Origin of the sequence: Tabrizicola sp. (assembly GCF_016792905.1) — a bacterium.
Lineage (GTDB): Bacteria > Pseudomonadota > Alphaproteobacteria > Rhodobacterales > Rhodobacteraceae > Tabrizicola.
In genome coordinates this window covers 1-47,113 of record NZ_JAEULP010000034.1, presented here as the reverse complement: position 1 = coordinate 47,113, position 47,113 = coordinate 1, and the positions used below count along the sequence as shown (strand labels likewise).

Below are 47,113 nucleotides of genomic sequence, written 5' to 3'. Positions count from 1 at the left end.
GGGGGGCGGGGGGGGGGGTGGGGGGGGCGGGTGGGCCCCGGCGGGCCCCCCCCCCCGCGCCGCGCGGCCCCCCCCCCCCCCCCGACTCTCTCTGGTCCTCGACGCCGACGCCCTCACCATCCTCTCGCAACACCCCAACCTCTTCTCTGCCCTGCACGAGAGCTGCATCCTCACCCCCCATGCCGGGGAGTTCGCCCGCCTCTTCCCCGACATTGCCGAGAAGCTCGCGGCCCCCGCCACCAAAGGCCCCGCCTACTCCAAGGTCGATGCCACGCGGGAGGCCGCCAAACGCGCGGGCTGCGTGGTGCTGTACAAAGGCCCCGACACGGTGATCGCCGACCCCTCCGGCCGCTGCGCCATCAACTCCGCCCATTACGACCGGGCGGCGCCGTGGCTGGCGACGGCGGGGTCGGGGGATGTGCTGGCGGGGTTCATCACCGGGCTGCTGGCGCGGGGGTTCAGCCCCTTCGATGCCGCCTGCACCGGGGCCTGGCTGCATGTGGAATGTGCGCTCTCCTTCGGGCCGGGGCTGATCGCCGAGGACCTGCCCGAGGAGTTGCCGAAAGTGTTCCGGGCGCTCGGGATTTAGCGGTGCGTGCAAGCATGCACCCGCTCCTGCCGCGATGGCGCGGTCGCAGTTGGCACCCACAATGCGTTTTCGGCCTATTTGTGCCCTCGGGCAGGACCCCTTGTGAGGCGCTGATCCGGGTGATCTCCCGGTTCACACCGTCATCGGCTGAGGAGGCATGCTCCGATCCCGGTTCATCCGTTTCGACGTCGGGCCGGAGGCCGTGAACGGGGATGCAGGACAAGGTCGGCAGAGGGTCGGGCAGGAGTTAACTTTCCCCTAACGTCCGCAACCAAATATCTGACAAAGAAGGATAATCGGAGAATGTCCACCGTGGACACTACCCGGCCTTCACCCGCAGCCGCCAGGCATGGAGCAGGGGCTCGGTGTATCCGGATGGCTGCTCCCGCCCCTTGAAGACCAGGTCCGAAGCCGCCTGGAACGCAGCCCCCTGGAAGGCCGGAGCCATCGGCCGGTAGAGCGGATCGCCCGCATTCTGCCGGTCCACGACGGCCGCCATCTTCTTCATCGCCTCCGAAACCTCTTCCGGGGAGACCACCCCGTGATGCAGCCAGTTCGCGATATGCTGGGCCGAGATCCGGCAGGTCGCGCGGTCCTCCATCAGCCCGACATCGTTCAGGTCCGGCACCTTGGAACAGCCGACCCCCTGGTCGATCCAGCGGACGACGTAGCCCAGGATCCCCTGCGCGTTGTTCTCGACCTCCCGCAGGACCTGCGCCCGGTTCCACTGCCGGTAGCTCGCCAGCGGAATGTCCAGGATCCCGTCCACATGCGCCCGCCGCCCCCCCTTGGCCAGCCGCGCTTGCACCGCGAAGACGTCGACCTTGTGGTAGTGGAGGGCATGGAGGGTCGCTGCGGTTGGCGAGGGGACCCAGGCCGTGTTCGCCCCGGCGCGGGGATGGGCGATCTTCTCGTCCAGCATCGCCGCCATCAGGTCGGGCATGGCCCACATCCCCTTGCCGATCTGGGCCTTGCCGGAGAGGCCGCATTCCAGCCCGATATCGACGTTCAGGTTCTCATAGGCCGTGATCCAGCTCTTCCGCTTGATGAAGTCCTTCCGGCTGAACGGTCCCGCCTCCATCGAGGTGTGGATCTCGTCCCCGGTCCGGTCGAGAAAGCCGGTGTTGATGAAGGCGACCCGCCCCTTCGCAGCCCGGATGCATTCCTTGAGGTTCACCGAGGTCCGCCGCTCCTCGTCCATGATGCCGAGCTTCACCGTCGCCCTGGGCAGCGCCAGCACCTCTTCCACCCGCGCCATCACGGCATCGGCGAAGGCCACTTCCTCGGGCCCGTGCATCTTGGGCTTCACCACATAGACCGAGCCCAGGACCGAGTTCCGCATCCCCCCGGTCTTCTTCAGGTCATGCAGCGCGATCGCCACCGTCACCATCGCGTCCATCAGGCCCTCGGGGACCTCGGAGCCGTCCGGCAACAGGATCGCCGGGTTGGTCATCAGGTGGCCGACGTTGCGGACCCACATCAGCGCGCGGCCCTTGATCGCGAAGGGGCGGCCCGCCGGGTCCAGATACTCCCGGTCCGGCGCCAGATGCCGCTCGACCTTGCGGCCGCCTTTCTCGAACACTTCCGAGAGGTTGCCCTGCATCAACCCCAGCCAGTTGCGGTAGGCCCCGACCTTGTCCTCGGCATCGACGCAGGCAACGGAATCCTCGCAATCCATGATGGCCGTCAACGCGCTTTCCAGTTGGACATCGGCCAGCAGCGCCTGGTCGCGCGAGCCGATGAAATGCGCCCGGTCGAAAACCAGCTCGACATGCAGCCCGTTGTTCCGCAGCAGGATCGCGTCCGGCGCCTTGGGGTTGCCCCGGTAGCCGACGAACTTCGACGGGTCCACCAGCGGCAGGTCGTCGACCAGAAGCGTGCCGTCCTTCACTACATAGCGGCGCACGTCGGCATGGCTGGTCCCGGCAATCGGGAAGGCCTCGTCCAGGAAGACCCGCGCGCGGGCGACGACTCGCGCGCCGCGGCCCCGTTCATAGCCACCCGAGGGGGGCAGCGAGCCCATCGCATCGGTGCCGTAGAGGCAATCGTACAAGCTTCCCCAGCGCGCATTCGCCGCGTTCAGCGCGTAGCGGGCGTTCGTCACCGGCACCACCAACTGCGGCCCCGGTACCTTGGCCACTTCGGGATCGACGTTGGTTGTCTCGATCACGAAGGCCGGCCCCTCGGGCAGCAGGTAGCCGATCTCGGCAAGGAAGGCCTTGTAGGCGGCATGATCGTGCGGCTGTCCGCGCCGGGCCACATGCCAGGCGTCGATCTTCGCCTGAAGGTCCTCGCGTTTGGCCAGAAGCGCCCGGTTCTTCGGCGCAAAGTCCCCCAGCAGGCCCGCGAGGCCCGACCAGAAGGTTGCAGCCTCGATCCCGGAGCCGGGCAGGGCCTCGTCCTCGATGAAACGGGCGAGCACTGCATCCACCTGAAGCCCCGCACGATCCAGACGTTCTGTCATGGCAGTCCCCCTTGGCCGTAGGGCCGTTCGTATGCTGTGGCACACAATAGGCGAGGGGGTCTTGGTTCAGCAAGGAAACCGGCTGCGGAATTTCAAGCCAGCCCGAAAATCACTTGTCGCGAAAACCTGAAAGCGGAAAACTTTGCCGGTTGGCTAAGTTTCCCTTGCGCGGCTCGGCGCTGTGATCATAGTTAGCAATATGGCTAAGCATGATCCCCACCTCGACCTCTTGTTCCACGCCCTGTCCGATCCTACGCGGCGGATGATGCTGAACCGTCTGGCCAAGGGGCCCGCCCCAGTGACGGAACTTGCCGGGCCCACGGGGCTTAAGCTTCCGACGATCCTGCGCCACCTGTCGGTCTTGGAGGCAGCGGGGCTGGTCGCGACCCAAAAAGACGGCCGCGTCCGGTCCTGCGCCTTCCAGCCAAAGGCGTTGCAGCCGATGACCGCCTGGCTGGAAGACCAGCGCAAGGTCTGGGAGGCGCGGCTGGATCGCCTGGACGACTATGTGATGAACCTCATGAAGGAGCGCGAGAAATGACCCCCGACCTGGACCCTGCAACCGACCTTTCCTTCACCCGCATACTGGCCGTGCCGCGCCAACTGGTCTGGGAATGCTGGACAGAACCCAAGCACATTCCGCATTTCTTCATTCCGAAACCGCACAAGGTGACGGCCGTCGACATCGACCTGCGGGTCGGCGGGCGGTTCAACACCAGCTTCGACGTCGAAGGCAACGTGATGGACAACAAGGGCGTCTATCTGGAGGTTGTGCCGGGCGAAAAGCTCGTCTTCACCGATGCCTACACCGAAGGCTGGAAGCCTGCGCCGGAACCCTTCATGACCGCGATCCTGCTTCTGTCCGACGCGCCGGGGGGCGGGACGAGCTATACCGCCATCGCCCGGCACCGGAACCCCGACACCCGCAAGGCGCATGAGGACATGGGCTTTTACGACGGCTGGGGAACGGTGGTCACCCAGCTGGAGAACTATGCCAAGGGTCTGATAAAATGAGCCGCGACCTGACTGCCGACCGCTTCGCCACGCTGAAATTCACCCGCAATGTCGCGGCCCCGGTGGCGACACTTTATGCCGCCTGGACCTCACCTGCCGCGCGGGCGGTCTGGGCCTCCCCCGCCCCGGGCGTGACAGTCGAGTTCCTTGAGGCCGATACCCGGGTCGGCGGCCGAGAGGTCTCGCTCTGCAAGGTCGCGGGCGAGCCGGACATCCGGGTCGAGGCCGACTGGCTGGACCTGGTCGGAGACACGAGAACGGTCGGCACCGAAGTCGTCTCGCGTGAGGGGACGCGGCTCTCCGCTGCCCTTGTCACCGCCGATTTCGCAGCAGCGGGCGAGGGCAGCCGGATCGAGGTGACGGTCCAGCTTGCCTCGCTGGCCGAGGATATGGCGGCGGGCTACCGGCAGGGCTTCGACGCGGGCCTTGGCAACATGGGGGGCGTGGCCGAGCGCACGATCCTTTTCCATCGGGTGATCAGGGCCCCGGTCCCGGTGGTATGGGGAGCCTGGATGAACGCCGAAAGTTTGCCGAAATGGTGGGGGCCGGAGGGCTTCTCCTGCCGGACCAGCCGCATCGACCTGCGGGCGGGCGGCGAATGGGTCTTCGACATGATCGGGCCGGACGGGACGGTCTTTCCGAACCACCATCGCTACGGCGCAGTGATTCCGGAAGCGCGGCTCGACTACACGCTGCACTGGGGCGAGAACGGGCCGAAACATGCCGACGCCTGGGCCAGTTTCGACGATGTGGACGGGGCGACCAGGGTGACGCTCGGCATGGTGATGGCGACGGCGCAGGAATACCGGGATGCCAAGGGCTTCGGCGCGGTTGAACTGGGCCTGCAAACCCTGGGCAAGCTGGCGCGGATTGTCGGCGCCGAATGATCAGCCGAGATGGGGCGCGAGGAAGGCGCCGCAGGCCGCCTTCGCCGTCTCGGCGGGCATCGCTGCAGGATCGAGGCAGTGTTGCAGGCAAAGCCCGTCGATCAGGCAGATCAGCGCCTTGGCCAGGGGGCGGGCCTCCAGGGCGCCTCCCGGCGTCGAGGACAGGGCCGCAATCGCCGCCGACACATCCTCGACATAGGCCGCGTATTGCCGCCGGTGTTCCTCACGCAGTTTCGGGGTGTTGGCGATCTGGCCCCAAAGCGCGACCCAGGCGTTCAGCGTATCGCGGTTGAAGGCTTTCGGCGCGAAGGTGCCCTCGATCAGGGCCTCCAGCCGCGCATTGGTGGGCAAGGACGCAAGGTTGGGCGTGGTCTCGCGGTAAAGCCGGGCATAGACGGCAGCCAGAAGCCCGCCCATTGACCCGAAATGATGCAGGATCAGCCCGCGCGACACGCCCGCCGCCTGGCAGATGCGGTCCACGGTGAATTCCTGGATGCCGCCCCTCGCCAGCCCGGCAAGCGCCACGTCCATCAGCTGCGCGCGGCGGTCCTCGCTGGTCATCCGGGTGAAGCGGGGGGCAGAGGCGCGGGGCATCGGGATCCTAGTTCGTGGGCGCGCCACCCTCGGCCTTTCGGCGGGCGACATAGGCGTTCAACGCTTCCAGCACGCCGGGGTCAAGGGGCGGCGCTTCGTAGCTGGAAAGCAATTCCTTCCAGATGCGGTTGGCGCGGGCCGGGGCTTCCTCGGCCCCGCGCGCCAGCCAGTTCGGATAGCTGTCCCAGTTCGACAGCATCGGCGGGTGAAAGGCGGTTTCATACTGCGCCATGGTCTGCGCCGTGCCGAAGAAATGCCCGCCCACCCCGGCCTCGACAATGGCATCGAGCGACAGGGATTCGTCGGTCACGGGGATGGGCTGGAAATAGGCCTGCATCATCCCCAGCATCTCGGCGTCGAGGATCAGCTTCTCGAAGCTGGCGGTCAGCCCGCCGTGCATCCAGCCCGCACCGTGGATCACCAGATGCGCCCCGCCCATCAGGCAACCCCAGAGCGACATCATCGATTCATAGGCCGCCTGGGCGTCGATGGCATTGGCCGCCGTGGTGTTGGATGACCGGAACGGCACCCCGATCCGCCGCGCCAGTTGCCCGCTGGCCTGCGCGGCCTTGGCATATTCGGGCGTCCCGAAGGCGGGCGCCCCGGTCTTCATGTCGACATTCGAGGTGAAGCCGCCGTACATCACCGGCACGCCGGGGCGCACGATCTGGGTCAGGGTGATGCCAAACATCGCCTCGGCGTGCTGCAGGACCAGCGCGCCCGCCAGGCTGACAGGGGCCATCGCGCCCGCCAGCGTGAAGGGAGTGACGATGGCGACCTGACCATGCTCGGCCAGTGCGATCAGTCCCTGGCTCATCGGGTCGTCCAGTTGCCGGGGCGAGTTGGTGTTGATCACGCCCATCATCATCGGCTGGCGGGCAAGGTCATCCATGCTCCAGCCCATCAGGAGCGCCGCCATATGCAGGCCGTCCATCGTGCGCTGGGTGCCAAGGGCGTTCAGGTTCCAGCTCTTGTCCAGAAGCGTGCATTGCGACAGGTAAAGGTCCAGATGGCGCGTCGCGGCGGGCAGGTCCATCGGTTCCAGCGGGCCGCCGGATTCCTGCTGGATCACGTTCAGGCTTTGGCAGAGGCGCAGGAAATCCTGCATGTCCTGCAAGGTCCCGTCGCGGCGGCCGCGGTCGAGGTCCATCACATAGGCCGGGCCGCCGACGCTGGAGAACACCAAGTCGTTGCCGCCGAAACGCAGGTCCTTCGCCCGGTTCCGCGCCGCGATGGTGAAGGTCCGGGGCACGGTCGCCAGCCGTTCTTCGACCAGACCGGGGTCTGGGTAGACCATGTTGCCCTCGACCTTCGCCCCGGCCCGGCGGAAATGGTCCAGCGCGGAGCCGTTCAGGACCCGCATCCCCTGCGTCGACAGCAAAACCAGCGCGGCACGGTGGATCGCCTCCACCTGATCGTCGGACAGCACCCGGATCGGGTCATAAACCCGCGGCACCTGGCCGAAGGGGCGCTGGGGGATCGCGTTCGGGCTCCGGGCGGGGCGGCGCTGGCGCATCAGAGGCTCCTTTCCGGGGCGCGCTCGCGGCGCGGCGGCAGGTCGGGCTCGCCCAAGAGGCGGGCGAAGCGGTGGGCGGAATGGACGGCATCGGCGATGGAGGACGGCGCAAGGCAATCGCCGATCCGGGTGGCGGAGATCCCTGCCGTCACCAGATCGTGCCACAGGCTGTCCTCCGGCAGGCGTCCCGTGGCCAGGATCAGCGTGCCGCAGGGAAGCCTTTCCTCGCGTCCCGTATAGACGCAGGACAGCGCGACTTCTCCCTTGCCCTGCGACGTCAGGGACTTGAGCGGAATAATCTCCACCCCCGCCTCGATCAGCCGGGCCTGCAGGAAATCCTGTTCGTTGGTCAGCACTGTCCATGACGAGGCCAGGGCAGCCGTCGTCACATAGCGCACCGCATGGCCTTGCTTGGCCAGCCGCTCGGCCAGCGCACCGGCCATGAAGTAGTGCTCGTCGTCGTAGATCACCACCGACCCCGTGACCCGCGCCCCGGCGAAGACATCATCGGGCGTCAGCGCCTCGGGAAAGACCCCATGCCGGATGGCATAGACCCCCACCCCGTCGCGCCGCCAGCGCGAGCCGGTTGCCAGCACCACATGATCCGCGCCGAACTCCGCCACCTCGGCGGCCCCCATCCGGCTGCCGGGGTAAAGCTGCACGTTCGGCAACTTGTCCAGCATGGTCAGCCGCCAGTCCCTGACCCGCATCCATGTTGCCAGCCCCGGTAGCGCCGCCTCGCGCAAAAGCCTGCCGCCGAAGGCATCGCCCGCCTCGGCGAGCGTCACCTCAAGCCCCCGCCGCCCCACGGTCAGCGCCGCCTCCAGCCCGGCCGGGCCGCCGCCGATCACCAGCGCCGTCTCCCGGCGGGGATGAACCGCGATCCGCTCCGGGTGCCAGCCGCGCCGCCATTCCTCGCCCATTGTCGGGTTCTGGGTGCAGCGCAACCCCACGCCTTCGTTGTTCGCCGCCCGGCAGATGTTGCAGCCGATGCACTCCCTGATCTCGTCCTCCCGCCCCTCCCGGATCTTCGCGGGCAGGAAGGGGTCGGCAATCGAGGGACGCGCCGCACCGATGAAATCCTGCACTCCGCGCCTGATCTGGCTGACCATGCGGTCGGGAGAGGTGAAGCGGCCAACCGAGACCACGGGCTTCGTGGTCAGCGACTTCACGAAGGCGACATTCTCCTCCTGAAACCCCTCCGCCGAAAAGCGGGCCGAGCGCGAGTCATTGCCCAGGGCCCCCGCGACGTTCACGTCCCAGAGGTCCGGCAATTCCGCCAGCATCTCGATGATCTCGCGGCCCTCGCCTTCCGAGGTGATCCCCTCCGGCCCGTGCAATTCGTCGACGGCCAGTCGCACGGCGACCGCGCAGGTGTCGCCCACCGCCTCCCTGGTGTCCTCTATCATCTCGCGCAAGAGGCGCACGCGGTTCTCCAGCGACCCGCCATAGGCATCGCAGCGTGCGTTGGTGCGGCGCGACAGGAACTGGAAGGGCAGGTAGTCGTGCCCGGCATAGACATAGACCAGATCGAAGCCCGCCCGCTTCGCCCGCACGGCAGCATCGCGCTGCCATCCGCGAAAGGCGCGGATGTCGGCCTTGTCCATTGCCCGTGCCGTCGTCGGCAGGTGGTAGAGGGCGGGCTGCGCATCCGGCGCAATCCCCGGCACGCGCGTCATCCTATTCGAGGCATGGGCGCCGCCGTGCCAAAGCTCGATCCCTGCCAGCGACCCATGCGCATGGATCGCGTCCGCAGTCAGGGCGAGGGGGGCGATGTCGTCGTCATCCCACAGTGTCAGGAAGGCATAGGGGCTGTCGTCCGATGTCGGGTGGATCGAGCAGTATTCGGTGCAGACCACCCCCCAGCCGCCTTCCGCCTTCACCCCGCGCAGCGCCGCGCCGGACTGCGGGCGCTGCCAGCCGAAGCCGGTGGCATGGGGAGTCTGGTAGAAGCGATTGGGCGCCGTGACCGGGCCGATCCGAACCGGCTCGAACAGGATGTCATAGCGGGGATCGCGCGGCATCGGTCATCCTTGCTGAATGATCGTATAGTATTGGCGGCGCGCGGCCCGCGTCAAGGTCAGAAGGGCAGGCAGAGCTGCGCTTGTGAAGGCCAAGGCTTCGCCGGTTCTCCGCCTCGCCTGATCGCGGCACCCGCAGGGACAGCGCGGCGTCGCGCCGACCGGCTCCGCTCGCCTATCTCTCGGGCGGCGCTTGCAAGATCGATGATCGGCTCGGGGTAGCGCTGGCCGAGCAGCCGCCGCGCCTCGGGCCAGCGCCAGGGTGCGTGCAGGACGGCCTCCGGTACCGCTGCCAATTCGGGCAGCCAGCGGCGGGTGAAGACCGCCGCCGGGTCCAACGCGCAACCCAGCCTCACCGGATCGTACAAGCGCCGTGGCTGGGTGAAACCGGTCCCCGCCAGCGCCCGCATCTGCGGCCAGAGGACGCCGGGATCGTGGTCGGTGAATTGCCGGGCGAGATGCTGGCCAACGGCTTGCCCGTCAAGCCCAAGCTGGTGGCAGGCGACCGAGGCCACCATTCCGCGCAACCGGGCATTCAGCCAACCGCTTGCCCGCAGGTAGCGCAGGCAGGCGTCGAGGAAAGGCAGGCCGGTTTCGCCCGCAACCCAGGCGGCCAGCCGTTCCGGATCGCCGGGCGGTCCCGCCAAACAGCCCGTCGGCACGTCCGCCAAGCCTGCCGCGCAAGCCTCCCGCCCGGTCAATTGCGATCGAAAGGCCGACAGCGCGCTGCCCCAGCGCCCGCCCGGCCGTTCCGCCTGCCGCACGGCCGTTGCCCTGGCGACCTCGCCGACCGCCACTGTTCCCCAGGCCAGATGCGGAGACAGGCGGGACGAAGCGCGCTCGCTGGCCAAAGGACAGGACTGCGCCACACGATAGGCTTCGCCCCTACGCGAGAGGAAGCTGTCCAGCAGTTCCAGCCCCCAATCGCGCCCGCCCAACTGGCGGTGCGGGCAGGGATCGGCGGCCAGCTTCAGGGCCCGTGCGGACGGGATCAGCCCCGGCTCGACCCCCGCCATGCCAAGGAGGGCAGGGGCGGGCAACGAGGCGCCTGTCTGCCCCCGCAAGACGCCGGGGGGCACCAGTTCGGTCCAAATGATCCCCGCCGCCCGCGCCCAATCAGCCACGCGCCGGTTGCGCGCTTCGGTCCAAGGTGTCCCGGTTTCGGCATGGCTGACGATCTGCCCGATGCCATGCCGCCGACACAAGCCCGCCAGCACCTGCACCGCATCGCCCACCCGCACCACCAGCGGGGCGCCGATCCCCGACAGGTCTTCCCGCAGGTCGGCCAAACTCTCCTCCACGAACGCCCACTGCCGGGCCGAGGTCTCCGGCTGCGCCCAAAGCTCGGGCTCCACCACGAAGACCGGCAGGACCGCGCCGGTCCTGGCCGCCAGAACCAGCGCCGGATGGTCGTGAATGCGCAGGTCGCGCTTGAACCAGACGAGAACATTCATGGAACATGGATGACCGCCTGCCGCGGATTCGTAAAGCCGCAAATGACAGTTCTCCGGCTGTAGCTCGCCTCTTGCCCGTCTGTTGAACGCCTCCCCCTTGCGTCCGGGGCGTTTGGCCGTAGCTTCTGCCGGAAAGGGAGAGCCCGATGACCGAGCAGAAGACCATCCACCTCGCCGACTACCAACCCTACAGCCATATCGTCGACAGCGTGGACCTGACCTTCCGCCTTGCCCCCGGCGCGACGCGGGTTTCGGCCCGGCTGGCCCTGCGCCCGAACCCGGATCGTCCGGGGCGGAACGACCTGCGGCTTGATGGAGAGGGACTGACGCATCTCTCCTGTACCGTGGATGGTCGACCCGTGACCCCGCGGCTTGACGCCCATTCGCTGACCATCGCCGCGACGGACTTGCCGGACGGCCCCTTCACGCTGGAAACCGAAGTCCAGAACGCGCCGGATGCGAACACCGCGCTGGAAGGACTTTACATGTCGAAAGGCATGTATTGCACCCAGTGCGAGGCGGAAGGCTTCCGCAAGATCACCTGGTACCCCGACCGGCCCGACGTGATGTCCCGCTTCCGGGTGCGGGTCGAGGCCGATCTGCCCATCCTCCTTTCCAACGGCAACCCGACCGCGCAAGGCAAGGGCTGGGCCGAATGGGATGACCCCTGGCCGAAACCGGCCTATCTGTTCGCGCTGGTGGCGGGCGACCTGCGCGCCCATTCCGCCGATTTCACCACGGCATCGGGCCGCAGGGTCGCGCTGAACATCTGGGTCCGCCCTGGCGACGAAGACCGCTGCGCCTATGCGATGGACAGCCTGATCCGGTCGATGCGCTGGGATGAACAGGTCTATGGCCGGGAATACGATCTGGACGTGTTCAACATCGTCGCGGTCGACGACTTCAACATGGGCGCGATGGAGAACAAGGGACTGAACATCTTCAACTCCCGCTACGTCCTCGCCAGCCCCGAAACCGCCACAGACGATGACTATGCCCGGATCGAGGCGATCATCGCGCACGAATACTTCCACAACTGGACCGGCAACCGCATCACCTGCCGCGACTGGTTCCAGCTCTGCCTGAAGGAAGGCCTGACCGTCTTCCGCGACCACCAGTTTTCCGGCGACATGCGGTCGGCCGCCGTGCGCCGGATCGAGGATGTGGTCGCCCTCCGCGCCCGCCAGTTCCGCGAGGATGCCGGGCCGCTGGCGCACCAGGTCCGCCCGGAAAGCTTTGTCGAGATCAACAACTTCTACACCGCCACGGTCTACGAAAAAGGCGCCGAGGTCATCGGCATGCTCAAGTCGCTGGTCGGCGACACCGGCTACAAGCGCGCGCTCGACCTCTACTTCGACCGCCACGACGGCGATGCCGCGACGATCGAGGACTGGCTGAAGGTCTTCGAGGATGCCACCGACCGCGACCTGACCCAGTTCAAGCGCTGGTATTCGCAGGCCGGAACTCCCCGGCTCAAGGTCGAGGACGCCTGGGCCGATGGGGTCTATACCCTGAGTTTCACCCAGAAGAACCCGCCCACGCCCGGCCAGCCGGAAAAGGATCCGAAGGTCATCCCGATCAAGGTTGGTCTCCTGAACCCGAACGGCGACGAGGTCGTGCCGACGATCATGCTGGAGATGACGCGGGCAAAGCAAAGTTTCCGGTTCGAGGGCCTGGCGGCAAGGCCCGTTCCGTCCATCCTCCGCGGTTTCTCGGCCCCCGTGGTGCTGGACCGCAAGCCTGTGCCGGGCGAACGCGCCTTTCTCCTGGCCCACGACACCGACGCCTTCAACAAATGGGAGGCGGGGCGCGCGCTGGCCAAGGAGGTCATGGCGGAGATGGCGCTGAAGGGCATGTCGGTTCGTGCCGACTGGCTGGATGCGGTCGCCGCCGTCACCTTCGACGAAACCCTCGACCCCGCCTTCCGCGCGCTCTGCCTGCGCCTGCCGGGCGAGGATGACCTTGCCCAGACCATCCACGCCATGGGCCGCATTCCCGACCCCGCCAAGATCCACGCCGCCCGGCGCGAGATGTCAGGTGCGCTGGCTATCCGCTTGGGCGAAGGATTGCACAGGCTTTACAAAGACCTGGACGACAATGCTCCCTTCTCTCCATCGGCAGATCAGGCGGGCAGGCGGGCGCTGAAGATCGCGGCATTGGGCCTGTTGACCCGGCGCGACGGCGGCAAGCTTGCCGCCTCGGCCTTCGCGCGTGCGCGCAGCATGACCGAGGAAATCGGCGCGCTGGCGGCACTCCTTGACGTGCACCAGGGCGACAAGGAACTGGTCGCCTTCGCCGCCCGCTGGGGCCGCGACGCGAATGTCATGGACAAGTGGTATGCGCTGCAGATCGCCACGGCCGAACCCGCCGAGGCCGCCGCCTTGACTGCGCGCCTGTTGGAGACCCCGGGCTTCGACTGGAGGAACCCCAACCGCTTCCGCACCACCATCGGCGCGCTGGCCGCGAACCATGCCGGTTTCCACCACCGCTCCGGCGCGGGCTACAAGCTGGTCGCCGACTGGCTCCTGAAGCTCGACCCGCTGAACCCGCAGACCGCCTCGCGCGTGTCGACCGCCTTCGAGACCTGGCCCCGCTACGATGCCGCCCGCCGGAAGCTCGCACGCGCCGAACTGGAACGGATGCTCGCAGCCCCCCTGTCGGGCGACCTTCGCGAGATGGTGGAACGGATGCTGGCGGCAGGGTGACGACCCGTCAGCCCGCCTTGCAATAGGGCTGCTGCCTGGTCCAGGCCGACATTGCCGACCGCTTCTCGTTGCTGCGCAGCGGCGCCCAGTCGCGACCGATGCCACGGTTGCCGCTTCCGGCCACCAGCCCGTCCTTGGCCACCTGGGTCGACATGATCTCGACCGCGCATTCCAGGTTGGCCTCGCCGTCCTTCAATGCGCCGACCGAGGTCGCCTCGCAGCCGTAGTTCGCCGCCGAGCGCGGGTCGATCTGCATCAGCCCGATCCAGCGCCCGCCGCCGCCCGAGGCGTTCTCGTTCCAGGTGCTTTCGTATCTCGCGACCGCCGACAGGAGCCCGGCCCAGAAGGCGCGCCGCTCTTCGACCGGCGCTTCCGTGTAGCCGGGGCACCAGGTTTCAATATCGGCGGGAACCCGCTCGGACAGTTCCTGATCCTTGGTTGACAGCGCCACAAGCGTTGATTCGGTCCACTCCGCGCCCTCGGGGTGATGGTCCCACTGCATCGGAGGCGCGACGAAGGACATCGGCTCGGTCGGCGCCGTGTTGACACAGGCCGCCAGCGAAGCCGCTGCAAACATTCCCAAAATCACGCGTGCAAGCATGTCGAAGTCACCCGAAGATCACCGCATTTCCCTTTTTTCGCCCTGATCCGCGATCACGGTCTGATCGTGGCAGGCAGAAAACTGCCCGGAGGGCGAGTCGATGCTGGTTACACCGTCACTGATGCATGTGAAAACCCGGGCAGGCCGCGGTCAGCAAGAAGACGCCGGTCTTTTGCGGCCGGCGGCAGGGCGCGGCGGTGAGCTTCTGGAAGGTCTCACCGCCGAGCAGGTACTGATGCGGGTTGACGTGCCGGTGCTGCGTCAGGGTGCAGAAAAGACCGAATGGCAATGCATCGTCGACGATCATGCAGCGATGGCCGCGGCGGGCGAATGGCCCGATCTTCTGGAAGCGCTGCGCTACACGGACCAGGAACGGATCATGGCCTCGGGCGGGCATCGCGTCGCGCCCCTGATCAGCGAAGGGATGCGCGCGGGCCTTGCAGCGGCAATCTCGCGCAACGACTGGACGATGGCCAAGGCCGAGCTTGAAGTGCTGGAAGGGCTCTACGACCGCAATCCCGAAGACTATTGCGCCGCGCAGGTCGTGGCCCAGGCTCATGTCGACTTTGCCGATGCAAGGCGCAAGACCGCCCCACAGGGCCAGCTCTCGCGCGAGGTCTGGTCGGAAGGCGCCGTCCATTTCGAGCGCGCCGAAACCCTGGTCACGATCTTCGATCCGATCGAGGAGATGTCGCCGCTTCTGGCCGGAACCCGCTACGCCCTGATCCCCGGGATCGAGGATGGCGGGTCAGTCTGCCGCGAATGGTATGAGGACTGGTGCGATCTCGACCCCGAAAATGCCGCTGTCCATGCCGCCCACGCGGTCAACATGCTGCCCGGCTGGCACGGTTCGCTTTCCGCCTTCGAACGCGAGGCGCGTCGCTCCGTCCGGCTGACCGAAGGCGTTTCCGGCAAGGCGTCCTATGCCGTGTTCCACATCGCTGCCGCCGAGGCGCTGGGCGATCTGTCGCCCACCCTGGAGATGGAGTATTTCTTCGAGGCCCTGCAGGATTACCAGGCCGCCACCGGCTGCCAGCATCGCGCCAACGTGGCGGCACATCTTCTGTCCGGCATGGCGATGGGGTTCCGCAAGGATGGCGCAGATGCCGCCTACCAGTTGACCAAGACCCGCGCGGCGCTGTCGGACGTGCTGTGGAACCGCCTGCGCGAGATCCAGCTGGACTGCTGGACGCGCCATTCGGAAAGCCTGGCCTTCGCCATGGCCGAGGTCTTCGGTCCAGCACTCAAGCGCGGGGCGCGGATCGTGCGGCGCGGCGACGGGCTTGGCACGCTGGTGCGGCGCACCTGACGCATCCTCTTGCCCCGCGCGCCCCGGCGGCCTAAACCCGGCCCGAGACCGTTTGCCGGAGGCTATCCATGCTTGACCTGACCTACACCGCGCCCGCGCCCAAGGTGATCGCCGGGGCCAGGCACGACTGGGAACTGGTGATCGGGATGGAAATCCACGCTCAGGTTTCCTCGAACGCCAAGCTCTTCTCCGGCGCGTCCACGTCTTTCGGCGCCGAGCCGAACTCCAACGTCTCCTTCGTCGACTGCGCGATGCCGGGGATGCTGCCGGTGATCAACGAGTACTGCGTGGAGCAGGCGGTCCGCACCGGGCTGGGGCTCAAGGCGCAGATCAACCTGACCTCGGCCTTCGACAGGAAGAACTATTTCTACCCCGACCTGCCTCAGGGCTATCAGATCAGCCAGCTTTACCATCCCATCGTCGGTGAGGGCGAGGTCACGGTCGAAATGGCCCCAGGCGTGGCCCGGCGGGTCCGGATCGAACGCATCCACCTGGAGCAGGACGCCGGCAAGTCGATCCACGACATGGACCCGAACCTTTCCTTCGTCGACTTCAACCGCACCGGCGTTGCGCTGATGGAAATCGTCTCCCGCCCCGACATCCGGGGGCCGGAGGAAGCGGCGGCCTATGTGACGAAGCTGCGCCAGATCCTGCGCTATCTTGGCACCTGCGACGGCAACATGCAGAACGGCAACCTGCGCGCCGACGTCAACGTCTCGGTCTGCAAGCCCGGCCAGTACGAGAAGTACCAGGCAACCCAGGACTTCTCGCATCTCGGCACCCGCTGCGAGATCAAGAACATGAACTCGATGCGCTTCATCCAGTTGGCCATCGACTACGAGGCCCGGCGCCAGATCGCCATCATCGAGGATGGCGGCAAGGTGGTGCAGGAAACCCGCCTCTACGACCCCGACAAGAACGAGACCCGTTCGATGCGGTCGAAGGAAGAGGCGCATGACTACCGCTACTTCCCCGATCCCGACCTTCTGCCCCTGGAAATCGAACAGGCCTGGGTCGATGGCATCCACGCCGCGATGCCGGAACTGCCCGACGCCAAGAAGGCCCGCTTCATGGCCGATTACGGGCTCACCGACTACGACGCCAACGTCCTGACCGCCGAACTCGACAGCGCGCGCTACTTCGACGAAGTGGCGCAGGGCCGCGATGGCAAGATGGCCGCGAACTGGGTGATCAACGAGTTGTTCGGGCGGCTGAAGAAGGAAGGCCACGACATTACCGAAAGCCCGGTGTCCGCCACTCAGCTTGGTGGGGTGATCGACCTGATCGCCGCCGGAACCATCAGCGGCAAGATGGCCAAGGATCTGTTCGAGATCGTCTGGACCGAAGGCGGCGACCCCGCCCGGATTGCCGAAGACCGCGGCATGAAGCAGGTCACGGACACCGGCGCCATCGAGAAGGCGGTGGACGAGATCATCGCCGCGAACCCCGAGCAGGTGGAAAAAGCCAAGGCGAATCCAAAGCTTGCGGGCTGGTTCACCGGGCAGGTGATCAAGGCCACCGGCGGCAAGGCGAATCCGGCGACGGTCAACGCATTGGTCGCGGCGAAACTGGGGCTCTGACCCCGGCTGTTGCCCAACAGGCGCGGTTCTGCCGGAAAAGCTCTGTGTTGTTTGCGGCAAGCCGTAGAATCCCATATGTCTTTCCGCGAACAGTGCGGGAGCCGCCCGATGCAGCGTTTTGAGTTCAAGGTCATTCCGGCGCCCCGGCGTGGAGAGAAGGCTCGCGGGGTGAAGTCCACCGAAGACCGCTTCGCGCTGGCCCTGACCACCCTGATGAACCAGCTTGGTGCCGAGGGCTGGGACTATGTCCGGGCCGACGCCCTTCCGTGCGAGGAACGGGTTGGCCTGACCGGAACCAAGACCACCTTCCAGAACGTGCTGGTGTTCCGCCGGGTGATCGGCAAGGCCGAGACCGAGGCAGCCCCTGCCTCCCGCCTTCTCTTGCAGGAACCGATCCCAGCGACCCCGCGCCTTGGCCCGGCCGAAGCGCCGACGCCCGGCAACGCACCGGCAGTCGGCCCGGCCAAGGGCCTTGCGGCCGAGTGATCAGCCCGCGGCCTTCAGCGCCAGGGGCAGGGTTTCCGCAAGGATATCAAGTGTCTGTTCATCGCCAAGGCTGATGCGGATGCAACGGTCCAGCGGCGGCACACCCGGCATCCGGATGAACACGCCCAAGGCACCCAGTTCGGCTAGAACCCGTCGGGCAAAATCCCCATCGCGCCCGCAGTCGATGGTCACGAAATTGGTGGCCGAGGGCAGGGGGCTCAGCCCGTTCGCCCGCGCGATGGCTGAAAGCCGCTCCCGCGCCGCAACTGTCCGATCCTGCACGCTCTTCAGCCAGCCCTGATCCGCCAGCGCCGCCAATGCGCCCGCCTGGCTGATCCGGCCCATGCCGAAGTGATCGCGCACCTTGTCGAAGGCAGTTGCCAGGTCGGGATTGGTGATCGCGTAGCCCACTCGCGCGCCCGCCAGCCCGTAACCCTTGGAAAAGGTCCGAAGCCGGATCACCTGCGGATGATCGGCGGGAATGTTAGGCACCGTGCCGGGCGGCGCGAGATCGGCATAAGCCTCGTCCAGGATCAGGAGGCTGTGGTCGGGCAGGTTGGCGGCCATGTCCTCCACCACAGGGGCGGCGTGATGGCTGCCCATCGGATTGTCGGGATTGGCGAGGTAGATCAGTTTCGCGCCGGTGGATCTTGCCGCGGCGACAAGGGTTTCCGGGTCCTCGAAATCGCCCTTGTAGGGCACGCGGGTCAAGCTCCCGCCATAGCCCGCAACATGGAAGTTGAAGGTCGGGTAGGCGCCAAGCGAGGTCACGACCGGGGTGCCCGGCTCCAGGGTCAGGCGGCAGATCAGCCCGAGCAGGCCGTCGATCCCCGGCCCCACGGCGATATGGGCAGGCGTCACCCCATGATGCGACGCAAGCGCCTGTTTCAGGTCATGATTTTCCGGGTCGCCATACATCCAGGCCCCGCTTGCCGCCTCTCGCATGGCAAGAATTGCGCGGGGCGAAGGGCCGAACAGACTTTCATTCGCACCAAGCCGGGCGCGGAACGGAATACCGGTGCGCCGCTCCAGCGTCTCGGGCCCGGTGAAAGGCACGGTGGATGGCAGGGAGGCGGCATGGGGGGTGAGAAAGCGGCTCATGCGGCGAAGGCTGGCATGGGGCGGGGGTCCGCGCAAGGGGACCTTGGCACGGGCATCGGCGTCAACGCAGGAACTTCCGGCGGCTTTCCTCGGCGATGGCCAGCCGCATCTCCAGCTCTGCCAGCCGGGCCATCGCGGCTTTGCGGTCACTTTCGTCGGTCAGGGTCGCAAGCGCGGCCCTTTGGGCGATGACCTGCTTTTTCAGCGTGATCTCCTCCGGCAGGACGCCTGCCTCGGCCATGATCCGGAAGCCGATGGCATCGCCCGGGCTGACGAAAGCATCGCCTGGCCGATCGGGCAGGGGTTTGCCTTCCCCTTCCAGCCCCTGAAGTTGCCCCTTCAGCCGCGCTTTCTGGATCTGGCGTTCGGCAAGGCGGGAAAGCCAAGACATGCGTCACCTCCAACCCGAACCTGGGCCTTGCGGATACGCTGCGCAAGCGCTCACCCGGCAGGCCCGTAGTTCACCGTCAGTTCGTAGTCGGTCAGCCGCGGCGCGCGGCCAAGCTTCGCCAGCTCTTTGGTCGAGGGCGCAAGGCCCACAAGTCCGATGGTCAGCCCCGCGACAGTGACAAGGCTTTCGCCGTCCTCGCACTGGTTGCAAAGCACGATCTGCTGCAACTCCTGCTGCTCGGCCATCACGGTGATTTCGGCGCGGATCATGCCTTCCCAGAAGCAGTCGACGTCTGGCGGGCAGCGCTGGTCGGTGATGCCAGTCAAGAGAAGCGTGACGCCGGTATCGGGAAGAACGGTGCCTTCGCCGCCTTTCAGGGTGACTTCCGGGTAAAGCTTGGTGGTCAGCGGCCAGGCGGCACTGGTCACGCCGATCAGGGCAAGGGCGGCAAGAGCAAGGCGCATCATCAGGTCCTTTCCGGGGTTGCATCAGTCTGACGCATTCGCCCCCGGAAAGCTTGGTTCGGATTTCCCTACCTCCGAAAACTAGCCAAGGTCGGCCAGGCGGGCGAGCGCGTCCCTGATCTTCTGCGCTTCGTCCTGCCGGGCCTCCAGGTTCGATGTCGCCTCCATCACCACATCCTCGGGCGCGGATTTGACGAAATTCGGGTTGTCGAGACGGCCCTTCAGCCCGCCGATCTCCTTGCCCAGCTTGTCCAGCGCCTTCTGCAGGCGGGATTTCTCCTCGGCGATGTCGATCAGCCCCTCCAGCGGCAGGGCAAAGGCCGCGCCTTCCGCTGCCACCGCGATGGAACCCTTCGGGGCTTGGCCTTCGGTGATGCTTTCCACCCGCGCCAGCCGCTTGATCAGCGCCTCGTTGCGCTGGAACGCGGCGCGGGCGTCGTCGGTGAGGGAGGTCGCCACAAGGTCTGCCTTCAGCCCCACCGGCACATGCACCTGCGCTCGGGCGCTGCGGATGTCGTCGATCAGCGTGGTGACGAAGGTCATCTCGCGTTCGGCAGCGGGGTCAATCAGCGATGCGGGCAGCTCCGGCCAGTCGGTGTGGACCAACAGCTTCTCGCGCTTGCCCGTCGTTCCCCACAGCTCCTCGGTGATGAAGGGCATGAAGGGGTGGAGCAGGATCATCGACTGGTCGAGGACCCAGGCCATCGTGGCGCGGGTTTCCCCGGCATCGGGGCCGTCGAACAGGGGCTTGGCGAATTCGACATACCAGTCGCAGACCTTGCCCCAGACGAATTTGTAAAGCGCGTCGGCGGCGGTGTCGAAGCGGAAGTCTTCGAGGGCGGCGTTGACCTCGGCCAGCGTCTTCGCCGTCTCGCCGATGATCCAACGGTTCGCGGTGGCCTTGGGCGAGGGGGCCGGGCCGGTCGCATGACCCTCCCAGACCCCGTTCATCTCGGCAAAGCGGCAGGCGTTCCAGAGCTTGGTGCCAAAGTTCCGGTAGCCCGCGATGCGCTGGGTATCCAGCTTCAGCACGCCGCCGAGGCTCGCCATCGCCGCATTGGCAAAGCGCAGCGCATCGGCGCCGTATTCGTCGATGATCTCCAGCGGGTCGATGACGTTGCCCAAGCTTTTGGACATCTTCTTGCCCTTGGCATCGCGGACGAGGCCGTGGAGGTAGACGGTGCGGAACGGGATGTCGTTCACCACGGCAAGCTGCATCATCATCATCCGGGCGACCCAGAAGAACAGGATGTCCTGCCCGGTCACGAGGACCGAAGTGGGGAAGTACTTCTTCAGCTCCGGCGTGGGCTCAGGCCAGCCGAGTGTGCCGATCGGCCAGAGACCGGAGGAGAACCAGGTGTCGAGGACGTCGGGGTCGCGCCAGACCGGATAGGTCAGCTTCGTCGCGTCCTGATCCACCTCATAGGCGGCAAGCGTCGCAGCCAGATGATGCGCCGCAGTTGCCCGGTCCGCCACTTCGACGGGGCGGGCGTGGTTCAGCGGGTGCGGCAGCGAGGCAAGGCTGTCGCGGAACTGGTCCACCACCTCCCCGAAGCTTGCGCCGCAATTGAAGATCGCTTCCCGCGCGTGGTGGCCATCGCCAAGCACACGCAGCATCTCGACCTCGTCCAGTTCCTCGTCACCCTCGTCATCGGTGAAACCGGGGGCAGACAGGTCCAGCCCATACCAAACCGGAATCTGATGCCCCCACCACAGCTGGCGCGAGATGCACCACGGCTCGATGTTCTCCAGCCAGTGGTAGTAGGTCTTCTCCCCGCTCGGCGGGATGATCTTCGTGCGGCCCGAGCGCACGGCATCCAGCGCGGGTTCGACAATCTTCGCGGTATCGACGAACCACTGGTCGGTCAGCATCGGCTCGATCACCACTTTCGAGCGGTCGCCGAAGGGCTGCATGATTGGCTTGGCTTCGACGACAGGCACCCGCTCCAAGTGTTCGGCGCCGGTTTCCTTATCGACGGATTTTTGCAGGATCGTGACCGCCAGCCCTTCCGCCGTAATCTGCTCCACCACCCGCTTCCGCGCCTCATAGCGGTCCAGCCCGCGCAACTCGTCCGGCACAAGGTTCAGCGCGTCGATCTCGGATTCCGACAGCGTGAAGGGCTGTTCCACAAAACCGGGCGTCGCGTAGCCCTTGGCGACCAGCCAGGCGCGGGACATGCGTTGGGCGACTTCTGCTGCCTCGGCATAGGGCACCCCATCCGCCCGCATCTGGGCGCGGGTGTCGAGGAGGCGATAGCAGGGAATATCGCCGCGCTTGGCCACAGCGTAGTCGTTGAAGTCATGCGCGCCGGTGATCTTCACCGCACCCGAGCCGAAGGTCGGGTCGGGATATTCGTCGGTGATGATCGGGATCAGGCGGCGATGTTCCTTCGGCCCCACCGGAATTTCGCAAAGATGTCCGACGATTGGCGCGTACCGCTCATCCGATGGGTGAACCGCCACCGCTCCGTCGCCCAGCATGGTCTCGGGCCGCGTCGTCGCGATGGAGATATAGTCGCGCGTCTCGCGGAAGGTGATAGCCCCCTCGGCATCCTTCTCGACGTAGTCGTAGGTCGCCCCGCCAGCGAGCGGATACTTGAAGTGCCACATATGCCCCGGCACCTCGATATTCTCGACCTCAAGGTCGGAAATCGCGGTTTCGAAATGCGGGTCCCAGTTCACCAGTCGCTTGCCGCGATAGATCAGGCCCTTGTTGTAAAGATCGACAAAGATCTTGATCACCGCATCGTGGAAATTGCCCTCTTCGCCCGCCGGTGCCCCCGGCGCGCCCGACATGGTGAACGCCTCGCGGTCCCAGTCGCAGCTTGCCCCCAGCCGCTGCAACTGGCCGATGATCGTGCCCCGCGACTTGACCTTCTGCTGCCAGACGCGGGCGAGGAACTTCTCGCGCCCCATGGTCCGCCGGTCCGGCTCCTGGTGCAGGGCCATCTCGCGTTCCGTCACCATCTGCGTCGCGATCCCGGCGTGGTCGGTGCCGGGCTGCCACAAGGTGTCGTCGCCCTGCATCCGGTGCCAGCGCACCAGGATGTCCTGCAACGTGTTGTTGAAGGCGTGGCCCATGTGCAGGGAGCCGGTGACGTTCGGCGGCGGGATCATGACGGAAAACGCCGGGTGGCCGGGCCTGGCATTCGCACCTGCCCTGAAGGCCTTGGCGTCGAGCCAGAGCTTCGAGATCCGGGCCTCGGCCTCGGCGGCGTTGAAGGTCTTTTCCATCGGCATCGCGTATTCCCCTTGGTCCCGGCGGGTTCTAGCCTGACCCGCGCGGAAGGGGAAGCGCATGAACGGGCGTCAGACTTCAAGGATCGGTTGGAAGCCGCCCCAGATCATCCGCTTGCCGTCGAAGGGCATCTCCATGCCTTCCATGCTGGTGTCAGCCATCATCGCGGCATAGGCCTTGTCGCGCGTGGCCTTGTCCGGCCAGACCATCCAGCAGAACACCACCGACTCGCCCTCTTTCAGGTCAACTGCGCGGCGAAAGTCGGTCAGCTTGCCTTCGGGCACATCGTCGCCCCAGCACACCGTCATGGCTTTTGCCCCTTTGTCGCGGAACGAGGGCCACCATTTCTGCTCATGGGCGCGGTATTCGTCTTTCCGGCTGTTTTCGACCGGGATCAGGAAACCATCGACGTATCCCATTTCTTCCTCCTTGCTTGTTGATCAGTGCAACGCCGCAACGGCGGGTTCGGCTCCCGGCCCTCAAACGGGCAGCCCCGCATCGGGCTTTGGCTGGTCCATCACGATCTGGCTTTGCACCCTTGCGACCGACGGGTTCGGCAAGAGCCGGTGGTGGATCAGGTGGTTCAGCGCGGGCAGGTCGGCGCACCAGACCCGCAGGAGGTAGTCAGCCTCGCCCGTCAGGGTCCAGCAGGCCACGACCTCGGGCAGGGTGGCGATCAGGCGCAGGAAATCGCGTGCCGCCTCGGGCGAATGGGCGGCGAAATGCACCTGGATGAAGGCCTGCACCGTCAGGCCCAGCTTCTGGGGCGAAAGCCGCGCGCTGTAGCCGGTGATCAGCCCGTCGCCTTCCAGCCGCGCCCGGCGGCGGGCGGCCTGGCTGGCGGAAAGGTTCAACAGGTCGCCCAGATCCTGCGCGGTGATCTGGGCATTGGCCTGCACGGCAGCAAGGAGGCGGGAATCGGTTTCGTCGGTCATGCGAGATTGTTGCGCATCCTGTCCAGAAAGCAAGAAAACCGCGCATTATCAGGAAGAATGAAGCCGAACTATGCGCGCCGCCGACGGAAGGCCTGTGGCAATCTGAAGCAGACCAGACTTTACCCGGAGGACATGACCATGGGCCCCTTTCCGCACAACGCCCCCCGCGCGGTGATTTCGCCCGAGAACCCCGCAGGCACCGACGGCTTCGAATTCGTCGAGTTCGCCCACCCCAACCCCGACGAGCTGCGCGCGCTTTTCACCCGCATGGGCTATGCCCTGACCGCCCGGCACAAGCGCAAGGCCATCGAGCTTTGGCAGCAGGGCGACATCACCTATGTCCTGAACGACGAACCCGGCAGTCATGCCCGCAAGTTCGTCGACGAACACGGCCCCTGCGCCCCCTCGATGTGCTGGCGTGTGGTAGATGCCGCCCATGCCTTCAAACACGCCGTCAGCCTGGGGGCCACGCCGTTCGAAGGCCCGGAAAAGACGCTGGACCTGCCCGCCATCACCGGCATCGGCGGTTCGCTGATCTATTTCACCGACCGCTATGGCGATGCGAACCCCTATGATGCCGAGTTCGACTGGCTGGCAGCGCCGAAACCCCAGGGCGTGGGTTTCCACTACCTCGACCACCTGACCCACAACGTCCATCGCGGCAACATGGACACCTGGTTCGACTTCTACGGAAAGCTGTTCAATTTCCGCCAGATCCGCTTCTTCGACATCGAGGGCAAGTTCACCGGCCTCCATTCCCGCGCCCTGACCAGCCCCTGCGGCCGCATCCGCATCCCTATCAACGAGGACCGGGGCGAGACCGGGCAGATCGTCGAATACCTCAAGCGCTACAAGGGCGAAGGTATCCAGCACATCGCCGTCGGCACCGATGACATCTATGCCGCCACCGATGCCATTGCGGACGCCGGGCTGAAATTCATGCCGAAACCGCCGATGGCCTACTATGAGTTGTCGAAAACCCGCGTGGTCGGGCACGAGGAGCCGATCGAAAAGCTCGCGAAGCACGGCATCCTGATCGACGGCGAAGGCGTGGTGGACGGTGGCGAAACGCGCATCCTTCTCCAGATATTCTCGAAGACCGTCATCGGCCCGATCTTCTTCGAATTCATCCAAAGGAAGGGCGACGACGGCTTCGGCGAAGGCAATTTCCGCGCATTGTTTGAGAGCATCGAACAGGACCAGATCGACCGCGGGGTCCTTAAGGCGTCTTGACGGCGTTGGGTTGCACCCACCCTACGCCGGGTAGGGTGGGTGCCAACCCACCAAACCTGCCTCACCCCGCCTCGCGGGCCAGCCTCAACGCCTCGGCAAAGACCTCTGCGCCGACATGGTTCATCAGCACAAGCACCAGCCGCGCGTTCAGCGCCTGCGTGTCTGCCTCGCTCAGCCCCTTGTGCGCGGCCAGCAACGCGGCATAGGCGGCGTCCGGGTCGGCGAGATTGGGCGTCAGGGTCAGGCTCATGTCCGGTCCTCCCAGATGGCCGCATGGGCCGCAGCGATGGCCTCGGGTGTGGCCGTCTGCCAGCGTGCCGCGACGATCTGGTCAGGCCGGATCAGGTACAGCGCCCGGGTGGCCCGGCCGAGATAGCGGGCGCGAACCTCGGGCGTCGCCTCCACGGCGAGCGTGGCAAGCTCCGGAACGCGGGGCGCAGGCTGACCGATGGCCAGCAGCACCGTCTCGCGCCCCAGCCGGTCGATCAGCCAGCCTTCGCCCAGCGGCGCGTCCGGCGCGACGGCACCGGGGCGCGCCGCGAAGGGCAGGGCCGCATCGTCCGGCCCGGTCAGCGGATAGGTGCAGGCCACCGACAGCCGCCCCGAATTGACCAGCGGCCGCGCGAAGGCCGCCTTGCCCGCCAGCGCCAGAACCGCATCGCGGAACAGCCGCTCCGCCCCCGGCGCGGGCGACATGAACCGGGTGGTCCGCGAGGAGTTCAGCAGGTTCTCGTCCGCCCCATGCTGCCGTTCCCGGTCATAGGCGTTCAGGATCGCCGGATCGGCCCCCTTCGTCACCGCCGCCAGCCGCCACCCCAGCGCATCCACGTCCTGCAACCCGCCATTGCCCCCGCGCGCCCCGAAGGGCGAGACGATATGCGCTGAATCACCGCAGAAGATCACCGGGCCATGCACGAACTTCGCCAGCCGCCGGCACTGGAAGGTGTAGACCGACACCCAGTCCAGCCGGAAATCGCTGTGCCCCACCGCCTTCTCGATCCGCGGGATCACCCGCTCCGGCTGCCGCTCGGCTTCGGGGTCGGCATCCCATCCCAGCTGCAGGTCGATCCGGTAGATGTTGTCCGGCTGCTTGTGCAGCAGCGCCGATTGCCCGGCATGGAAGGGCGGCTCGAACCAGAACCGGCGTTCCGAGGGAAAATCCCCCGTCATCTCGATATCGGCGATCAGGAAACGTTCCTCGAACAACTCGCCGTCGAAGTCGAGGCCCAACATCCCCCGGACATCGCTCCGCGCCCCGTCGCAGGCGACCAGATGATCCGCCTCCAGCCGGTAGGCCCCATCCGGCGTCTCCACCGTCAGCGCCACATGATCCGACCGCTCCACCGCCGTGACCTTGTTCTTCCAGCGCAAGTCGATCAGGCCGGGAAACTCCAGCGCCCGGTCGACCAGGTATTCCTCGACGTAATATTGCTGCAGGTTCACGAAAGCCGGCATCTTGTAGCCCGGCTCGGGCTGCAGGTCGAAGTTCCAGACCTCCTGATCCCGGTGCAGGGTCCGCCCGACCTTCCAGACGACACCCTTGTCCACGCAGCGCTGCCCGACGCCCAGCCGGTCCAGTACCTCAAGCGCCCGCTTCGACCAGCAGATCGCGCGGCTGCCGACCGAGACGACGTTGTTGTCGTCCAGCACCACCGAGGGCACGCCGAACTGCGCCAGGTCGATCGCCAGCGCCAGCCCGATCGGACCGGCCCCGACGATCACCACCTTGTGCCGCGGCTCGGGCGTGGTCAGGCCGGGCGGCGCGACATAGGGAAAGGGGCGATAGTCATATGGCATGGCTCATCCCTGAAGTGCCGCCCACATCTCCAGATCGCGCTGGGCGGTCCAGATGCGGGGGTGGTGGATGCCGCGCGCCTCGTCATAGGCGCGGGCGACGTTGAACGGCAGGCAGTGCTCGTAGATCGCGTAGTCCCTGAACTTCGGGTCGCATTCCGCGCGACAGGCGTCCCAGGCTTCCTTCAGCGAGCCATTGCGCGCCGCCACCCGCGCCACCGGCTTGTAGGTGCTGTCGACGAAGTCCTTGGTCCGGTCCAGCGCCCCGTTCACCGCCTTGCGCCCAACGACCGCATCCCCGCGCCCCGGAGCAATCGCGTCGAGGTCATAGGCCCGGATCGCCTCCAGCGTGCCGCCCCAGTCGGCGAAATGCCCGTCGCCGCAGTAACAGGCCGAGTGCGCCTCGACGATGTCGCCGGTGAACATCACGTTCTGGTCGGGGACATGGATCACCGCATCCCCCGCAGTATGCGCTCGGCCCAGTTGCAGGATGTCGACCCGCCGCCTGCCCAGCCAGACCGTCATCTTCCCGTTGAAGGTGGTGGTCGGCCAGGTCAGGCCGGGGATCGACTCGTGCCCCTGGAACAGGCGCGGGAAACGCTGGAACTCGCTGTCCCAGTCCTCCTGCCCCCGCTCGGCGACCATGTTGCGGGCGGCCTCCGACATGATCACCTGCGGGGCCTTGAAAGCACTGGCGCCCAGCACCCTGACCGCGTGGTAATGCGTCAGCACGACATGGCTGATCGGCTTGTCCGTCACACCCCGGATGCAGTCGATCACCTTCTGCGCCAGACGCGGCGTCGCCTGAGCCTCCACCACCATCACGCTGTCATCGCCGATGATCACCCCGCTGTTGGGGTCGCCCTCGGCGGTGAAGGCATAAAGCCCGTCGCCCACTTCGGTGAAGCTGATCTTCTTCTCCGCAAGGTCGCCCTGCGATGCGAAAGCCTTTGCCATTTCAGTTCCTTGCGTAAGGGTCTTCAAGTGCCGGTAGAAGTTTGCCGCTGCACTCGCCAAAGCCGATCCGGTAGCCATCGCCCTGCGCCTGACCGCGCAGCACCAGCGTGTCGCCGTCCTCGATGAAGCTCCGCGTCCCGCCATCCACGGCAATCGGTTCCTTGCCGCCCCAGGACAGTTCCAAGAGGCTCCCGCGCGACTCCTTCGTCGAGCCCGAGATGGTTCCCGACCCCAGCAGGTCGCCCGCATTCATCGGACAGCCGCTTGTCGTATGATGTGCCAGCTGCTGCGCGGCCGAGTAGTACATCTCGGCGTAATTGGTCCGCGAAATCACCGTCTCGCGGCCCCCTTCGGGCGTCAGCCCGACTTCCAGCGCGATGTCGTAGAGCATCGGCCCCGGCTCCTGCAGATGCGGCAGAAGCGGCACCTCGCGCGGCGGGGTGGAACAGCGGAACGGCTCCAAAGCCGCCTTCATCACGATCCAGGGCGAGATCGTCGTCGCCGTCGCCTTGGCCTGGAACGGCCCGAGCGGCTGGTACTCCCAGGCCTGGATGTCCCGTGCCGACCAGTCGTTCAGAAGCACATAGCCGAAGATCATCGCATCCGCCTCGGCCACCGTCACCGGCCCGTCGCTCGGCACCCCCACCACCGCGCCCAGCTCCAGCTCGATGTCGAAGCGGCGCGAGGGCTGGAAGACGGGAGCCGCATGGTCCGGCCCCTTCACCTGCCCCCAGGGCCGCCGCACCGGGGTGCCGGACACCACCACGGACGAGGCCCTTCCGTTATAGCCGATCGGGATATGCAGCCAGTTCGGCGGCAGGGCGTTCTCCGCCCCCCGGAACATGGTGCCGACGTTGGTGGCATGGTGCCGCCCGGCGTAGAAGTCGGTGTATTCGCTGATGAGGTAAGGCAGGTGCAATTCCACGCCCGCCAGCGGCACCAGATGCGGCTCCACCGCCGCCCGCTCCGCCGCACCCTCCACCAGCAGTGCCGTCAGCCGCGCCCGCAGCGCCGCCCAGACCGCAGGTCCGGCCTCCATCACCTCGTTCCAGTAGGGCACGTCCAGCAGCGGCGCGCCGGGAAGCTCCAGAAGCCCCGCCTCCTCCAGCGCGGCCACGTCCAGCACGAAATCCCCGATGGCCACGCCGCAACGGGCCTCCTCGTCTGGCGTCGAGAACACCCCGCAGGGCAGGTTGTTCAGCGGAAACGGCTGGTCCGGCGCATTGGCGCTGTCGACCCAGGAACGAAGAAGCGGCATCGGCCCTCTTTCATACTGGTTGAAATATCCCGGGGGTCCGGGGGCTGGCCCCCGGTCCGCCGCCCGTCACTTGACGCCCGGCGTCCCGTCGAACTTCTTCTCCAGCGACCCCCAGCAGTCGATGTAATCCTCCTGCAAGTGCCCCGCCTGCGCCGCAAAGGGCGTCAGGTGCTGCGGGAAGCGGGTCTCGAACATGAAGCTCATCGTCTCGGACTGGCGCACCGGCACCATCGGCTCGTTCGAGGCATGCTCGAAGGCGTTCCTGTCCGGCCCGTGCGGCAGCATGCAATTGTGCAAGGACATGCCCCCCGGCACGAAGCCCTTGGGTTTTGCGTCGTAGACCCCGTAGATGTTGCCCATCAGTTCGGACATGACGTTCTTGTGGTACCACGGCGGCCGGAAGGTGTTCTCCGCCACCATCCAGCGCTCGCGGAAGAGGACAAAGTCGATGTTCGCCGTCCCCTCGATGCCCGACGGCGCGGTCAGCACGGTGAAGATCGACGGGTCCGGGTGATCGAACAGCACCGCGCCCACCGGGCAGTAGGTGTCCAGGTCATACTTGCAGGGCGCATAGTTGCCATGCCAGGCCACCACGTCCAGCGGCGAATGACCGATCTCTGTCTCATGGAACTGCCCGCACCATTTCACCGTCACGGTCGAGGGCACCTCGCGATCCTCGAAGGCCGCGACCGGGGTCTTGAAGTCGCGCCGGTTCGCCATGCAGTTGGCCCCGATCGGCCCGCGTCCCGGCAGGATGAACTTCTGCCCGTAGTTCTCGCAGACGAACCCCCGCGCCGGGCCCTCCAGCACCTCGACCCGGTAGACCAGCCCCCGCGGCAGGATCGCGATCTCCCGCGGCTCCAGGTCGATCACCCCCAGCTCGGTGCAGAACCGCAGTCGGCCCTCCTGCGGCACGACCAGCAACTCGCCGTCGGCCGAGAAGAAATAGGCATCCTCCATCGAGGCATTCACCAGATACATATGGCTCGCCATGCCGGTCTGGGTGTTCACATCCCCCGCCGTCACCATCGTCCGCATCCCGGTGATCCAGGTCAGCTTCTGGTCGGCGGGCACGGCCACCGGATCCCAGCGGTACTGGCCAAGGCTGATGATGTCGGGGTCGATGCAGGGCGCCGACTTCCAGAACGGCACCTCGATCTTGCGGAACCGATGCGTATGCTTGACCGAAGGCCGGATGCGGTAGCACCAGGTCCGTTCGTTCTGGTGGCTCGGCGCGGTGAAGGCGGTGCCCGACAGCTGCTCGCCGTACAGCCCGTAGTTGCATTTCTGCGGGCTGTTCATGCCCTGCGGCAGCGCGCCCGGCAGGGCCTCGGTCTCGAAATCGTTGCCGAAGCCCGGCATGTAGCCCTCATGCGGGCCAGTGACGCTTGCGGCACGGATCATGCCCTTCGGAAGCGCGTGCTGAGTCATCGAAACCTCCTCCCCCGGAATGAGTCGATTAATAGTTGCAACTGCAACCAAGTCAAGCTTAACATGACAAGCAATTCGCAATCGACTACAGCCAGCCCATGACCGACCTGATCCTCTACGACTACTGGCGCTCCTCCTCGGCCTACCGGGTGCGGATCGGGCTGAACCTGCTGGGGTTGCCCTACCGCTCAATCCCGGTCGACCTGACCACCGGCGCACAGCGCGATCCGGCCCACCTCAAGGCCAACCCGCAGGGCCTGGTCCCGGTGCTGGAAATCGACGGCCTCCGCCTCACCCAGTCGCTTGCGATCCTCGAATACCTCGACGAAACCCGCGCCGCGGGCTTCCTGCCGAAAGCCCCCGCCGACCGCGCCCGCGCCCGCGCGCTGGCCCATGCCGTCGCGATGGAGATCCAGCCGGTCTGCAACCTCCGCGTCGCGCAACATGCGGTCAGCCTTGGTGGCAGCGCCACGACGGAAGGTTGGATGCGCCACTTCATCACCCTCGGCTTTCAGGGGCTGGAGCCGATGCTGACCGCACGTCCTGCCACCACTTTCAGCCACGGCGATAAACCAGGCCTTGCCGACCTCTGCCTTCTCCCCCAGGTCTACAACGCCCGCCGCTGGGGCGTCGATCTGGCCCCGTTCCCCCGCATCACGGCCATCTCGGACCGGATGGAGGCGCTGCCACAGGTTGCTGCCGCCCACCCCGACCGCGTGAAACCGGGGGAATGACATGGCACAGGGCGGCGATTTCGACCTGCAGGATTTTCTGCCCTACCTCCTGAACCAGGCCGCCGAGGCGACGAGCCGCGGCTTCCAGGCCACCTACCGCGCCCGCTACGGCCTGACCCGCACGCAATGGCGCGTCATGGCCAACCTCGGCCGCTTCGGCGCGATGACCGCCCGCGACATCTGCCGCCTCAGCCATATCGAGAAGACCAAGGTCAGCCGTGCCGTGTCAGGTCTGGAAGGCGAGGGACTCCTGACCCGCGTCACCAGCCCCGACGACCGAAGGGCCGAGAACCTGTCCCTCACTCCGAAAGGCCGCGCCGTCTTTGCCGAGATTGGGCAACAGGCGCTCGACTTCGATGCCGACCTGCGCGCCCGTCTCGGGCCCGAAGTGTCGGCCCGGATCGACGCGATCCTGCGCGAGATCATCACGCTTCATGCGGATGCCGAGGGCGACCCGCTGGCCCCTTCGCCTAGTTGGAAATGATCGCCACCACTTCGGCCGCGGAATCACGCACCAGTTTGCCCTCTGCAGTCCGATAGGTGCGCAAGCCTGCCTCGCGTCCGACCCTTGGCGTCCGCCCGACCGCAGCATAGGCCAGAGCCGCATCCGCATCGCTGACTTCGTTGCAGGCGTGCTTCTTCACCCAGAGGGCGTAGGAGAATGGGCTTGTGACCGCTCCCGTCACTATGGCGCCCGAAACGGCACTCTTCTTGACCCGACCGCTGTCCTCAAGCGCCTTGATGCTCTCGGCGATGATCTCGGCAGAATCCTCAAAGGTCAGATCCGCAATCTGACGGTATTCAGGATTCGCGCTGTCGTCGTTCAGGCATTGCCGCGCCCGGAACAGCCAGTCATGCACGATGTAGGCGGGACCGTAGTGCCACGGCGTCAGGCCATCGAACATCCGCGCGAAGGACGGGACTGATCCGCCATCGGTGTAGATCATCGACGGCGTGATCGTATTTCCCCTGTCCTTGCCCTCCGGACGGGTGAAGGTCAGCGGATCCCGCTGGGTCGGAACATAGACGAAGGTCCCGTCGCCAGAACCGTCCTGGGTGCCCTTCAACCAGACAACGGCCATCTCACCGCTGATCTTGCCGGGCTCGGTCTTGGCGTAATTAACATTGGCGCAGCCCGCAGTCAGCGACAGCAGGGCTGCGATGGCAAATCTCCACATGGCCTGCCTCCGTCATGAAATGCCGGAAGACTAGCACGAAACCGGAGCGGTCGGGGGGATGATATTGCCCCCCGCCATCACCCCCGCGCCGCGATCAGCCCCGCCAGCCGCTCCGAATCCTTCCAGGCGCCCCAGATGAAGGACGACCCCCGGCAGGACAGCCAGGGCAGGCCGACGAAATAAAGGCCGGGAATGACCGAGACGCCTTCCTTGTGGCGCGGGCGGCCATCCCCCTCGAACAGGTCGATGTCGATCCAGCCGAAATCCAGCTTGAAGCCGGTGGCCCAGATGATCGTGCCGATGCCTTCCTTTTTCAGGTCCAGTTCCAGCGCGGGATTCGTCACGCAGTCCGGCAGCGGCAACAGGTTGCGGGCCTCCGGCTCCTCGGGCAGGTCAAGGCCTTCGGCCTTCACATAGGCATCGGCCTCGTCCAGCACCGACAGATAGTTCCGGTCGCCGTTCTCGATGTTCGTGCGCAGGTCATTGGCGAAACGCAGCACGCCGTCGCGGTAGTCGCCCGCCCGGCCCAGAAGCGTGACGCCCAGCCCCGCGAGGCGACGGAAGTCCATCGTGGCCCCGCCATAGGCGCCCGAGACGGCGATGGTGATGTGCTCGGTGCCGGGGGCAGGGGCCTTCATGTCCCACTTGCCAAGCTTGCCCAGCCACCAGACGAAATCCTGTCCGCGATAGCGGCGCGGCGGGCGGTCATGCGGGCCGAGCGAGAGATAGACCTTGCGGCCCGCCCGCACCAGTTCCTCGGCGATCTGCGCGCCCGACGATCCCGCGCCCACAACCAGCACCGCACCCGCGGGCAGCGCCTCGGGGTTGCGGTAGGCGTTGGAATGCATCTGCACGATGCCGGGGTCGGTGACGACAGTCGGGATCACCGGCTTCTGGAACGGCCCGGTCGCGACGACCACGTTCTTCGCCTCGATCACGCCCCCGGCGGTGGTGGCGCGGAAGCCGTCGCCCTGCCGCTCCAGTTTCGTGACCGCGACCCCGGTGCGGATCGGCAGGCTGCGGTCCCCCGCGAAGCGCTGGAAATAGTCGGCAACCGATTCCTTCGGGGCGAAGGCGTCGGGGTCAAGCTCGGTGAACTCGGCATCGGGGAAGCGGTCGTGCCAGGCCGGGCCATTCGCGACCAGGCTGTCCCAGCGTTCGCTCCGCCAGCGTTCGGCGATGCGGTCGCGCTCCAGCACGATGTGCGGGACGCCCTGCTTCTGCAGATGGGTCGAGGTCGCGACCCCGGCCTGTCCGGCACCGATGACGAGGGTATGGGTGGTTTCGGTCATGACGCTTGCGTCCTCCCAGAAGTTAACGTTTCATGAATGCCCGCGCGCAAGGCATTGTTTTCATTGGACCGGTTTTTCTGTCCACCGTGGACACGTCAGCCTCACTCATCCCCCGGCACCCCGTAGGATGGGGCCTGGGTCGGATCCTCGGCGCGCTGGACGTAGGCGGCCATCTGCGGCGCATAGACGTCCCAGGCCCGCCGCAGCATCCCGATCGGATCCTCGGCCCAGTCGATCCGCAGGTCGATCAGCGGCCAGTCCAGCCGGTCGGCGACCTTCAACCCTGCCGAATGCACCGGCCCGGCCTCGCCCCCCGCCATCAGCCCTGCCTCCAGTGCCAGCATCAGCCGCTCGCCCAGATGCCCCTTCGATCCGGCGAAAGACTCCACCATCGCCATCGGCACCAGCTCGCTGGCCAGAAGATTTCCCCCCGCCGCGCAATCGTCAGCCCGCGCCTCTCCCCACAGGCCCAGCACCTGCCGTCCCGAATGGATCGCCGTCGCGCCGGTCGCGTCGACGACCAGCAGCTGCCGGTAGTCGATGAAGTCCCTGCCAGCCGTGACGGAAACCAAAGCCTCGGCCGCCCCCAGCCCCTTGGCGAGCATGTCCAGGACCTGCGGCCCGAGTGCGGGGTCGGTGATGTTCTGGCTGGCGACCGCCCCGACCCCGGCCCGGACATGGGCGCAGCGCGCCGCGACGGCCGGGGAGGACGAGGAGATCGCCATCCCGAACTGGCCGGTCTTCGCGCAGCGGGCGACGATGGAGAAGGTCATGCTTCGTCGTCCGGGATCACTGCGGTGCCGTCGATCTCGACCAGCCAGGAGGGCCGGGCAAGGGCCGTGACGACCACCCCGGTCGAGACCGGGTGCACACCCTTGATATACTCGCCCATCGTCCGGTAGACGGCTTCCCGGTGGCGGACGTCGGTCAGGTAGACCACGACCTTGCAGAGATGCTCCATCTTCCCGCCGACTTCTTCCAGCAGCTGGCGGATGTTCTGCATCACCTTGTGGGTCTGCTCCACCGGGTCATGGCTGCCGATGTCCTTGGCGGTGTCGAGGTCCTGCGGACACTGGCCGCGCAAAAAGACGGTTCGGCCCCGGGCGACGACGGCCTGGGCGAGGTCGTTGTCAAGCTTCTGCTCGGGGTAGGTGTCCTTGGTGTTGAACTTGCGATGGCGGAAGTGGGTCATTGTCGGTCCTTTGTGACGGGCGGTTGTCAAATTGAGCGCGTTCCGCGCATTCCTTTTGTCTCGCCTCTGCGCGCGAAGGGCGCGCAACCGGCTCGGGCGTGCTCCGCAGGGGATATTTGCGAACAGGTGAATGCGCTTTGTGCGGTCATGGCAAGAGCGAGGCTCCGGGGTCCAGTGCGGCAATTTCACGCCGGAAGGGCAAGGCGTCGCCATGATCGGGCTGGTCGAGGCCTTCGGCCCAGGCGCGACCGGCATAGGTCGCCCAGGCGATGGGGCCGGGGGCGGCGGCATCGCCGATCAGCTTCAGCGAGCGGATGCCCGCCCCCTGCCAGTCCAGCGCCTTCGCCCCGTGATAGAGCGCGTCGTCCGGAGTGCGGGAGGTGACATAGACGACTGCAACAGTGGCCAGGGTGGTTTCCCGGCCCGTCCAGGTGCAGCCGAGGGTGATCTCCGCCGCGCCGATGGCTTCGGGCGCCTTGCTCAGGTGGATTTCGACGCCGATCTCCATGAGCCGACGCATGATCGTGCCTTGCTCCAGCGTGTTGTCGGTCCATTCCGCAACCTTCACGGCGGGCGTGACGAAGTGGACGCGGTTGCCCTTCGCGACCAGAAGTTCGGCCAGGACCGAGCCCATGTAGAAATGATCGTCGTCGTAAAGCGTGACGGTCTGTCCTTCCGGGCAGCGTCCCGCCATCAGGTCGTCCGGAGTGTAGAGGGCCATCGCCGGGTCGGTCGGGATCGGATGCAGGTGGAGCCGCGCCACGGCGTCCCGGCGCCATGTCGCCCCGGTCGCGATGGCGACATGGTCGGCCCCCATGGCCAGGATGTCCTCGGGCGTCAGGCGGCTGTCGCGGTAGATTTCGACATCGGGCATCACCGCCATCTGGCCGGTGCGGTAGTCGGCGACGCGGCCCCAGGCGGAGAGGCCGGGGAGGAGCCGTTCCTTCGCGACGCGACCGCCGAGGGTGGTGGTGGCTTCGGCCAGCGTGACCTTGTAACCGCGCCGGGCGGCTTGCAGGGCAGCCTCAAGTCCGGTGGGACCGGCGCCGACGATCAGCACGCTTTCCGAAGCGCCCTTCGGGCGGGCGCGGTCGGGGTGCCAACCCTTGCGCCATTCCTCCATGAAGGCGGTGTTCTGGGTGCAGCGGCTGATGCCCTGCGTCATGTCTCCGCTCACGCAGATGTTGCAACCGATGCATTCGCGGATGTCCTCGTACCGGCCCTCCTGCACCTTGAGCGGCAGGAAAGGATCGGCGATGGAGGGGCGCGCGGCACCGATGAAGTCGAGGACGCCGGTCCTGATCTGCCGCACCATCGCGTCGGGCGAGGTGAAGCGGCCGACGCCGACAACGGGTTTCGAGGTCAGTTCCTTGATGCCGCGCACGAGGTCTTCCTGCGCGCCCTCGGGCTTGAAGCGGCTGGTGCCGGAGCAGTTTTCCCAGGTACCATGCGCGAGGTCCCAGATGTCGGGCAGGTCGCCGTTCATGGCGATGAAATCGCGCAGTTCGGCATTGGAGAAGCCGTAGGCCCCGGCTTCGTGCAGCGACATGCGCAAGGAGACGGCCAGTTCGCCCTTGGTGGTTTCACGAAGATCTTCAACCACTTCGCGCAGGAACCTGCCGCGGTTTTCCAAGGAGCCGCCATATTCGTCGTTGCGGTGGTTGGTGGCACGGGACAGGAAGTGTTGCAGGATGCCGAAGCCATGCGCGCCGTAAAGGCAGATCAGGTCGAACCCGGCCGTCTGGCTGCGGCGGAAGGCGTTGCGGAACCAGCGGCGGAGGTCGCGGATGTCTTCCTTGTCCATGGTGCGGGCCTGCACCGGGTCGGAGGTGAAGGTCAGGATCGGGCCGCCGGTCACGGCAAGCGGCACTTCGCGGGAGTAGAGGTTCGGGCCGTTGATGCCGCTGTAGGCGAGTTGAATGCCCGCAAGCGCGCCGTGCGACTTCATCGCCTCGGCCATGCGGGCCAGCGCGGGGATGTCCTTGTCCTCCCAGAGGTGCTGTTCGATGAAGGGGGTGATCTCGCTGGTCTGGTGGATCTCGGTCTGTTCGGTGAAGATCACGCCCCAGCCGCCCTCGGCCTTGGTGCGGCGCATTTCCACGACGGCGGACGGGTCGCGGTAACCGCCGCCATTGCAGTGCGGGACCTGGTAGAAGCGGTTCTTGGCAAGCTTCGGGCCGATTTGCAGCGGCGTGAACAGTATGTCGTGTGCGGGAAGGCGGGTCATTTCAGCACTCGCAGGTCGGCGGATTGGGTGGAAACCCGCGCCGGATCGCGGGGCGGGATTTCGGCGACAAGCAGGGTCGGCGTCTCGCCGGCCTGGGCCAGGATTTCGCCATGCGGCCCTGAGATGAGCGAGCTGCCGATGTAGGTCAGGTCGCCCTCGGTGCTACAGTAGTTGGCATAGGCGATGCTGAGGCCGTGGTTTGCGGCCATGGCCGGGACCGTGTGGCGGGCGACATGGGTGAAGGGGGCCATGTTCGCCGTGGGGCAGAGGATAAGGGTCGCACCGCGGTCGGAAAGCGACTTCACATGTGGTGCGAACTCCACATCGTAACATATCAGGATCGCTGTTGTTTTCCCGCCAAGCTGAAAGACGGGAAGGCTGTCTCCCGGCGTGTAGATCGCGCGTTCGCGCGGGCCGTAGAGTTGCACCTTGCGGTAGTTGCACAGAAGCGCTCCGTCGGGCCCGAAACAGGCGGCGGAGTTGAAGACCCGGTCGCCGTCGCGTTCGGCATAGCCGACGACAAGGGCGGTGCGGGCGGCCTCGGCTGCTGCGGAAAGGCGGCGGAGGGGCGGGCTGTCGAGGCCCATCGCGCGGGCGGCGATGTCGGGCTGGTTGTAGCCGTGCAGCCAGACTTCGGGCAGGACAAGGGCGGAGGCGCCCATCGCGGATGCGGCGGCAAGGGCGGCCTCGGCCTGGGCGCAGGCAGCGTCGATGTCGGCGGCGGGGGAAGGTCCCTGCCAGAGGGCCAGTCGCATCGGTCGGCTCCAGGTCTGGGGATACCCCCGTGAATCACGAAAATACTGTAGACCGAGCGAACACGGGGGGTATATACCCCCGTTGAGGTATGCAGGATGACCCAGCATGGCAGCATCGAGACTTGCGTGGCTGCGGCCATCTCCGGCCTGCGGCAGGACGGGTTCGCGGTGGCGCTCTGGGATCTCTTCGGTGCGCTGGCCAAGCCCGACAACCTGATCGTCATGGCTTACCGCGATGCCGGGCCGCCGCTGGTCCTGCTGCATCGGTCGGACAATCCGCGCGTCTTTGCCAGACTTGAAACGCTGTACCTGTCAGGCGCCTACCGGCTGGACCCGTATTATGAACTGCATCTCGCGCGGGTGACGGACGGCGCCTACCGCAGCCGGGACATTGCGCCGGACGCCTTTCAGCGCAGCCGCTATTTCACCGAGTATTTCGGTGCGACCACGCTGATCGACGAGATTGCCTTTGTCGTGCCGCTGGCCGAGGGACTGTCACTGAACCTGTGTCTCGGGCGGGATGCGCGATCCGGACGGGCGTTCTCGGCGGAGGATCTGGCGGCCTGTCAGCGCGTGAGCCCCGTGATTGCGGCATTGGCGCGTGCCGAATGGCGGGACCTGGAAAGCGATGCGAGGCCGGTCGAGGACACGCCCGCGCTGCTGATCCAGGCGGCGAAACGCAGGGGCATTGCACTGTCGCCACGGCAGGCGATGGTCGCGCTTCTGGTGTTGCGCGGCCATTCGACCCCGTCGATCGGGCTGAAGCTCGGGGTGTCGCCGCAGACGGTGAAGGTGTTTCGCAAACAGCTGTACCAGCGCTGCGGCATCTCCTCGCAGGCGGAACTGTTCTCGCTGATGCTGCCGCTGTTGAACGATCAGCCCTCCGCCTCGATTCCGGCCTTGGGGCGAGGGGCGGAGGGCAGGGTGCCGGTGGCGAGGTAGAGCGCCTGTTCGGCGATTGCGGTGGCGTGGTCGCCCGCGCGCTCGATGTTCTTGGCGATGAAATGCAGGTGCATCGAGGGGCCGATGTTGCCGGGGCTTTCCATCATGTAGGTAAAGAGCGACCGGAACAGGGTGTTGTAGATCTGGTCGATGTCCACGTCGCGCTTGCGGACGGACTCGGCCAGCCGGGCATCCTTCTGCACCAGCGCGCGGGTCGCCTCGTCCAGCATCCGGACCACCAGGCTGCTCATCCGCCGGATCGTGCCGGCGTGACCCTCGACCGGAGCCGAAGGGGGCAGGACACGGGTGCGCTTGGCGACGTTCTTGGCATAGTCACCGACCCGTTCCAGACTGTGAGCCGCGCGCATGACCGCCAGAACCCGGCGCAGGTCGCTGGCGGTGGGCGCGCGGCGGGCGATCAGGCTGGCGGCCTCGGTCTGGATGAACTCCTCAAGGTCGTCGATGGCGCTGTCGGCAGCGATAACCCTGTCGGCGGCCTGTGCGTCCAGCGTCTCCAGCGCAAGGGCGGCCTCGGTCAAGGCGTGTTCGGTCAGGCCGGAAAGCTGCAGGAAATGCGCCTGAAGCGCGGTCATGTCGCGATCGAAGGCCCCAAGGATATGTTGTTGGTCGGTGTCGGGCATCGGGTGCTCCTTCGTCATGGCGTGTCCCCTACCAGCGGCGTTCGAAGCGGCGGCGCAGAAGGATGGCCGCGACGTTCATGATCACGAGGAAGACGAGCAGCACGATGATCGCGCCGTTCGAACGCTCGATGAAGGCGGGATCGGCGCGGCTGGCCCAGCTGTAGACCTGCACCGGCAGGGCGGTCGCCGGGTCAAGGAAACCCTCGGGCGGTGGGGCGGGATAGTTGTCGACGAAGGCGACCATGCCAATCAGGAGGAGCGGCGCGGTTTCGCCAAGCGCGCTTGCAAGCCCGAGGATGGTGCCGGTCAGAATGCCGGGCATGGCAAGCGGCAGGACGTGGTGGAAAACGGTCTGCATCTTCGAGGCGCCGACCCCGAGAGCCGCGTCGCGGATCGAGGGCGGCACGGCGCGGATCGCGGCGCGGGTGGCGATGATGATCGTCGGCAGGGTCATCAGGCTGATCACCAGCGCGCCCACCACCGAGGAGGACTGCGGCATCCCGGCGAAGTTGATGAAGATCGCCAGCCCGAGGATGCCGAAGACGATGGAGGGCACGGCGGCAAGGTTCGAGATGTTGACCTCGACCGCGTCGGTCCAGCGGTTCTTCGGGGCGAACTCCTCAAGATAGATCGAGGCGGCAACCCCAACCGGCACGCACATGACAAGGACCATCAGCATCATGTAGGCCGAGCCGAGAAGGGCAACACCCAGACCCGCGGCCTCGGGCCGCTGGTCGGAAGCATCGGGGTTGGTGAAGAAGTCCCAGTTCCAGCGCGATGCGAGCAGACCCGCATCGCGCAGCTTTTCGGCCAGCCGCAGTTGCGCAGGAGAGATGAGGCTGTCGCGCTCGGCCGTTTCCAGGGTGACGCGGCCCTTGAGGAAGCCGTCGACCCGGCCTGCGGCCAGAACGGCGGGTGTGATCGTGGTGCCGACCAGCGCCGGATTGGCAAGGACATCGGCGCGGAGCTGGCCGGCCGCATCCTTCGAGATCAACTCGCCCGCCTGTTTGTCGGAAACGCCGTCTTCGGCGATGCCGCGGGCTGCAAGTTCCGCCACGAGCGCCTTGGCCAGCACCTTCTGGTATCCGACGGTCGTGACCTTGGCCATCTCGTCGCGGTTGCGGTTGCCCTTGGGATCCAGCACCTCGGCCGCAAGCTCGACCGGGAAGGTCAGCCGGGCCTGATGGAAGGCGGATACGCCGTCGCGCAGGATGGTGAACAGCATGGCGGCCAGCATCAGCAGCGAAATGGCGATGGCGACCAGGCCATAGATCCGGAAGCGCGCCTCGGTGGCATTGCGGCGCTTCATTTCGGCCGAGGCGGTCAGGATCGACCGCCTGGGGCGGCCCGGGGAGGTGGTGGAGATGTCGGTCATTCGTACTGCTCGCGGTAGGTCCGGACGATCCAGAGGGCGAAGATGTTGAGGCCAAGGGTGATGACGAAGAGCGTCATGCCAAGCGCGAAGGCGACGAGCGTTTCCGGTGCTGCGAAATCGGTGTCGCCGGTCAGCTGGCCAACGATCTTCACCGTCATCGTGGTCATCGCCTCGAACGGGTTCAGGGACAGTTTCGCGGCGGCACCGGCGCCCATGACGACGATCATCGTCTCGCCGATGGCGCGAGAGGCTGCCATCAGGATGGCGCCGACGATGCCGGGCAAGGCCGCGGGAAGGATCACCTGCTTCACCGTCTCGGACCTGGTGGCGCCGAGGCCGAGGCTGCCGTCGCGCAGGGACTGCGGCACGGCGTTGATGATGTCGTCCGAGAGCGAGGAGATGAAGGGGATGTTGAGGATGCCGATCACGATCCCGGCCGTCATGACGGAGGAACCGGAGTTGCCGAGGCCCAGGGGCGCTGCAAACCAGTCGCGCAGGAAGGGGCCAACGGTGACGAGGGCGAAGATGCCGAAGACCACGGTCGGAATGCCCGCGATGATCTCGATCAGCGGCTTGACCCAGTTGCGCACGGGTTTCGAGGCGTATTCGGCAAGGTAGATCGCGGCGAAGAGGCCGATGGGAATGGCGACCAGCATCGAGACAAGGGTGATGTACATCGTGCCCCAGATCAGCGGCAGGATGCCAAGATCCGAGCCGCCCCGGAAGTTCGGTGACCAGGTCAGGCTGAAGAAGAAGTCCTGGATCGGGTATTCCGAGAAGAAGTCCAGGGTTTCGCTGACCATCGACCAGACGATGCCGACGGTGGTGAGGATCGCGATGGAGGAAGCGGCGATCAGGAGCGCGAGGATGACCCGTTCCACCCGGTTGCGGGCGCGGAAGTCGCCGTGGGCGCGGGTGACACCACGGAAGAGCCCCAGGACCGCGAGTGCAAGGACCAGCACGGTCCGGCCCGCCGCGCCCCAGTGGGACTGGGTGCGGTAGTCCTGCGCAGCGGTCAGCACCTCGGGCGAGACCTCGCCACCAAGCGCCACGCCGACCGAAGCCAGCAGGTCCCGGACATCGGTGTCGCCCGTGCTCAGGCGGGTCGCCGCCTCGCCGCTCAGAAGGCCCTGCGCGATGGCCGCGTCGAGCCCCCCCGCCACCCGCCGCACATCGGCCATGGTCAGTTCGGCGCTGGTTGCGTCGGCGACCATCGCGGCAGGCAAAGTCGCGGAGACACGGCTTTCGACCAGGACCGGCTGCACGATCAGCCACAGGACAAGCGCCGAAAGCGCCGGAACCAGCACCGAGAGCGCGGCATACCAGCCGTAGTAGGCGGGAAGCGAGTGCAGGAGCCGGGGATTGCCCTGCACCGAAGCCAGGGCGCGCTGGCGGGCCAGGAACCAGGCGGCAAGGGCAAGGACGGCGATGGCGGCGAGGGTCGCAAGGACGGACATGAGCGCTTCCGCGGCTGAGAGGCAGGGAAGGACAGGGCGGAACCCGAAGGCCCCGCCCGATCGGTTGGCTTATTCGAGCGGACCCATCGGGGTTTCGGCGGCCACGGCATCCTGCGTCGCCTTCAGCTCGGGGTCCGAGACCAGGCCGTAGGCGGCGAGCGGGCCATCCGGGCCGGCCATGTCGTCCGACACGAAGAATTCGATGTATTCCTTCAGGCCGGGGATGACGCCGATATGGGCCTTCTTGACGTAGAAGTAGAGCGGACGCGACACCGGGTATTCTCCGCTGGCGATGGTCTCGGTCGAGGGCGTGATGCCCGAGATGGTGGCGACCTTCAGCTTGTCGGTGTTGTTCTGGTAGAACGACAGGCCGAACACGCCGATGGCGTTCTTGTCGGCATCGAGGCGGGCCAGCGTTTCGGTATAGTCGCCGTCGATATCGACCGATTTGCCGTCGGTGCGCAGCTCGTGGCACATCTTCTTGGCGTTGTCGCCCTTTTCCTTGTCGTCCTTGCCTTCGGCGGTCGCAAGGAACAGGTCCAGCGCGCCGGTTTCCTTGCAGCCCGCCTCGATGACCTTCACGTCGAAGACTTCGCGGGTGCCGTGCTTGGTGCCGGGGATGAAGGCCAGGATGTCCTGGGCGGGCAGGGCGGCGTTCACTTCCGCCCATTGCGCGGCGGCGTTGTCGGCCAGGGCACCATCCTTGGCGACCTTGGCGGCAAGCGCGTTGTAGACATCCGCAGGGGTCAGCGCGAAATCGGCGCCGCTCACGGCGCTGGCGAAGACGATGCCGTCATAGCCGATGCGGACCTCCATGATTTCGTCCACGCCGTTCGCCTTGCACAGGTCGATGTCCGACTGCGAGATGCGGCTGGAGGAGTTGGCTATGTCGACGGTGTTCTCGCCCACGCCCTCGCACAGTTTCTTGCGGCCGGCGCCCGAACCGCCACCTTCCACGACCGGCGACGGGAAGTCGAAGTTCTCGCCGAAGGCTTCGGCGACGATGGTCGCATAGGGCAGCACGGTCGAAGAGCCGGTGACCTGGATCTGGTCGCGGGCGGCGGCGGGCATCGCGGCGGCGAAGGCCAGGATCGACGCGGTGAGGTAGGCGGATTTCATCGGAACACTCCCAGGATCGTGCGGCCCGTCGAGGGCGGCATGACAGCGCTCTAGCCGCCCTGCGTGACGGACAGATATCAGGAATGTAAAAGCTGTGTGACAGCACGCCCCGCGACGCGGGATCAGGCGCGCGGGTCCAGCATCATCCGGGCGATGTTTTCGGCGATCATCATGGTGGGCGCATTGGTGTTCCCGGCGATGATCTGCGGCATCAGCGAGGCGTCCACGACGCGCAGACCCTCGACGCCCCGGACGCGGCCCTGCGGATCGGTGACGGAACCCGCGTCGCTGCCCATGCGGCAGGTGCCGACCGGGTGATAGATCGTCTCGGCCCGGGCGCGGATGTCGGCTTCAAGCTGGGTGTCGCTCACAACGGTCGAGCCGGGCAGTGTCTCGCGGCGGATGTGGCGGGCAAGGGCCGGGGCCTCGGCGATCCTGCGGGCGATCTTGAGGCCGTCCAGCACAACGGGCAGGTCGTCGGGATGCGACAGGTAGTTGGCCGCGATGCGCGGCGGGGCCATCGGGTCAGGGGTGGCGAGGCTGATCCTTCCCCGGCTTTTCGGCAGCAGGTCGCAGACATGCAGCGTCAGTCCATAGCCCAGCGACAGGCGTCTGCCGTGGTCGTGCAGGTAGGCTGGAATGAAATGGAATTGCAGGTTCGGACGATCGCGGGTGGGGTCGGATTTCAGGAATCCCCCGGCCTCGGCCACGTTCGAGGTGAACTCGCCCTGGCCCCGGCGCAGGTAGGCCCATGAGGCGCGGATCGCGCGGGGGAGGAACGAGGGCGCGATGCCGATGGCGGCGCGGTCGTTCAGGGCGGCCTGCACGGTGATGTCGAGGTGATCGGCGAGATTGGCCCCGACTTCGGGGGTGTCGTGCAGCACCGGGATGCCCATGGCCTGCAGGTTCGCGCCCGGCCCGATGCCCGACAGCATCAAAAGCTGCGGCGAGTTGATCGCACCGCCGGACAGGATGACCTCGCCACCCTCGCGCAACCGCAATTCGCGGGTGGCGAGCGTGACGCCGACGGCCCGGCGGCCCTCGAAGAGGACGCGGTGGACTTGTGCCTTCGGGATCAGCGTCAGGTTCGGGCGGTGCAGCGCGGGCTCCAGAAAGGCGCGCGCGGCGCTGAACCGGCGGCCGACGCGCTGCGTGACCTGATATAGTCCGACGCCGTCCTGACCCGCGCCGTTGAAGTCGGGGTTGACCGGAATCTGGCATTCGGCCCCGGCGCGGACGAAGTCCCGGCTCAGCGGGTTCGGCTGCCGCAGGTTCGACACTGTCAGCGGGCCGCCTTGCCCGTGGTGATCGTCGGTGATCGCCCGGTTGTCCTCCATGTCCTTGAAGATCGCGCGCACCCGGGGCCAGTCCCAGTCCTCTCCTGCCGCCGCAGCCCAGTCGCGGTAATCCTGGGGATGGCCGCGCATGTAGATCATCGCGTTGATCGAGGACGACCCGCCCAGCACCCGCCCGCGCGGCCAGTAGAGGCGACGGTTCATGAGGTGCGGTTCGGGCTCGGTCTCGTACCCCCAGTTCAGCCAGCGCATCCGGGCCAGCGCGGCAAGCCCGAAGGGCATGTGGATCATCGGGTTGCGGTCGGGCGGTCCGGCCTCGACCAGGCAGACCCGGGTGGCGGGGTTCCCCGACAGGCGGTTGGCCATGACGCAACCGGCGGACCCTGCGCCGACGATGATGTAGTCGAAGTCGTTCACCCGAGCACCCGCTTCAACAGGTGCACCAGCCGCATGACGCGCGGTCCGTAGGGCGGAAACAGGATCGGCAGCAAGAGAAAGCGGTTCCGCATCACCGCGCGCTCGTGGCTGAAGGCGCGGAACCCCGCCTCCCCATGCGCGGCGCCGATGCCGGAGCTGTTCACCCCGCCGAAGGGCAGGTTCAGGTGGGTGTAGTGCACGAGCGTCAGGTTGACGCCCACCGCGCCCGAGGTGGTGCGACGGATGATTTCGTCCGCCCCTGCGGCATCGCGGACGAAGATGTACAAGGCCAGCGGCTTGTCGCCCGCGTTGATTGCGTCAATGACCGTCTCGATCCGATCATAGGTCAGGACCGGCAGGACGGGACCGAAGATTTCCTCCCGCGAAAGCCGCATGTCGGGTGTCGTGCCCTCGATCAGGTGTGGGCCGACCAACTGGCCCGATTGCCCGCCCGCAAGGACCGGGGTCGCGCCCTTGTCCATCGCATCGGCGATCAGGGCCGACAGGCGTGCCGCATGGGCGGGATTGACGATTCGGGTCAGATATGGGCTCGCCTCGGCTGTTCCGTAGGCGCGGGCGATCCTGGCGCGAAGCGCGGTCAGGAAGGCGCCCCTGACCGAGGCGTGGACATAGAGGTGATCGGGCGAGATGCAGTTCTGTCCGGCGTTCAGGAACTTGCCGAAGGTGATCCAGTCTGCCGCCTGTTTCAGGTCGGCGCCGGGTCCGACGATCACCGGCGACTTGCCGCCAAGCTCCAGCGTGACGGAGGTCAGGTTCCGCGCCGCCGCTGCCATGACGATTCTGCCCACCGCCGGGCTGCCGGTGAAGAAGATGTGGTCGAAGGGCAGGGCCAGAAGCTCCTCCGCCACGGCCTTGTCGCCTTCGACCACGGTCACAAGATCGGGCGGGAAAGTGTCGGCGATCATCCGGGCGATGAGTGCGCTTGAGGTCGGCGTCAGTTCCGACGGCTTCAGGATCGCCGCATTCCCGGCAGCAAGGCAGGAGGCCAGCGGCCCGAGCGCCAGGTGAAAGGGCAGGTTCCAGGGCGCGATGATCAGGCAGGTGCCGCGCGGCTGCGCCTCGATATGGGCCGAGGAGCCGAAAGTGGCCAGCGTCGGCCAAACCCGGCGGGGCTTCATCCAGCGGCGCAGGTGGCGGCGGGCGTGGCGGATTTCCTGCAAGGTGTTGAGGTAATCCATCAGGATCGCCTCGGCCTCGGGGCGGCCAAGGTCGGTGGCGAGGGCAGCAGTGATGGCGGCCTCGTTCCGCCGCACGACTTTGGCCAGCCGATCGAGCGCGGCGCGGCGTTCCGAAAGCCCAAAACCCGCGCGACGGGCGTCGTTCCCCGCCTTCATTGCGGTGAAAAGCGCGGCGATGTCCGGGCGCGGATTGTCCATGGCGCGACCTTAGCCGATCCGCGGGCCAAGCCCAGTGCGACGCAACGTCAGGGTCAGGCCAGTTCCGGCAGGAAGGCGGGGCAGGCGAGTTCCAGCCCCTCGGCGTAGATCACTTCCTCGTCGTCGAAGCGCAGGGTGAACAGCCGGGCGCTGCGATGGGTCTCGACGCAGATGAATTCGCCATCGGCCAGCCGGGCGGCGGGAATGGCCGCAACCGGCGCGCCGTACAGCGCCTCGGCCCGCCAGTCGCGGATGATCACCGGCTGGTCAGGCGACAGAAGCAGGTCCTGGTCGGGCCGGTCATGCCCCATGGTCGAAGCGCGGATCCGCACCAGCCTGACCATCTTGCGCACCGCGACCGACACCGAGACCAGCCGCCGCGCACCCGCCCGCGTCACGATGCGGTCGCCGGGCATCAGGTATTCGACGGGGAGCACGCCCTCCAGCGTCCGCACCCTGCTGCCCGCCAGCATCCCCGGCGCGGGTGGCAAACCGGCGCCCCCTAGCGTTCTGGAAAACGGCGCGTTGGCGTCCATTTCCGGTCCCTCAACATCTGTCCTGCCGTCACCTTCGCCAAGCTTTGTGGTCGGCTTTCGATGCGGGTTCGGTCATTTCGGGGCAGTTGTGGCCTGATCCCGCTTCGGTTGTGGCGCAAATGGGGCGGCGTTTTTCTCTCTCGCCCCTGGCGGTGTGCTTTGCTAGAAGACCGCCATGCGGGTGTGGCGAAACTGGTAGACGCACTGGATTTAGGTTCCAGCGCCGCAAGGCATGGGGGTTCAAGTCCCTTCACCCGCACCAGCGCCTGCCCGCGTCAGGGCTGGCGATTCCCCCTTACATCGGACGGAAGGCTTTGCTAGAAGGCCCGCGATCGCGCGCAGGGCCTTGGTCCTGTGCCGTTGACCTATTGCGCATCAGCGCCCGAGAGAAGCTAGGAAGGACGTCCCCCCATGCAGGTCACCGAGACCCTGAACGAAGGCCTCAAGCGCGGCTACACCATCACGGTGACGGCGGCCGAACTGGACGCGAAGGTCCAGGAAAAGCTGATCGAGGCGCAGCCCGAGGTCGAGATC

At 66.6% G+C, this 47,113-nt stretch carries 44 protein-coding genes and 1 tRNA gene; 14 read left to right on the top strand and 31 right to left on the bottom strand.

Annotated features, from left to right (window positions below):
- Positions 1-589 (top strand): ADP/ATP-dependent (S)-NAD(P)H-hydrate dehydratase (locus tag JNL31_RS07245; RefSeq protein ID WP_294971657.1); only part of this gene is annotated, 589 nt, incomplete at its 5' end.
- Between the two features lie 319 nt (positions 590-908).
- Here JNL31_RS07245 and JNL31_RS07240 read toward each other — a convergent pair.
- On the bottom strand, positions 909-3,053 hold the full coding sequence (locus tag JNL31_RS07240; protein WP_294971655.1) for a malate synthase G: 2,145 nt from the start codon (positions 3,051-3,053) through the stop codon (positions 909-911).
- A gap of 199 nt (positions 3,054-3,252) precedes the next feature.
- Between JNL31_RS07240 and JNL31_RS07235 the strand changes: the two genes are divergently transcribed.
- From JNL31_RS07235 to JNL31_RS07225, 3 genes are read left to right on the top strand one after another with little or no spacing between them, the layout of a single operon-like run.
- Positions 3,253-3,594 (top strand): metalloregulator ArsR/SmtB family transcription factor, encoded by a 342-nt coding sequence (locus tag JNL31_RS07235; protein WP_294971652.1) that lies wholly within the window; start codon positions 3,253-3,255, stop codon positions 3,592-3,594.
- Positions 3,591-4,067 carry an SRPBCC family protein gene (locus JNL31_RS07230; protein ID WP_294971650.1) on the top strand — a complete coding sequence of 159 codons (477 nt, stop codon included), beginning with the start codon at positions 3,591-3,593 and terminating at the stop codon, positions 4,065-4,067. Before JNL31_RS07235 ends, JNL31_RS07230 begins: the two co-directional genes overlap by 4 nt.
- Positions 4,064-4,954 (top strand): SRPBCC domain-containing protein, encoded by an 891-nt coding sequence (locus JNL31_RS07225; RefSeq protein WP_294971648.1) that lies wholly within the window; start codon positions 4,064-4,066, stop codon positions 4,952-4,954. The genes JNL31_RS07230 and JNL31_RS07225 overlap by 4 nt, the downstream gene beginning before the upstream one ends.
- Here the strand turns inward: JNL31_RS07225 and JNL31_RS07220 are convergent, their stop codons facing one another.
- The 4 genes from JNL31_RS07220 to JNL31_RS07205 are packed head-to-tail and all read right to left on the bottom strand — an operon-like array spanning position 4,955 to position 10,539.
- Entirely contained in the window at positions 4,955-5,548 is a 594-nt protein-coding gene (locus tag JNL31_RS07220) for a TetR family transcriptional regulator C-terminal domain-containing protein (protein WP_294971645.1), read from the bottom strand.
- A gap of 7 nt (positions 5,549-5,555) precedes the next feature.
- Positions 5,556-7,064, bottom strand: a complete 1,509-nt coding sequence (locus tag JNL31_RS07215) for a trimethylamine methyltransferase family protein (protein WP_294971642.1) — start codon at positions 7,062-7,064, stop codon at positions 5,556-5,558.
- Positions 7,064-9,088, bottom strand: a complete 2,025-nt coding sequence (locus JNL31_RS07210; protein WP_294971639.1) for an FAD-dependent oxidoreductase — start codon at positions 9,086-9,088, stop codon at positions 7,064-7,066. The genes JNL31_RS07215 and JNL31_RS07210 overlap by 1 nt, the downstream gene beginning before the upstream one ends.
- A 56-nt stretch (positions 9,089-9,144) precedes the next feature.
- Entirely contained in the window at positions 9,145-10,539 is a 1,395-nt protein-coding gene (locus JNL31_RS07205; RefSeq protein ID WP_294971636.1) for an FAD-binding domain-containing protein, read from the bottom strand.
- Between the two features lie 146 nt (positions 10,540-10,685).
- Here JNL31_RS07205 and pepN point away from each other — a divergent pair, with 146 nt between their 5' ends.
- Positions 10,686-13,244, top strand: a complete 2,559-nt coding sequence (gene pepN / locus JNL31_RS07200) for an aminopeptidase N (protein ID WP_294971633.1) — start codon at positions 10,686-10,688, stop codon at positions 13,242-13,244.
- A gap of 7 nt (positions 13,245-13,251) precedes the next feature.
- Here pepN and JNL31_RS07195 read toward each other — a convergent pair whose 3' ends face one another.
- Positions 13,252-13,821 (bottom strand): transglycosylase SLT domain-containing protein, encoded by a 570-nt coding sequence (locus JNL31_RS07195; protein ID WP_294971631.1) that lies wholly within the window; start codon positions 13,819-13,821, stop codon positions 13,252-13,254.
- 139 nt (positions 13,822-13,960) lie between these two features.
- Positions 13,961-14,152 (bottom strand): hypothetical protein, encoded by a 192-nt coding sequence (locus JNL31_RS07190; protein WP_294971630.1) that lies wholly within the window; start codon positions 14,150-14,152, stop codon positions 13,961-13,963.
- A gap of 6 nt (positions 14,153-14,158) precedes the next feature.
- On the opposite strand from JNL31_RS07190, the gene JNL31_RS07185 reads away from it, so the two are divergent.
- From JNL31_RS07185 to JNL31_RS07175, 3 genes are all read left to right on the top strand, one after another.
- On the top strand, positions 14,159-15,154 hold the full coding sequence (locus JNL31_RS07185; protein ID WP_294971627.1) for a hypothetical protein: 996 nt from the start codon (positions 14,159-14,161) through the stop codon (positions 15,152-15,154).
- A gap of 68 nt (positions 15,155-15,222) precedes the next feature.
- Positions 15,223-16,734 (top strand): Asp-tRNA(Asn)/Glu-tRNA(Gln) amidotransferase subunit GatB, encoded by a 1,512-nt coding sequence (gatB, locus tag JNL31_RS07180; protein ID WP_294971625.1) that lies wholly within the window; start codon positions 15,223-15,225, stop codon positions 16,732-16,734.
- Between the two features lie 108 nt (positions 16,735-16,842).
- Complete coding sequence (locus tag JNL31_RS07175; protein ID WP_294971622.1) at positions 16,843-17,220, top strand: DUF4177 domain-containing protein; 378 nt, start codon at positions 16,843-16,845, stop codon at positions 17,218-17,220.
- Here the strand turns inward: JNL31_RS07175 and JNL31_RS07170 are convergent, their stop codons facing one another.
- From JNL31_RS07170 to JNL31_RS07145, 6 genes are all read right to left on the bottom strand, one after another.
- A complete protein-coding gene (locus JNL31_RS07170) occupies positions 17,221-18,321 on the bottom strand; it encodes a pyridoxal phosphate-dependent aminotransferase (protein WP_294971619.1) in 1,101 nt (366 codons plus the stop codon).
- A 61-nt stretch (positions 18,322-18,382) separates the two neighbouring features.
- Positions 18,383-18,712, bottom strand: coding sequence for a DUF1992 domain-containing protein (locus tag JNL31_RS07165; protein ID WP_294971617.1), 330 nt, complete (start codon positions 18,710-18,712; stop codon positions 18,383-18,385).
- A 50-nt stretch (positions 18,713-18,762) separates the two neighbouring features.
- Positions 18,763-19,176 carry a hypothetical protein gene (locus JNL31_RS07160; RefSeq protein WP_294971615.1) on the bottom strand — a complete coding sequence of 138 codons (414 nt, stop codon included), beginning with the start codon at positions 19,174-19,176 and terminating at the stop codon, positions 18,763-18,765.
- Between the two features lie 81 nt (positions 19,177-19,257).
- Entirely contained in the window at positions 19,258-22,416 is a 3,159-nt protein-coding gene (locus JNL31_RS07155; RefSeq protein WP_294971613.1) for a valine--tRNA ligase, read from the bottom strand.
- A gap of 69 nt (positions 22,417-22,485) precedes the next feature.
- On the bottom strand, positions 22,486-22,833 hold the full coding sequence (locus JNL31_RS07150; protein WP_294971611.1) for a DUF1428 domain-containing protein: 348 nt from the start codon (positions 22,831-22,833) through the stop codon (positions 22,486-22,488).
- Between the two features lie 60 nt (positions 22,834-22,893).
- Complete coding sequence (locus JNL31_RS07145; protein WP_294971608.1) at positions 22,894-23,349, bottom strand: Lrp/AsnC family transcriptional regulator; 456 nt, start codon at positions 23,347-23,349, stop codon at positions 22,894-22,896.
- Positions 23,350-23,487: 138 nt separating this feature from the next.
- Between JNL31_RS07145 and hppD the strand changes: the two genes are divergently transcribed.
- Positions 23,488-24,582 carry a 4-hydroxyphenylpyruvate dioxygenase gene (gene hppD, locus JNL31_RS07140; protein WP_294971661.1) on the top strand — a complete coding sequence of 365 codons (1,095 nt, stop codon included), beginning with the start codon at positions 23,488-23,490 and terminating at the stop codon, positions 24,580-24,582.
- Positions 24,583-24,643: 61 nt separating this feature from the next.
- Here hppD and JNL31_RS07135 read toward each other — a convergent pair whose 3' ends face one another.
- The 5 genes from JNL31_RS07135 to hmgA all read right to left on the bottom strand — a co-directional run bounded on the left by JNL31_RS07135 (position 24,644) and on the right by hmgA (position 30,022).
- A complete protein-coding gene (locus JNL31_RS07135) occupies positions 24,644-24,832 on the bottom strand; it encodes a DUF2783 domain-containing protein (protein ID WP_294971605.1) in 189 nt (62 codons plus the stop codon).
- Entirely contained in the window at positions 24,829-26,379 is a 1,551-nt protein-coding gene (locus JNL31_RS07130; protein ID WP_294971603.1) for an FAD-dependent oxidoreductase, read from the bottom strand. The genes JNL31_RS07135 and JNL31_RS07130 overlap by 4 nt, the downstream gene beginning before the upstream one ends.
- A 3-nt stretch (positions 26,380-26,382) precedes the next feature.
- Positions 26,383-27,333 carry an MBL fold metallo-hydrolase gene (locus JNL31_RS07125; protein ID WP_294971601.1) on the bottom strand — a complete coding sequence of 317 codons (951 nt, stop codon included), beginning with the start codon at positions 27,331-27,333 and terminating at the stop codon, positions 26,383-26,385.
- 1 nt (position 27,334) lies between these two features.
- Positions 27,335-28,591 carry a fumarylacetoacetase gene (fahA, locus tag JNL31_RS07120; RefSeq protein WP_294971597.1) on the bottom strand — a complete coding sequence of 419 codons (1,257 nt, stop codon included), beginning with the start codon at positions 28,589-28,591 and terminating at the stop codon, positions 27,335-27,337.
- A 66-nt stretch (positions 28,592-28,657) separates the two neighbouring features.
- A complete protein-coding gene (gene hmgA, locus JNL31_RS07115; RefSeq protein ID WP_294971594.1) occupies positions 28,658-30,022 on the bottom strand; it encodes a homogentisate 1,2-dioxygenase in 1,365 nt (454 codons plus the stop codon).
- Between the two features lie 98 nt (positions 30,023-30,120).
- Here hmgA and maiA point away from each other — a divergent pair, with 98 nt between their 5' ends.
- Positions 30,121-30,756: a maleylacetoacetate isomerase gene (gene maiA, locus JNL31_RS07110; protein WP_294971592.1), complete on the top strand. Its 636-nt coding sequence runs from the start codon at positions 30,121-30,123 to the stop codon at positions 30,754-30,756.
- 1 nt (position 30,757) lies between these two features.
- Positions 30,758-31,240: a MarR family winged helix-turn-helix transcriptional regulator gene (locus JNL31_RS07105; RefSeq protein WP_294971589.1), complete on the top strand. Its 483-nt coding sequence runs from the start codon at positions 30,758-30,760 to the stop codon at positions 31,238-31,240.
- Here the strand turns inward: JNL31_RS07105 and JNL31_RS07100 are convergent.
- The 6 genes from JNL31_RS07100 to JNL31_RS07075 form a co-directional block, all read right to left on the bottom strand.
- On the bottom strand, positions 31,227-31,934 hold the full coding sequence (locus JNL31_RS07100) for a hypothetical protein (RefSeq protein WP_294971586.1): 708 nt from the start codon (positions 31,932-31,934) through the stop codon (positions 31,227-31,229). The genes JNL31_RS07105 and JNL31_RS07100 overlap by 14 nt on opposite strands.
- A 77-nt stretch (positions 31,935-32,011) precedes the next feature.
- The gene (locus JNL31_RS07095) at positions 32,012-33,226 is read right to left on the bottom strand and encodes an NAD(P)/FAD-dependent oxidoreductase (protein ID WP_294971583.1); all 1,215 of its coding nucleotides are present in this window, start codon (positions 33,224-33,226) and stop codon (positions 32,012-32,014) included.
- A 101-nt stretch (positions 33,227-33,327) separates the two neighbouring features.
- Positions 33,328-33,999: a DUF1028 domain-containing protein gene (locus JNL31_RS07090; RefSeq protein WP_294971581.1), complete on the bottom strand. Its 672-nt coding sequence runs from the start codon at positions 33,997-33,999 to the stop codon at positions 33,328-33,330.
- Positions 33,996-34,418: a RidA family protein gene (locus tag JNL31_RS07085; RefSeq protein WP_294971577.1), complete on the bottom strand. Its 423-nt coding sequence runs from the start codon at positions 34,416-34,418 to the stop codon at positions 33,996-33,998. Before JNL31_RS07085 ends, JNL31_RS07090 begins: the two co-directional genes overlap by 4 nt.
- A 145-nt stretch (positions 34,419-34,563) precedes the next feature.
- Complete coding sequence (locus JNL31_RS07080; protein ID WP_294971574.1) at positions 34,564-36,645, bottom strand: FAD-dependent oxidoreductase; 2,082 nt, start codon at positions 36,643-36,645, stop codon at positions 34,564-34,566.
- Positions 36,642-37,400, bottom strand: a complete 759-nt coding sequence (locus tag JNL31_RS07075; RefSeq protein ID WP_294971571.1) for a nitrilase-related carbon-nitrogen hydrolase — start codon at positions 37,398-37,400, stop codon at positions 36,642-36,644. The genes JNL31_RS07080 and JNL31_RS07075 overlap by 4 nt, the downstream gene beginning before the upstream one ends.
- A gap of 96 nt (positions 37,401-37,496) precedes the next feature.
- On the opposite strand from JNL31_RS07075, the gene JNL31_RS07070 reads away from it, so the two are divergent.
- The gene (locus JNL31_RS07070; protein WP_294971568.1) at positions 37,497-38,342 is read left to right on the top strand and encodes a helix-turn-helix transcriptional regulator; all 846 of its coding nucleotides are present in this window, start codon (positions 37,497-37,499) and stop codon (positions 38,340-38,342) included.
- On the opposite strand, the gene phoU is transcribed toward JNL31_RS07070, so the two are convergent.
- From phoU to JNL31_RS07035, 7 genes are all read right to left on the bottom strand, one after another.
- A complete protein-coding gene (phoU, locus tag JNL31_RS07065) occupies positions 38,276-38,983 on the bottom strand; it encodes a phosphate signaling complex protein PhoU (protein WP_294971566.1) in 708 nt (235 codons plus the stop codon). The two genes, JNL31_RS07070 and phoU, sit on opposite strands and share 67 nt — an antisense overlap.
- A 28-nt stretch (positions 38,984-39,011) precedes the next feature.
- Positions 39,012-40,358, bottom strand: a complete 1,347-nt coding sequence (gene pstA / locus JNL31_RS07060; protein WP_294971564.1) for a phosphate ABC transporter permease PstA — start codon at positions 40,356-40,358, stop codon at positions 39,012-39,014.
- Positions 40,355-41,815: a phosphate ABC transporter permease subunit PstC gene (gene pstC / locus JNL31_RS07055; RefSeq protein ID WP_294971561.1), complete on the bottom strand. Its 1,461-nt coding sequence runs from the start codon at positions 41,813-41,815 to the stop codon at positions 40,355-40,357. The genes pstA and pstC overlap by 4 nt, the downstream gene beginning before the upstream one ends.
- Positions 41,816-41,884: 69 nt before the next feature.
- The gene (locus tag JNL31_RS07050; RefSeq protein WP_294971558.1) at positions 41,885-42,934 is read right to left on the bottom strand and encodes a substrate-binding domain-containing protein; all 1,050 of its coding nucleotides are present in this window, start codon (positions 42,932-42,934) and stop codon (positions 41,885-41,887) included.
- Between the two features lie 122 nt (positions 42,935-43,056).
- A complete protein-coding gene (locus JNL31_RS07045) occupies positions 43,057-44,646 on the bottom strand; it encodes a GMC family oxidoreductase N-terminal domain-containing protein (protein WP_294971555.1) in 1,590 nt (529 codons plus the stop codon).
- Positions 44,643-46,043, bottom strand: coding sequence for an aldehyde dehydrogenase family protein (locus tag JNL31_RS07040; protein ID WP_294971552.1), 1,401 nt, complete (start codon positions 46,041-46,043; stop codon positions 44,643-44,645). The genes JNL31_RS07045 and JNL31_RS07040 overlap by 4 nt, the downstream gene beginning before the upstream one ends.
- Positions 46,044-46,096: 53 nt before the next feature.
- Positions 46,097-46,579: a Hint domain-containing protein gene (locus JNL31_RS07035; RefSeq protein WP_294971550.1), complete on the bottom strand. Its 483-nt coding sequence runs from the start codon at positions 46,577-46,579 to the stop codon at positions 46,097-46,099.
- 177 nt (positions 46,580-46,756) lie between these two features.
- Here JNL31_RS07035 and JNL31_RS07030 point away from each other — a divergent pair.
- A tRNA-Leu gene (locus JNL31_RS07030) sits at positions 46,757-46,841 on the top strand.
- A gap of 149 nt (positions 46,842-46,990) precedes the next feature.
- On the top strand, positions 46,991-47,113 hold a 123-nt coding region (locus JNL31_RS07025), incomplete at its 3' end, for a trigger factor (RefSeq protein ID WP_294971658.1).

What these genes read in the sequence shown, in the direction of transcription:
- JNL31_RS07240 (WP_294971655.1), bottom strand. Translation starts at nt 3,053, where the DNA reads ATGACAGAACGTCTGGATCGTGCGGGGCTTCAGGTGGATGCAGTGCTC.
- JNL31_RS07235 (WP_294971652.1), top strand. Translation starts at nt 3,253, where the DNA reads ATGGCTAAGCATGATCCCCACCTCGACCTCTTGTTCCACGCCCTGTCC.
- JNL31_RS07230 (WP_294971650.1), top strand. Translation starts at nt 3,591, where the DNA reads ATGACCCCCGACCTGGACCCTGCAACCGACCTTTCCTTCACCCGCATA.
- JNL31_RS07225 (WP_294971648.1), top strand. Translation starts at nt 4,064, where the DNA reads ATGAGCCGCGACCTGACTGCCGACCGCTTCGCCACGCTGAAATTCACC.
- JNL31_RS07220 (WP_294971645.1), bottom strand. Translation starts at nt 5,548, where the DNA reads ATGCCCCGCGCCTCTGCCCCCCGCTTCACCCGGATGACCAGCGAGGAC.
- JNL31_RS07215 (WP_294971642.1), bottom strand. Translation starts at nt 7,064, where the DNA reads ATGCGCCAGCGCCGCCCCGCCCGGAGCCCGAACGCGATCCCCCAGCGC.
- JNL31_RS07210 (WP_294971639.1), bottom strand. Translation starts at nt 9,088, where the DNA reads ATGCCGCGCGATCCCCGCTATGACATCCTGTTCGAGCCGGTTCGGATC.
- JNL31_RS07205 (WP_294971636.1), bottom strand. Translation starts at nt 10,539, where the DNA reads ATGAATGTTCTCGTCTGGTTCAAGCGCGACCTGCGCATTCACGACCAT.
- pepN (WP_294971633.1), top strand. Translation starts at nt 10,686, where the DNA reads ATGACCGAGCAGAAGACCATCCACCTCGCCGACTACCAACCCTACAGC.
- JNL31_RS07195 (WP_294971631.1), bottom strand. Translation starts at nt 13,821, where the DNA reads ATGTTTGCAGCGGCTTCGCTGGCGGCCTGTGTCAACACGGCGCCGACC.
- JNL31_RS07190 (WP_294971630.1), bottom strand. Translation starts at nt 14,152, where the DNA reads ATGATCGTCGACGATGCATTGCCATTCGGTCTTTTCTGCACCCTGACG.
- JNL31_RS07185 (WP_294971627.1), top strand. Translation starts at nt 14,159, where the DNA reads ATGGCCGCGGCGGGCGAATGGCCCGATCTTCTGGAAGCGCTGCGCTAC.
- gatB (WP_294971625.1), top strand. Translation starts at nt 15,223, where the DNA reads ATGCTTGACCTGACCTACACCGCGCCCGCGCCCAAGGTGATCGCCGGG.
- JNL31_RS07175 (WP_294971622.1), top strand. Translation starts at nt 16,843, where the DNA reads ATGCAGCGTTTTGAGTTCAAGGTCATTCCGGCGCCCCGGCGTGGAGAG.
- JNL31_RS07170 (WP_294971619.1), bottom strand. Translation starts at nt 18,321, where the DNA reads ATGAGCCGCTTTCTCACCCCCCATGCCGCCTCCCTGCCATCCACCGTG.
- JNL31_RS07165 (WP_294971617.1), bottom strand. Translation starts at nt 18,712, where the DNA reads ATGTCTTGGCTTTCCCGCCTTGCCGAACGCCAGATCCAGAAAGCGCGG.
- JNL31_RS07160 (WP_294971615.1), bottom strand. Translation starts at nt 19,176, where the DNA reads ATGCGCCTTGCTCTTGCCGCCCTTGCCCTGATCGGCGTGACCAGTGCC.
- JNL31_RS07155 (WP_294971613.1), bottom strand. Translation starts at nt 22,416, where the DNA reads ATGCCGATGGAAAAGACCTTCAACGCCGCCGAGGCCGAGGCCCGGATC.
- JNL31_RS07150 (WP_294971611.1), bottom strand. Translation starts at nt 22,833, where the DNA reads ATGGGATACGTCGATGGTTTCCTGATCCCGGTCGAAAACAGCCGGAAA.
- JNL31_RS07145 (WP_294971608.1), bottom strand. Translation starts at nt 23,349, where the DNA reads ATGACCGACGAAACCGATTCCCGCCTCCTTGCTGCCGTGCAGGCCAAT.
- hppD (WP_294971661.1), top strand. Translation starts at nt 23,488, where the DNA reads ATGGGCCCCTTTCCGCACAACGCCCCCCGCGCGGTGATTTCGCCCGAG.
- JNL31_RS07135 (WP_294971605.1), bottom strand. Translation starts at nt 24,832, where the DNA reads ATGAGCCTGACCCTGACGCCCAATCTCGCCGACCCGGACGCCGCCTAT.
- JNL31_RS07130 (WP_294971603.1), bottom strand. Translation starts at nt 26,379, where the DNA reads ATGCCATATGACTATCGCCCCTTTCCCTATGTCGCGCCGCCCGGCCTG.
- JNL31_RS07125 (WP_294971601.1), bottom strand. Translation starts at nt 27,333, where the DNA reads ATGGCAAAGGCTTTCGCATCGCAGGGCGACCTTGCGGAGAAGAAGATC.
- fahA (WP_294971597.1), bottom strand. Translation starts at nt 28,591, where the DNA reads ATGCCGCTTCTTCGTTCCTGGGTCGACAGCGCCAATGCGCCGGACCAG.
- hmgA (WP_294971594.1), bottom strand. Translation starts at nt 30,022, where the DNA reads ATGACTCAGCACGCGCTTCCGAAGGGCATGATCCGTGCCGCAAGCGTC.
- maiA (WP_294971592.1), top strand. Translation starts at nt 30,121, where the DNA reads ATGACCGACCTGATCCTCTACGACTACTGGCGCTCCTCCTCGGCCTAC.
- JNL31_RS07105 (WP_294971589.1), top strand. Translation starts at nt 30,758, where the DNA reads ATGGCACAGGGCGGCGATTTCGACCTGCAGGATTTTCTGCCCTACCTC.
- JNL31_RS07100 (WP_294971586.1), bottom strand. Translation starts at nt 31,934, where the DNA reads ATGTGGAGATTTGCCATCGCAGCCCTGCTGTCGCTGACTGCGGGCTGC.
- JNL31_RS07095 (WP_294971583.1), bottom strand. Translation starts at nt 33,226, where the DNA reads ATGACCGAAACCACCCATACCCTCGTCATCGGTGCCGGACAGGCCGGG.
- JNL31_RS07090 (WP_294971581.1), bottom strand. Translation starts at nt 33,999, where the DNA reads ATGACCTTCTCCATCGTCGCCCGCTGCGCGAAGACCGGCCAGTTCGGG.
- JNL31_RS07085 (WP_294971577.1), bottom strand. Translation starts at nt 34,418, where the DNA reads ATGACCCACTTCCGCCATCGCAAGTTCAACACCAAGGACACCTACCCC.
- JNL31_RS07080 (WP_294971574.1), bottom strand. Translation starts at nt 36,645, where the DNA reads ATGACCCGCCTTCCCGCACACGACATACTGTTCACGCCGCTGCAAATC.
- JNL31_RS07075 (WP_294971571.1), bottom strand. Translation starts at nt 37,400, where the DNA reads ATGCGACTGGCCCTCTGGCAGGGACCTTCCCCCGCCGCCGACATCGAC.
- JNL31_RS07070 (WP_294971568.1), top strand. Translation starts at nt 37,497, where the DNA reads ATGACCCAGCATGGCAGCATCGAGACTTGCGTGGCTGCGGCCATCTCC.
- phoU (WP_294971566.1), bottom strand. Translation starts at nt 38,983, where the DNA reads ATGCCCGACACCGACCAACAACATATCCTTGGGGCCTTCGATCGCGAC.
- pstA (WP_294971564.1), bottom strand. Translation starts at nt 40,358, where the DNA reads ATGACCGACATCTCCACCACCTCCCCGGGCCGCCCCAGGCGGTCGATC.
- pstC (WP_294971561.1), bottom strand. Translation starts at nt 41,815, where the DNA reads ATGTCCGTCCTTGCGACCCTCGCCGCCATCGCCGTCCTTGCCCTTGCC.
- JNL31_RS07050 (WP_294971558.1), bottom strand. Translation starts at nt 42,934, where the DNA reads ATGAAATCCGCCTACCTCACCGCGTCGATCCTGGCCTTCGCCGCCGCG.
- JNL31_RS07040 (WP_294971552.1), bottom strand. Translation starts at nt 46,043, where the DNA reads ATGGACAATCCGCGCCCGGACATCGCCGCGCTTTTCACCGCAATGAAG.
- JNL31_RS07035 (WP_294971550.1), bottom strand. Translation starts at nt 46,579, where the DNA reads ATGGACGCCAACGCGCCGTTTTCCAGAACGCTAGGGGGCGCCGGTTTG.